General features: G+C 68.3%; 55 protein-coding genes (1 of these 55 cut by a window edge). 16 read left to right on the forward strand and 39 right to left on the reverse strand.

Going from position 1 to position 55,999, the window contains the following annotated elements; genetic code table 11:
• Positions 1-170: 170 nt before the first annotated feature.
• Positions 171-1,007 (reverse strand): shikimate 5-dehydrogenase, encoded by an 837-nt coding sequence (locus Q9R02_RS12675; protein WP_305997066.1) that lies wholly within the window; start codon positions 1,005-1,007, stop codon positions 171-173.
• A 39-nt stretch (positions 1,008-1,046) separates the two neighbouring features.
• On the reverse strand, positions 1,047-2,090 hold the full coding sequence (locus Q9R02_RS12680) for an LLM class flavin-dependent oxidoreductase (RefSeq protein WP_305997067.1): 1,044 nt from the start codon (positions 2,088-2,090) through the stop codon (positions 1,047-1,049).
• 232 nt (positions 2,091-2,322) lie between these two features.
• Between Q9R02_RS12680 and Q9R02_RS12685 the strand changes: the two genes are divergently transcribed.
• Together Q9R02_RS12685 and Q9R02_RS12690 are read left to right on the forward strand one after the other, a co-directional pair.
• Complete coding sequence (locus tag Q9R02_RS12685; RefSeq protein ID WP_305997160.1) at positions 2,323-3,477, forward strand: glutamate--cysteine ligase; 1,155 nt, start codon at positions 2,323-2,325, stop codon at positions 3,475-3,477.
• Positions 3,478-3,604: 127 nt separating this feature from the next.
• On the forward strand, positions 3,605-3,937 hold the full coding sequence (locus Q9R02_RS12690; RefSeq protein WP_305997068.1) for a TfoX/Sxy family protein: 333 nt from the start codon (positions 3,605-3,607) through the stop codon (positions 3,935-3,937).
• Between the two features lie 12 nt (positions 3,938-3,949).
• Here Q9R02_RS12690 and tsaD read toward each other — a convergent pair whose 3' ends face one another.
• The 5 genes from tsaD to alr are packed head-to-tail and all read right to left on the reverse strand — an operon-like array spanning position 3,950 to position 8,102.
• Positions 3,950-5,029: a tRNA (adenosine(37)-N6)-threonylcarbamoyltransferase complex transferase subunit TsaD gene (gene tsaD, locus Q9R02_RS12695; RefSeq protein ID WP_305997069.1), complete on the reverse strand. Its 1,080-nt coding sequence runs from the start codon at positions 5,027-5,029 to the stop codon at positions 3,950-3,952.
• Positions 5,026-5,568, reverse strand: coding sequence for a ribosomal protein S18-alanine N-acetyltransferase (gene rimI, locus Q9R02_RS12700; RefSeq protein ID WP_305997070.1), 543 nt, complete (start codon positions 5,566-5,568; stop codon positions 5,026-5,028). The genes tsaD and rimI overlap by 4 nt, the downstream gene beginning before the upstream one ends.
• Before the next feature lie 19 nt (positions 5,569-5,587).
• Positions 5,588-6,280 (reverse strand): tRNA (adenosine(37)-N6)-threonylcarbamoyltransferase complex dimerization subunit type 1 TsaB, encoded by a 693-nt coding sequence (gene tsaB, locus Q9R02_RS12705; RefSeq protein WP_305997071.1) that lies wholly within the window; start codon positions 6,278-6,280, stop codon positions 5,588-5,590.
• Entirely contained in the window at positions 6,277-6,849 is a 573-nt protein-coding gene (tsaE, locus tag Q9R02_RS12710) for a tRNA (adenosine(37)-N6)-threonylcarbamoyltransferase complex ATPase subunit type 1 TsaE (protein WP_305997072.1), read from the reverse strand. Before tsaE ends, tsaB begins: the two co-directional genes overlap by 4 nt.
• A complete protein-coding gene (gene alr, locus Q9R02_RS12715) occupies positions 6,846-8,102 on the reverse strand; it encodes an alanine racemase (RefSeq protein WP_305997161.1) in 1,257 nt (418 codons plus the stop codon). Before alr ends, tsaE begins: the two co-directional genes overlap by 4 nt.
• A 142-nt stretch (positions 8,103-8,244) precedes the next feature.
• Here alr and Q9R02_RS12720 point away from each other — a divergent pair, with 142 nt between their 5' ends.
• From Q9R02_RS12720 to Q9R02_RS16565, 3 genes are all read left to right on the forward strand, one after another.
• A complete protein-coding gene (locus tag Q9R02_RS12720; protein ID WP_305997073.1) occupies positions 8,245-9,459 on the forward strand; it encodes a glycosyltransferase in 1,215 nt (404 codons plus the stop codon).
• 228 nt (positions 9,460-9,687) lie between these two features.
• A complete protein-coding gene (locus Q9R02_RS12725; RefSeq protein WP_305997074.1) occupies positions 9,688-11,100 on the forward strand; it encodes a DUF3100 domain-containing protein in 1,413 nt (470 codons plus the stop codon).
• Between the two features lie 916 nt (positions 11,101-12,016).
• Positions 12,017-12,514, forward strand: coding sequence for a uracil-DNA glycosylase family protein (locus Q9R02_RS16565; protein ID WP_305997162.1), 498 nt, complete (start codon positions 12,017-12,019; stop codon positions 12,512-12,514).
• Positions 12,515-12,641: 127 nt separating this feature from the next.
• Here Q9R02_RS16565 and Q9R02_RS12735 read toward each other — a convergent pair whose 3' ends face one another.
• From Q9R02_RS12735 to mgrA, 7 genes are all read right to left on the reverse strand, one after another.
• Complete coding sequence (locus Q9R02_RS12735) at positions 12,642-13,385, reverse strand: maleate cis-trans isomerase family protein (protein ID WP_305997075.1); 744 nt, start codon at positions 13,383-13,385, stop codon at positions 12,642-12,644.
• A 3-nt stretch (positions 13,386-13,388) separates the two neighbouring features.
• Positions 13,389-14,834 (reverse strand): amidohydrolase family protein, encoded by a 1,446-nt coding sequence (locus Q9R02_RS12740; protein WP_305997076.1) that lies wholly within the window; start codon positions 14,832-14,834, stop codon positions 13,389-13,391.
• A gap of 1 nt (position 14,835) precedes the next feature.
• Positions 14,836-15,615 carry an aspartate/glutamate racemase family protein gene (locus tag Q9R02_RS12745; protein WP_305997077.1) on the reverse strand — a complete coding sequence of 260 codons (780 nt, stop codon included), beginning with the start codon at positions 15,613-15,615 and terminating at the stop codon, positions 14,836-14,838.
• 38 nt (positions 15,616-15,653) lie between these two features.
• Positions 15,654-16,301: a GntR family transcriptional regulator gene (locus Q9R02_RS12750; RefSeq protein WP_305997078.1), complete on the reverse strand. Its 648-nt coding sequence runs from the start codon at positions 16,299-16,301 to the stop codon at positions 15,654-15,656.
• 111 nt (positions 16,302-16,412) lie between these two features.
• On the reverse strand, positions 16,413-17,756 hold the full coding sequence (locus tag Q9R02_RS12755) for an MFS transporter (RefSeq protein ID WP_305997079.1): 1,344 nt from the start codon (positions 17,754-17,756) through the stop codon (positions 16,413-16,415).
• 257 nt (positions 17,757-18,013) lie between these two features.
• Positions 18,014-19,099, reverse strand: a complete 1,086-nt coding sequence (locus Q9R02_RS12760) for an inositol-3-phosphate synthase (RefSeq protein ID WP_305997080.1) — start codon at positions 19,097-19,099, stop codon at positions 18,014-18,016.
• 305 nt (positions 19,100-19,404) lie between these two features.
• Positions 19,405-20,421, reverse strand: coding sequence for an L-glyceraldehyde 3-phosphate reductase (gene mgrA, locus Q9R02_RS12765; protein WP_425279278.1), 1,017 nt, complete (start codon positions 20,419-20,421; stop codon positions 19,405-19,407).
• A 286-nt stretch (positions 20,422-20,707) separates the two neighbouring features.
• On the opposite strand from mgrA, the gene Q9R02_RS12770 reads away from it, so the two are divergent.
• The 3 genes from Q9R02_RS12770 to Q9R02_RS12780 all read left to right on the forward strand — a co-directional run bounded on the left by Q9R02_RS12770 (position 20,708) and on the right by Q9R02_RS12780 (position 23,655).
• Positions 20,708-22,042, forward strand: coding sequence for a sensor histidine kinase (locus Q9R02_RS12770; protein WP_305997082.1), 1,335 nt, complete (start codon positions 20,708-20,710; stop codon positions 22,040-22,042).
• On the forward strand, positions 22,039-22,725 hold the full coding sequence (locus Q9R02_RS12775; RefSeq protein ID WP_305997083.1) for a response regulator: 687 nt from the start codon (positions 22,039-22,041) through the stop codon (positions 22,723-22,725). Before Q9R02_RS12770 ends, Q9R02_RS12775 begins: the two co-directional genes overlap by 4 nt.
• 195 nt (positions 22,726-22,920) lie before the next feature.
• Positions 22,921-23,655: a hypothetical protein gene (locus Q9R02_RS12780; RefSeq protein ID WP_305997084.1), complete on the forward strand. Its 735-nt coding sequence runs from the start codon at positions 22,921-22,923 to the stop codon at positions 23,653-23,655.
• Between the two features lie 88 nt (positions 23,656-23,743).
• On the opposite strand, the gene glgX is transcribed toward Q9R02_RS12780, so the two are convergent.
• The 4 genes from glgX to glmS all read right to left on the reverse strand — a co-directional run bounded on the left by glgX (position 23,744) and on the right by glmS (position 29,825).
• A complete protein-coding gene (gene glgX, locus Q9R02_RS12785) occupies positions 23,744-25,867 on the reverse strand; it encodes a glycogen debranching protein GlgX (RefSeq protein ID WP_305997085.1) in 2,124 nt (707 codons plus the stop codon).
• A gap of 76 nt (positions 25,868-25,943) precedes the next feature.
• Positions 25,944-27,560: an NAD(P)H-hydrate dehydratase gene (locus Q9R02_RS12790; RefSeq protein ID WP_305997086.1), complete on the reverse strand. Its 1,617-nt coding sequence runs from the start codon at positions 27,558-27,560 to the stop codon at positions 25,944-25,946.
• Positions 27,561-27,574: 14 nt separating this feature from the next.
• Entirely contained in the window at positions 27,575-27,922 is a 348-nt protein-coding gene (locus Q9R02_RS12795) for a holo-ACP synthase (RefSeq protein ID WP_305997087.1), read from the reverse strand.
• Positions 27,923-27,926: 4 nt separating this feature from the next.
• Positions 27,927-29,825: a glutamine--fructose-6-phosphate transaminase (isomerizing) gene (gene glmS, locus Q9R02_RS12800; RefSeq protein WP_305997088.1), complete on the reverse strand. Its 1,899-nt coding sequence runs from the start codon at positions 29,823-29,825 to the stop codon at positions 27,927-27,929.
• 158 nt (positions 29,826-29,983) lie between these two features.
• Here glmS and coaA point away from each other — a divergent pair, with 158 nt between their 5' ends.
• The 3 genes from coaA (at position 29,984) to mscL (ending at position 32,204) form a co-directional block, all read left to right on the forward strand.
• Positions 29,984-30,859, forward strand: coding sequence for a type I pantothenate kinase (coaA, locus tag Q9R02_RS12805; RefSeq protein ID WP_305997163.1), 876 nt, complete (start codon positions 29,984-29,986; stop codon positions 30,857-30,859).
• Between the two features lies 1 nt (position 30,860).
• On the forward strand, positions 30,861-31,697 hold the full coding sequence (locus Q9R02_RS12810) for a M15 family metallopeptidase (RefSeq protein WP_305997089.1): 837 nt from the start codon (positions 30,861-30,863) through the stop codon (positions 31,695-31,697).
• A gap of 126 nt (positions 31,698-31,823) precedes the next feature.
• A complete protein-coding gene (mscL, locus tag Q9R02_RS12815; protein WP_305997090.1) occupies positions 31,824-32,204 on the forward strand; it encodes a large conductance mechanosensitive channel protein MscL in 381 nt (126 codons plus the stop codon).
• A gap of 81 nt (positions 32,205-32,285) precedes the next feature.
• Here mscL and glmM read toward each other — a convergent pair whose 3' ends face one another.
• The 11 genes from glmM to Q9R02_RS12870 all read right to left on the reverse strand — a co-directional run bounded on the left by glmM (position 32,286) and on the right by Q9R02_RS12870 (position 40,470).
• Positions 32,286-33,644: a phosphoglucosamine mutase gene (gene glmM, locus Q9R02_RS12820; RefSeq protein WP_305997091.1), complete on the reverse strand. Its 1,359-nt coding sequence runs from the start codon at positions 33,642-33,644 to the stop codon at positions 32,286-32,288.
• A gap of 187 nt (positions 33,645-33,831) precedes the next feature.
• Positions 33,832-34,338 carry a 30S ribosomal protein S9 gene (gene rpsI / locus Q9R02_RS12825; RefSeq protein WP_305997092.1) on the reverse strand — a complete coding sequence of 169 codons (507 nt, stop codon included), beginning with the start codon at positions 34,336-34,338 and terminating at the stop codon, positions 33,832-33,834.
• A gap of 37 nt (positions 34,339-34,375) precedes the next feature.
• Positions 34,376-34,819 carry a 50S ribosomal protein L13 gene (gene rplM / locus Q9R02_RS12830; protein ID WP_305997093.1) on the reverse strand — a complete coding sequence of 148 codons (444 nt, stop codon included), beginning with the start codon at positions 34,817-34,819 and terminating at the stop codon, positions 34,376-34,378.
• A gap of 252 nt (positions 34,820-35,071) precedes the next feature.
• Complete coding sequence (truA, locus tag Q9R02_RS12835) at positions 35,072-35,962, reverse strand: tRNA pseudouridine(38-40) synthase TruA (RefSeq protein ID WP_305997094.1); 891 nt, start codon at positions 35,960-35,962, stop codon at positions 35,072-35,074.
• Positions 35,963-36,006: 44 nt separating this feature from the next.
• Positions 36,007-36,543: a 50S ribosomal protein L17 gene (rplQ, locus tag Q9R02_RS12840; protein ID WP_305997095.1), complete on the reverse strand. Its 537-nt coding sequence runs from the start codon at positions 36,541-36,543 to the stop codon at positions 36,007-36,009.
• A 68-nt stretch (positions 36,544-36,611) separates the two neighbouring features.
• Positions 36,612-37,622 carry a DNA-directed RNA polymerase subunit alpha gene (locus Q9R02_RS12845; RefSeq protein WP_305997096.1) on the reverse strand — a complete coding sequence of 337 codons (1,011 nt, stop codon included), beginning with the start codon at positions 37,620-37,622 and terminating at the stop codon, positions 36,612-36,614.
• Positions 37,623-37,747: 125 nt separating this feature from the next.
• Entirely contained in the window at positions 37,748-38,149 is a 402-nt protein-coding gene (gene rpsK, locus Q9R02_RS12850) for a 30S ribosomal protein S11 (protein ID WP_425279277.1), read from the reverse strand.
• A 52-nt stretch (positions 38,150-38,201) separates the two neighbouring features.
• Positions 38,202-38,579: a 30S ribosomal protein S13 gene (gene rpsM, locus Q9R02_RS12855; protein ID WP_305997097.1), complete on the reverse strand. Its 378-nt coding sequence runs from the start codon at positions 38,577-38,579 to the stop codon at positions 38,202-38,204.
• Between the two features lie 179 nt (positions 38,580-38,758).
• Complete coding sequence (rpmJ, locus tag Q9R02_RS12860) at positions 38,759-38,872, reverse strand: 50S ribosomal protein L36 (protein WP_011775570.1); 114 nt, start codon at positions 38,870-38,872, stop codon at positions 38,759-38,761.
• Between the two features lie 58 nt (positions 38,873-38,930).
• Positions 38,931-39,152, reverse strand: coding sequence for a translation initiation factor IF-1 (gene infA / locus Q9R02_RS12865; RefSeq protein ID WP_009358723.1), 222 nt, complete (start codon positions 39,150-39,152; stop codon positions 38,931-38,933).
• Between the two features lie 238 nt (positions 39,153-39,390).
• Positions 39,391-40,470, reverse strand: coding sequence for a P1 family peptidase (locus Q9R02_RS12870; protein WP_305997098.1), 1,080 nt, complete (start codon positions 40,468-40,470; stop codon positions 39,391-39,393).
• A gap of 208 nt (positions 40,471-40,678) precedes the next feature.
• On the opposite strand from Q9R02_RS12870, the gene Q9R02_RS12875 reads away from it, so the two are divergent.
• The 3 genes from Q9R02_RS12875 to Q9R02_RS12885 are packed head-to-tail and all read left to right on the forward strand — an operon-like array spanning position 40,679 to position 43,942.
• The gene (locus Q9R02_RS12875; RefSeq protein ID WP_305997099.1) at positions 40,679-41,656 is read left to right on the forward strand and encodes a carbohydrate ABC transporter permease; all 978 of its coding nucleotides are present in this window, start codon (positions 40,679-40,681) and stop codon (positions 41,654-41,656) included.
• Positions 41,653-42,537, forward strand: a complete 885-nt coding sequence (locus Q9R02_RS12880; protein ID WP_305997100.1) for a carbohydrate ABC transporter permease — start codon at positions 41,653-41,655, stop codon at positions 42,535-42,537. Before Q9R02_RS12875 ends, Q9R02_RS12880 begins: the two co-directional genes overlap by 4 nt.
• A 58-nt stretch (positions 42,538-42,595) precedes the next feature.
• Positions 42,596-43,942, forward strand: a complete 1,347-nt coding sequence (locus Q9R02_RS12885; protein ID WP_305997101.1) for an ABC transporter substrate-binding protein — start codon at positions 42,596-42,598, stop codon at positions 43,940-43,942.
• An 82-nt stretch (positions 43,943-44,024) separates the two neighbouring features.
• On the opposite strand, the gene Q9R02_RS12890 is transcribed toward Q9R02_RS12885, so the two are convergent.
• The 7 genes from Q9R02_RS12890 to Q9R02_RS12920 are packed head-to-tail and all read right to left on the reverse strand — an operon-like array spanning position 44,025 to position 51,622.
• Positions 44,025-45,080, reverse strand: a complete 1,056-nt coding sequence (locus Q9R02_RS12890; RefSeq protein ID WP_305997102.1) for a sugar phosphate isomerase/epimerase family protein — start codon at positions 45,078-45,080, stop codon at positions 44,025-44,027.
• A 40-nt stretch (positions 45,081-45,120) separates the two neighbouring features.
• Positions 45,121-46,740, reverse strand: a complete 1,620-nt coding sequence (locus tag Q9R02_RS12895; RefSeq protein ID WP_305997103.1) for an ABC transporter substrate-binding protein — start codon at positions 46,738-46,740, stop codon at positions 45,121-45,123.
• 1 nt (position 46,741) lies between these two features.
• Positions 46,742-47,584, reverse strand: a complete 843-nt coding sequence (locus tag Q9R02_RS12900; RefSeq protein WP_305997104.1) for an ATP-binding cassette domain-containing protein — start codon at positions 47,582-47,584, stop codon at positions 46,742-46,744.
• Positions 47,581-48,624 carry an ABC transporter ATP-binding protein gene (locus tag Q9R02_RS12905; RefSeq protein ID WP_305997105.1) on the reverse strand — a complete coding sequence of 348 codons (1,044 nt, stop codon included), beginning with the start codon at positions 48,622-48,624 and terminating at the stop codon, positions 47,581-47,583. Before Q9R02_RS12905 ends, Q9R02_RS12900 begins: the two co-directional genes overlap by 4 nt.
• The gene (locus tag Q9R02_RS12910; protein WP_305997106.1) at positions 48,624-49,640 is read right to left on the reverse strand and encodes an ABC transporter permease; all 1,017 of its coding nucleotides are present in this window, start codon (positions 49,638-49,640) and stop codon (positions 48,624-48,626) included. Before Q9R02_RS12910 ends, Q9R02_RS12905 begins: the two co-directional genes overlap by 1 nt.
• A gap of 9 nt (positions 49,641-49,649) precedes the next feature.
• On the reverse strand, positions 49,650-50,534 hold the full coding sequence (locus Q9R02_RS12915) for an ABC transporter permease (protein ID WP_305997107.1): 885 nt from the start codon (positions 50,532-50,534) through the stop codon (positions 49,650-49,652).
• Positions 50,531-51,622, reverse strand: coding sequence for a sugar phosphate isomerase/epimerase family protein (locus Q9R02_RS12920; protein WP_305997108.1), 1,092 nt, complete (start codon positions 51,620-51,622; stop codon positions 50,531-50,533). Before Q9R02_RS12920 ends, Q9R02_RS12915 begins: the two co-directional genes overlap by 4 nt.
• A gap of 115 nt (positions 51,623-51,737) precedes the next feature.
• Between Q9R02_RS12920 and Q9R02_RS12925 the strand changes: the two genes are divergently transcribed.
• Together Q9R02_RS12925 and Q9R02_RS12930 are read left to right on the forward strand one after the other, a co-directional pair.
• Complete coding sequence (locus tag Q9R02_RS12925; protein WP_305997109.1) at positions 51,738-52,436, forward strand: FadR/GntR family transcriptional regulator; 699 nt, start codon at positions 51,738-51,740, stop codon at positions 52,434-52,436.
• A gap of 32 nt (positions 52,437-52,468) precedes the next feature.
• Positions 52,469-53,929 carry a chlorohydrolase family protein gene (locus Q9R02_RS12930; RefSeq protein ID WP_305997110.1) on the forward strand — a complete coding sequence of 487 codons (1,461 nt, stop codon included), beginning with the start codon at positions 52,469-52,471 and terminating at the stop codon, positions 53,927-53,929.
• Between the two features lie 77 nt (positions 53,930-54,006).
• Here the strand turns inward: Q9R02_RS12930 and map are convergent, their stop codons facing one another.
• The 3 genes from map to secY all read right to left on the reverse strand — a co-directional run.
• Complete coding sequence (gene map, locus Q9R02_RS12935) at positions 54,007-54,837, reverse strand: type I methionyl aminopeptidase (RefSeq protein WP_305997111.1); 831 nt, start codon at positions 54,835-54,837, stop codon at positions 54,007-54,009.
• Between the two features lie 94 nt (positions 54,838-54,931).
• A complete protein-coding gene (locus Q9R02_RS12940; RefSeq protein WP_305997112.1) occupies positions 54,932-55,525 on the reverse strand; it encodes an adenylate kinase in 594 nt (197 codons plus the stop codon).
• Positions 55,522-55,999 carry the 3' portion of a preprotein translocase subunit SecY gene (gene secY / locus Q9R02_RS12945; RefSeq protein WP_305997113.1) on the reverse strand. 833 nt of this gene lie beyond the right edge of the window, so the window shows 478 of its 1,311 coding nt (coding positions 834-1,311); the start codon falls outside the window, past its right edge; it ends in the stop codon at positions 55,522-55,524. The genes Q9R02_RS12940 and secY overlap by 4 nt, the downstream gene beginning before the upstream one ends.

The following is a 55,999-nucleotide window of genomic DNA, read 5'->3' on the forward strand; positions in this document are numbered from 1 at the left end:
CACCCAGCACGGACTCACCCGCCAACAAGCGGTGATACGCCTCCGCCCGGACCTCCCACGCGATCTTCTTCGCCACGCACACCCTCCACCATCAGGGTGTTGCGCTAACCTTCTGAACTCGCCACGGTCTTAGGGGCGTGAGCTGCGACTTCGCGGGGAGGTTCGAGGGGTCATGCCTCCTGGCGGGAGAACTCGCTCGCCTCCCGGACCAGCGCCGCGTCCGGGCGGACGCCCGTGTAGAGCACGAACTGCTCCTCGGCCTGGATCGACGCCACCTCGGCGCCCGTGATGACCGCCTTCCCCGCGGACCGGGCGGCTTTCAGGAGCGGCGTCTCGGCGGGCATGGCGACGACGTCGAACACCACCTGAGCGGCATCGATCGCCTCCTGCGGGAACGCCAGGGCATCCTCATCGGCGCCCCGCATGCCGAGCGGGGTGACATTGACCAGCACCTGAGCCTGCGCGCCCGACGCGAGGCGTCCGCCGTCGTCGTCCGCCTGCCAGGCGAAGCCGTAGAGCTCCGCGAGCGCGCGGCCCTTCTCCTCATTGCGCGCCACGAGCGTGACGTCGCGGAAGCCGGCGTCGCGGAACGCTGCCACCACGGCCTTGGCCATGCCGCCGGATCCCCGGAGCATGACGGAGAGCCCGGACGGGACCGCGTACTCCGCCAGAAGCCGCTCCACCGCCTGGTAGTCGGTGTTGTAGGCGGTGAGCACGCCGTGGTCGTTCACGATCGTGTTGACCGAGTCGATGGCCGCAGCGGACGGCGCCATGACGTCCACCAACGGGATCACGGCCTCTTTGTAGGGCATGGACACCGCGGCGCCCCGGATCGGCAGACCGCGGATCCCCTGCACCGCCCCGGCCAGATCCGCGGGCGCGAAGGCCTTGTAGACGTAGTTCAGGCCGAGCTTCTCATACAGGTAGTTGTGGAAGCGTGTGCCGATGTTGCTGGGGCGCGCCGCCAGGGAGATGCAGAGCGTCATGTCCTTGTTCAAGATGGCCATGGGCTCATTAAACGTCACCGCCCGGCAAAATTGTCATATTTATTTGACGGCCTGACTCTGTGACGCCGGGGACCAGCCCAGGGCCGGCCCGATGTTCTCGGCGAACTCCCGAACGATGTGGCGGACGTCGGCGTCATCGAACTGGAACGGCAATTCGATCAGGATCTCATCGGCACCCTGGAACCCGAGATCCTGACGGATCCGCTCCACGATCTCCTCGGTGGACCCGATGATGTCCCGGGCGATCAGGGTGCGCGCCCCCTCCGCGTACCGGGTCCGCGGCGTCCGCGCCTCCACGTAGGCCTCGAACTTCTCCCGCTGCTGGGCGGTGGCGTTGTCGGTCGGCAGGATCACGTGCCCCTTGGACACCACCGCCCGCTCCCCGGCCGGATGATGCTCACGGAAGCGGTCGATCTGCGCACGCTGGGCGAGCTCGAACTCCGTGAAACCGTCCGCACTGCAGATATTGCTGACCAGCAGCTTCAGCCCGGTGCGGCCCGCCCATTCCGCGGACCGCAGGGAGCCGCCGCCGTACCAGATGCGCGAGGCGAGACCTTCACTGTGCGGTTCCACGCGGTCCGAGGACATCTCCACCGCACCACCCAGGCCGATCTCCCGTTCCGTTTCATCCACCTGTACACCGCGGATGAATCCGAGGATCCTCTCAAGCCGGCCGTAGCTGATGTCCTCCTCACGCCAGCCCGGGCCCAGGATGTTCTCCGCCACCTGATCCGAGTGCTTCGCCGGCCCTACGCTGAGCCCCGGCTGAAGCCGTCCATCGGAGAGCAGATCGGCCAGCCCCAGGTCCTCGGCCAGGCGCAGCGGCGACTCGTACACGGTGGGGATCACAGCCGTTCCCAGCTCAAGGCGTCTGGTGCGCTGTGCCGCGGCCGCCAGGAACACCGCCGCCGACGGGACGCCGTACTGGACGTGGCGCGTGCGGATCCAGCCGCCGTCGAGCCCCAGCTCTTCACCGTATTCGAAGAGGCGGAGCGCTTCTTGGAGCCCTCGAGCGGGGTCGTCCCGCGTGAACGGCACAATGTGGAGGAAACCGAGCTTGGACAGCGGCCGCCGAGCGGACATGGCACCGGGCCTTTCATCGCAGTGGGACGGGCCGCAATGCGGGCCCAGTCCGCATTCTAAGACCGCTCCCCGGACCGCCGCCCGGGCCACGACACCTTCCGCAACACCTCTGTTACGGCCCCTGACCAGGACATCTGAGGCGCCGCCGGAGTCCTGCCATAAACTTGAGCAGGCATCGGCATGGTCTCCGGACGGCCACGCGAGGACGCCGATCAAAATGAAGGGGACCTACGTGCAGATCGACTTCGCGCACTCCGAGCAGTCCACGCTCGGCATCGAATGGGAACTGGCGCTCGTGGACGCCACCAGCGGTGACCTGAAGTCCGTGGCCCAGGAGGTCCTGCGCGAAGTCACCGTCCGCCACCCGGAGCTTCAGGAGGACGAGGAGCACCCGCACATCAAGCAGGAGCTCCTCCTCAATACGGTGGAACTGGTCACCGGCGTGCACCACCGCGTGGACGAGGCCAAGGATGATCTGCAGCGGAATCTGGCCGCGGTCCGCGAGGTCACCGACCCCATGGGCGTGGAGATGTTCTCCGCCGGCAGCCACCCCTTCAGCCCGCCCCAGCTCCAGCCGGTCACGGACAAGGAACGCTACGCCAAATTGATCGACCGGACCCAGTGGTGGGGCCGCCAGATGGTCATCTACGGCGTGCACGTCCATGTGGGCCTGAACCACCGGGACAAGGCACTTCCCGTCATGGACGCGCTCATGAACTACATGCCGCACTTCCAGGCGCTGTCCGCCTCCAGCCCCTACTGGGGCGGCGAGGACACCGGCTACGCCTCGCAGCGCGCACTCATGTTCCAGCAGCTCCCCACCGCGGGCCTGCCGTTCTCCTTCTCCTCCTGGGGCCAGTACGAGGACTACGTCCAGGACATGTTCACCACGGGCGTCATCGACACCGGCAGCGAGATCCGCTGGGACATCCGCCCCGTCCCGGCCCTGGGCACCATCGAGATGCGCGTCTGCGACGGCCTGGCCACCCTGGAGGAGGTCGGCGCGATCGCCGCCCTCACCCAGTGCCTGGTGGAGGAGGCCTCCCAGCAGCTCGACGCCGGCTGGGCCGTCCCCACCATGCCGCGCTGGCACCTCAAGGAGAACAAGTGGCGCGCCGCCCGCTACGGCATGGACGCCATCATCATCCTCAACCAGGCCGGTGACGAGCTCCTGGTCACCGAGCATCTGCGCAACAACGTCCTGAACCGGCTGGAGCCGATCGCCGCCAAGCTCGGCTGCGCCGACGAACTCGCCCACGTGGACCGCATCATCGAACGCGGCGCGGGCTACCAGCGCCAGCGCCGCGTGGCGGACGCCAACGACGGCGAGCTGCGCGCCGTCGTGCTCGATCTGGTCCAGCAGATGAGGCTCGGCCCGGACGCCTGAGCGCCCCTCTCCCCCTCCGCGAGAGGACAAACGTTGCCGCTTTCCGTCACGGAAGGCGGCAACAACTGTCTTCTCGCGGGGGCGATGGACCGTTGCGGGGCCGACGGCGCGGTGCGACGATGAGCGCGTGGCATACGACGAAGAGCTCGCCGCCCGGATGCGCGGTGCCCTGAGCGGCACCCCCGGGGTCAGCGAGAAGAAGATGTTCGGCGGGCTGGCGTTCCTGATCGGCGGGAACATGGCCGTCAGCGCGAGCGGCAACGGCGGCATGATGCTCCGCTGCGAGCCCGCGGACAGCGCTGAGCTGACCGCGGAGGCCGGCGTCGAACGCGTGGTGATGCGCGGCAAGACGATGGACGGCTGGCTGCGCGTGGACGACGCGGTGACCGCCGACGACGCCGGGCTGGCGCGCTGGGTGAAGGTCGGCGTCGACTTCGCGAGCTCGCTTCCGCCGAAGTAGGCCCACCGCCCCTTACGGCAGCAGGACCGTGGACACCGGCAGCGACGAGTCCGGGGCGAAGTCCAGGCTGGACGGTTCGGCGCCGTCCATGACCAGGCGGGAGGCGAGCGCCGCGACCATGGCGCCGTTGTCCGTGCACAGGCTGATGGGCGGCACGTGCAGCGTGATCCCGGCCGAGGCGCAGCGCCTGGCCGTCAGCTCACGCAGCCGCGCGTTCGCGGCCACCCCGCCGCCGAGCAGCAGCTCGGTGATGCCGTGCTCCTTGCAGGCCAGCATCGCCTTGGCGGTCACCACGTCCACCACTGCCTCCTGGAAGCTCGCCGCGATGTCCGCCACGGGCGGCTCCTCACCGCGCGCTTCGAACTGCTCCACACAGCGCGCGACGGCGGCCTTCAGACCGCTGAACGACCAGTCGTAGCGGTGCGGGCCGGGTTCGTCCGCGGTGCCCATGTACTTCGGCTGCGTCAGGCCGCGCGGGAAGCGGATGGCCTTCGGGTCACCCTCGCGGGACAGGCGGTCGATGACCGGTCCGCCCGGGTAACCCAGCCCCAGCAGACGGGCCGTCTTGTCGTACGCTTCGCCGGCGGCGTCGTCGATGGTGCTGCCCAGCATCTGAACGTCCTGGATGCCACGCACCCGCAGCACCTCCGTGTGCCCGCCGGAGACCAGCAGGGCGCCCAGGTTCTCCGGCAGCCCGTCCGCGAACACCTGCTCGGCCAGCAGGCCCACCGCCACATGCGCCACGAGGTGGTTGATCGCGAAGAGCGGCTTGCCGGTGGCGACGGCGAGCGCCTTGGCGGCACTGACACCCACCATGAGCGCGCCGGCCAGGCCCGGCCCGGCGGTGACGGCGATGCCATCCAGCTCGTCCAGCGTGACCCCGGCCTCCTTCAGCGCGGCGTCCAGGGCCGGGACGATCGCCTCGAGATGGGCGCGGGACGCGATCTCCGGGATCACCCCGCCGAAGCGGACGTGCTCATCCATGGAGGAGGCCACCGTGTTGCTCAGCAGCGTCCCGCCACGGACGATGCCCACGCCGGTCTCGTCACAGGAGGATTCGATGCCCAGGATCAGGGGTTCGGCCCGGTTCATGCGGTCCTTCCGTCGTGCTCGTTCTCCGGCGCGAGGGGCTCCTGCCCCAGCTCACGCCGCATGATCAGGGCGTCGATCCCGCCCTTGTAATACCGCTTCCGCACCGCGATCTGCTCGAAGCCGAAGCGCCGGTACAACTCCTGCGCCCTCGGGTTGTCCTTGCGGACCTCCAACAGGACGTCCTCGGCCCGGCCCTCGGCGGCGCGCTGCAACAGGGTGCGCAAGAGCGTGGAGCCTATCCCCCGGCCCTCGAACTCGGGGATCACGGCGATGGTCTGCACGTCCGCGATGGGCGGGATGCACATGAGCCCGGCGTAGCCCACCACGGTCCCGCCGATGGTCGCCACGAAGTACTCGCGGGTCTCGCGTTGCGCCAGCTCGGCCTGGAACATGTCCAGCGGCCAGGCGTCCTCCGGGAACAGCCGCAGCTCCAGCTGGTGGACCACGGGCAGGTCCTCCGGGGTCATGCCGCGCAGGGTGAACCCGGGGTCACGCTCGTCCACGGTGTACCGGCGGGGCGATTCGTCGTTGCCGCTCATGATCCGATTCCGTTCCTGATCACAGCGCCTTCTTCCGTGGGCCGGGGACCTGCGCATCGGACTCGCGGAGGTAGAGCGGCTCGGTCTCCAGGAGCTCCTCGCCACGGGCCAGGCGTTCCAAGGCGAGGGTGCCGAGCGCGACGGCGTCCGGCTGGGTACGCGCGAAGGCCTCCACCGGGGACAGCTCCTCCGGGTACAGGCCGGCGCCCGCGCCGTACACGGCACCGCCGGCGCCCAGCAACTCGTCCACGACGACGTCGGCGGGCCGCTGCACATGGGGACCGTCGAGCAGGCGCGGCGTGCCGGCGTCGTTCGCGTAGAGAGCCCAGTAGACCTCCTTGCGCCGCGCGTCCGTGGCGACCAGGAAGCGCTCCGGCGCGCCCGCCGCGACGGCATCCGCGGCGATCGCATCGAGGCTCATGACACCGTGCACGGGCAGGCACCAGGCGAAACCGAGCGTGCGCGCCACGGTCAGCCCGGCGCGCAGGCCGGTGAACGGGCCCGGGCCGACACCGGCCACCACCGCGTCAAGGTCCTTGCCGCTCAGGCCGGTCTCCTCCAGGAGGCGTGCGACGGCGGGAGCCGTCACCTCGGCATGGCTGCGGGTGTCCTCGGTGGCGAAGCGGGCCAGCACCTCGGTACCCTCCGCTCCCGCGCGCAGGATGGCCGCGCTGGCGATGGCCGAGGTGTCGATGGCCAGAATGGTGGTCACTGCTGTCCTTCCTGCGGCACCGCGATGCCGTCCACGGCCCATTCGGGGGCCTGTTCCCAGCGTTCGCCGAACGCCGTGACGGTGATGGTGCGGGGTTCGTCCTCGTCCTCGAAGTCCAGGACGATCTCTCCCGTGGTTTCGTCGCCGCCGCGCGGACGCTCCAGCTCGATCTCCAGACGGCTGGCGGCCAGCTGCTCGGCACGGTCCCGGCCCCACTCCACCACGGTGACCGAGGTGTCCAGGGTCTCCTCCAGGTCGATGTCCTCGAGTTCCTCCGCGCTGCCCAGGCGGTAGGCATCCACATGGACCAGATCCGGGCCTCCCGGCCGGGGGCCGTCCGGGAGGTTGGGGTGCTGCCGGGCCAGGACGAAGGTGGGCGAGATGATGCCCTCCCGCACGCCCAGGCCTCGGCCCAGGCCCTGGGTGAAGGTGGTCTTCCCCGCGCCGAGCCCGCCGCTCAGGATGAGAAGGTCACCGGCCCGCAGGCTCTGGGCGATGCGCACGGCGAGATCCTGCGTCTGGTCCACATCGGCCACCTGGAAAACCGCGGTCCAGAGGGGGCGGCTCATGCGGCGTCCCCGCCGTCGGTGGCCTCGTTGTCCGTTGCCCCGCCGCCCGCTGCCCCGCTGTCCACGGCCTCGCCGGCGGCCTCGCTGTCCACATAGACGCGCGGCACCCTTGAACTGATCCGGGTGACGATCTCATAGTTGATGGTCCCGGCGGCGGACGCCCAGTCGTCGGCGAGCGGGCCGCCGTCGTGCCCGTCCCCGAACAGCACCGCGGGCTCCCCCACCAGCGCGGCGCGCTCTTCCTCGCTCAGGCGCGTGCCCAGGTCCAGGACCATCTGGTCCATGGCGATGCGGCCAACCACGGGGTAGGTGGCGCCGCCCAGGCGCACGGGTCCGCCGGTGGCGACGCGCGGCACGCCGTCGGCGTAACCGAGCGGGATGAGGGCCAGCGTGGTGGGGTCGTCCGTGCGGTAGTTCAGCCCGTAGGAGACACCCTGGTCCGCGGGGACGGCTTTGCAGTTGGCCACGCGGGTCAACAGGGTCATGGCCGGGATCAGGCCGAGCTCGGGGCTGCGCTGGTCGGTGAAGGGCGAGAGGCCGTAGATGCCGATGCCCACGCGGACCAGGTCGAAGTGCGCATCCGGACGGGTGAAGGCGGCCGGGGTGTTCGCGATGTGGCGGACCTCCGGGTCGATGCCGGCGTCCTCGGCGAGCGCCAGCGCCTCCCGGAAGACGTCCAGCTGCTGGTCCGTCTCCTCGCGGTGCGGCTCGTCCGCCACGGCCAGGTGGGAGAAGATGCCCACCACGCGCAGCAGGCCCTCGTCCTGATGTTCCACGGCCTCGCCCACCAGGCGGTCCCAGGACTCCACCGTGGAGCCGTTGCGGCCCAGGCCGGTGTCCACCTTCAGGTGCACACGGGCCGGGCGCTCCACCTGCCGGGCGGCCGCGACGATGTGCTCCAGCTCCCAGCCGGAGCAGCCCAGGTCGATGCCGGCCTCGATGGCGGCGGCGAAGTCGGTGTCCGGGGTGTGAAGCCAGGCGAGCAGGGGCGCCTCGATGCCGGCGGCACGCAGGGCGAGCGCCTCGCTCACATGCGCCGTACCGAGCCAGGACGCGCCGGCGTCCAGCGCGGCCCGCGCAACTTGCACGGCACCGTGCCCGTAGCCGTCGGCCTTGACCACGGCCATGACCTTGGCCGGTGCGGCGATCCCGGCGATCCGGCGGACGTTGTGCCGGATCGCGGCGAGATCCACGACGGCGGCGCGCTCGGGAAGCGACACGGCGTGCACGCCGGGTGTGTCCTCAGGGCTCAGGGCGGCTGGGGTCTCAGAAGTCACCCGACAATTCTAAGAGTTCCCGCCCCACGTCACGCTCAGCCCGCCGCCGCCCCGGAGAGTAAAGTCAGCCCTGGGGCCGGACGCCCCGCCTCTCACCAGCAGGAACCCGAGGAATCCCATGCCGCAGATCAGACGCGTCGCGTTCCTCTCCCTGCACACCTCACCCCTGGAGCAGCCCGGCTCGGGCGACGCCGGCGGCATGAACGTCTACGTCCGCTCCCTGGCCTCCGCGCTGGCCCGGCAGGGCACCGAGGTGGAGGTGTTCACCCGCTCCTGGTCCCCTGATCAGCCCCGCGTGGAACACCCCGAGGCCGGCGTCTGCGTCCACAACATCAAGGCCGGCCCGGCACACCGGATCCCCAAGGAACGCCTGCCAGGGCTGATTCATCAGATGGCGGATGAAATCGACGCGATCCGCGCCACCCAGCCTGCCGGGCACTACCAGGCCATCCATTCCCATTACTGGCTCTCCGGGGTGGCCGGGCTGTATCTGTCCCGCGCCTGGAAAATCCCGCTGATCCACACCATGCACACCATGGCGCGCGTGAAGAATCTGCATCTGCACTCCGGGGAGAACGCCGAACCGGAGAATCGTGAGCAGGGCGAACAGCTCGTTGCGGACCACGCGGCACGCCTGGTGGCGAACACCGTCGCCGAGTCTGCAGAGCTCCAGTCCCACTATGAGGCCGATCCGCGGCTCATCGACGTGGTGGCGCCCGGCGTCGACCTGGACGTCTTCACGCCGCAAGGGGTCCGCCGCCATCCGGGCGGCTTCCACGTGGTGTTCGCAGGGCGCCTGCAGCGGCTCAAGGGGCCTCATGTGCTGGTCCAGGCGGCCGCGGCCCTGCGGGCCCGGCGGCCGGACATCCCTCTGAAGATCACCCTGCTCGGTGAGCACAGCGGGGCGCGGCACTACGATCTTGACGCCATCATCGCCGAGTCCGGGATGGCCGACGTCGTGACCCGCCACGGCGCGGTGCCGCGCGAGGAGCTGGCGGCCTGGCTGCGCTCCGCGGACGTCGTCGCGATGCCGTCCTACAGCGAGTCCTTCGGCCTGGTCGCGCTCGAGGCGCAGGCCTGCGGCACTCCCGTGATCGCCACCCGCGTGGGCGGCCTGGCGCAGGCGGTGGCCGACGGCATGAGCGGCCTCCTCGTGGAGGGGCACCGCATCACGTCCTGGGCGGCCGCGCTGGAGAAGCTGCACGACGACGTCGCGCTCCGTGCCGCGCTCGGCGCCGGCGCCGTCCGGCACGCCGCCGCGTTCGGCTGGGACAGCGCGGCGCGCGCGACGCTGGCGTCCTATCGGAAGGCCCTGACGGCTCCTCGGGCCTGACAGTGCAAGCGCTTCTGGACGTCAAAGTTCTGAAGCATCCATTTGGTATTCCAAATAGTGGACAGATTTGGGTAACAAAGCGAAATCTGAGACGAAAACCGACCCTCCATCCTTTTTCTCAGGAATTTTCCTGGCGTCTTGCCTTGGCGGTGTGATACAGCTTACGATTTTCTGTATCCCAAATGGCGGGGAGTATTTCTCGCCCCAGCACTTCACAAAGGTCATCAGATGTCTGACGAAGCAAGTACCACTCCCCAGGCCGTGCCCGTGCACGGCGGCGAGGCGGACACCACAAAGAGGTGGTTCAAGCCCTCCGCCAAGCAGTGGACCTCCATGATCCTGCTCTCCGCAGTGATCTGCTCCGCCGCGATCCTGGTCGGTACGTACACCATCCCTCTCGGCAAGGCCGCCATCGTGCTGCAGCCGGTCCTCTGGGCGGTGCTCATGGGCGCCGTCATCGGCGTCCAGCGCTGGAAGCCCCTCTCCGGTGAGAACCGCGCCGTCAACTCGGTCCTGCTGAACGTCAGCATCGTCCTCTTCCTGGCAGCCCTCGGCGTCGGAGTGGGCCCGTCCCTGGGCAAGCTCAGCACCATAGGCCCGGCCATCGTCCTGCAGGAGGTCGGCCACATCTTCGGCACCGTCATCCTGGCGCTGCCGGTCGCCGTGGCCCTCGGCCTCGGCAAGGCCGCCATCGGCGCCACCTGGGCGATCGACCGCGAGTCCTACCTGGCCTACGCCCTGCAGAAGTTCGGCGTGAAGTCCCCCATCTACCGTGGCGTCTTCTCCGTCTGGCTCCTGGGCAGCGTCTTCGGCGCCGTCTTCATCTCCCTGCTGGCCGGCATCCTCGGCGGCCTGGGCATCTTCGACGTCCGTTCCCTGGCCCTCGGCCTCGGGCTGGGCTCCGGCTCCATGATGATCGGCGGCGCCGCGGCGCTGACCGCCATCCACCCGGACCAGGGTGCGGAGATCCTCGCCCTCGCGGGTCTGTCCAATCTGGTGACCAACCTGGTGGGCTTCTACGCCGGCGTCTTCGTCTCGATGCCGATCTCCCAGCGCCTGTACAAGTTCTGGTCCCGACTGTTCCGCCGCAATGACGACGGCCACCGCCTCGATTCCAACGGTAACGCCATCGTTCCGGCCACCAAGCGCAAGGAGGACAACTCGGACGGTCTGGACGTCAACGCGGTCATCAAGGACCCCGAGGTCGCCATGGGATCCAAGCTGTGGATCATGGTGTTCGTGGCGAGCCTCGCCGTGGGCCTGCTCCTCAACGTCCTCGGAACCCACAAGTTCGCACCCACCCAGATCACCGGCATCCTCCTGCTCGGCGTGCTGACCGCGATCGCCTTCGTGCTCAGCAAGCTGATGCCGAACGTCCCGCCGAGCGTCTGGGTCCTGGCCCTGGCCACCCTGGTGACCGCCCCGTTCTTCCCGGGTTCCTCGGTGCTGGTGTCCATCACCAAGGACTTCAACCCGCTGTACGTGGGCCTCGGCTCCATCGCGATGCTCGGGCTGAACATCGGCCGCGACGTCAACGCCCTCAAGACGCTCAACTGGCGTCTCATCATCATCGCCTGCATCACCTTCACCGCGAGCTTCGTGGCCGCGGCGGGCCTGGCGCAGTTCGTCATCCACCTCTAGGCCGCACGCCCGGAGCCCGAAAGCGGCGGGACGGTTCCTTGGAACCGTCCCGCCGCTTTTCCGTGTCCGGTCCACGTCTCCGCGCCCGGCCGTTCCACCCCCGCCTTTGTGGTTGACCCACCGAAATTTCCGTGGGTCAACCACAAAGGCGGGGGTGAGCTGCGCCGTCGGACCCCGGGAACAGCAATAGAGGGAGACCTTGGCCACGGGCATCCCAAAACCGTCCCGCGGCTTGCTAATATTGGTAGTCTCACCGGCTTTCCGGTGGGCACCCCTCACCCCACCCTCCCGGCCTGGATCGGGCGCACTGCTCCGCGCCCAAAAAACGGGCCCCTGCATGACCGAGGAGAGCCCTGCCCTCATGACCGCCCTGGCCGACACGGATTACTTCGAGGACGAGGATTACGACAGCCGTAGCTCCCGCTATGACGAGGGCTTCGGCCACACTCACGATCCTGACGACGACCACTACGACAATGGCTTCGACGAGCTGGACAAGCTCCTGGACGGCCTCTTCATCGATGAGGACGACGCCGGTCCGGACGCCCCGGCGAAGGCCGCAAAGAAGCCCGGACGCAAGCCGGCGGTGAATGCCACCGTGTCCCAGGACGGCCCCGCCGCCAAGGCCACGGTCAAGAAGACGGCCAAGACGCCGCCCAAGGCCAGTGAGGTCATCACCCGCCGCATCGAGCCGGCGGTCCCCGCCGAGCCCGCGATCGCAGAGCCCGTGACCCCGGAACCGGCCGTCGAGGCCGTGCCCGCCGTCGTCGACTCCGAGGAGACGGAAACCGAGACCGCAGAGCTGCCGGAGCTCCCGGACAGCCCGTTCTTCGCCCCGCACATCGCTCCGGTGAACCAGCACGTGGAGTTCCTGCGCAGGCTGCGCCCCGGCTTCGAGGTCCCGTACGTGGACCCGATGCACTCAGTCGAGGAATGCCGGATCGTCACGCTGTTCTCCAACAACAGCGAGCCGTCTCCGAACGGCGTGGTGTGGGCCGGCGACGACGCCGCGGCCACTCGCCTGCTCGGCCTGCAGTTCCAGCTGGGCCTGCGCCCGGAGTGGATGATGCCGTGGAACACCCACCCGTGGTTCACGCCGGGTGAGGCCAACGGCAAGCTCACACCTGAGCAGGTCAGCGCCGGTCTGAAGCCGCTCCTGGCACTCCTGCGCATCCTCCCCCGCGCCTCCGCCATCGTGGCACACGGCACCGAGGCGAACCGCCTGGCCCAGATGCTGCTCAAGACGGACAACCCGCTCATCTGGCGCCGCGGCCTCAAGGTCTACAAGGCCCGTTCCCTGCACGGCCGTAGCTTCGCCGGTTCCAAGGAACGCCAGACCGAATGGCTGATCGACATGGGCCGCTCCTACGCGGACGCCATGGGCCGCGCCGGCCTGCAGACCGGCCGCCGCTGAGGCCCTGACATGACAAAGGCCCCCTCCGAACGGAGGGGGCCTTTTCGTTGAGTGCTCAGTTGTGGTGGCCTGGCGGGCAGTCAGGCCACCACAACTGAGCACTCAACGTGAGCACGACGGCGGGAGGCTAGCCGAGCAGGCGGCCCCACTTCGGATCGAGCAGGGGTGCGCCGGCCAGGTCCAGGCAACGCCACAGGGTGACGGCCACGGAGTCCAGGACGGCCACGCCGGTGCTCTGCTCCACCTCGGCCGTGACCGGGGCACCGTACAGGTTGGTGCACAGGTACACCAGGGCGTCCGGGGCGTCGGCGGCGAGCTCCTCGGACGGGCCCACCAGGGCCTCCGGGCGGACCCGGGCGAAGGACTCGTTGTCGCTCAGGCCCAGGGCACGGTGCCCGCTGATGTCGATGCCCTCGGCCTCGTAGCGCGCGGCGACCTGCTCGTTCACGTCCGCAGTGTACGGCGTGACCAGGCCGATGCTCTTGGTGCCGAAGCGCTCGAAGGCGTCGAAGTAGGCCAGGGTGGACGTGGTGGCGGGGATGCCGGTGGCCGCCGTGATCTCCTCGACAATGGCGCGGTCGTGCTCCACGCCCAGCCAGGAGCCGGAAGTCCCGTTCCAGGCGATGACGTCCACATCCGCAGTGGCCAGGAGTTCGGCGGCGGCACGCATGCCGGCGGCGTCGAACTGCTTGTCCGAGCCGGAATCCAGCGCGATCCGGGTCACCGGAATGCGTGCCGAGTGGATGGTCACGTCCTCGCGGTCGCCCAGGATGCGGTAGCTCATGGGCTCCAGGCAGGTGTTGGAGGACGGGACGATCATCCCGATGCGCACGGGGCGCTGCGTGCTGACGGTGTTCTGTTCCTGCGTCATTCTCTAGACGGCCTTTCCTGCGAGAGGGGCGGGGGCCACGAGGCCCTGACGTGCATCTGCCTGGGCGGCACGGGCCACCAGACGGCCCACGGCGCCCGGGTCGTGGAAGCCGTCGGCGTCCAGGACCACGCGGCCTCCGGAGACCACGACCTCGGGCCAGCCACGCAGCTCCTTGCCGTCGAAGGGCGAGAAGTCGGTGCCCATGTGCAGGGCGGCGCCGTCCACCACGCGGGACTCGGCCGGGTCGAAGATGACCAGGTCGGCGTCGAAGCCGGGGACGATGGCACCCTTGCCGGGCAGCGCGTTGATCCGGGCGGGGCCCGCGGAGAACAGTTCCACGAAGCGCTGCAGGACGGCGTCGCTCACGGACAGGCCCTCACCCGCGGTCTCCACCAGGGCGGTGAACGCGGACGGCATGCGGGTCTCCACGCCCGGAAGGCCGTGCGGCATCTGACGGATGTCGTCGGTGCGCTCACGCTTCTGGGTGAGGTCGTAGCAGGAGTGGTCACTCGACGCCGTGTGGATGGTGCCGGAGGCGAAGCGCTCCTTGAGCGCGGCCACCGTCTCGGCCGAACGCATCGGCGGGCAGCACGCGAACCACTCCGGGAAGCGCGAGGCGTACACGCCGTCGTCGAGCAGCAGGTAGTGCGGGCAGGTCTCGGAGTAGGCCTCCACGCCGCGGCCGCGGGCGTCCGTGACGAGGTCGACGGCGCCGGGCGTGGACTGGTGCACGAAGTACACCGGGGTGCCGATGTACTCGGCCATGGCCAGGACCTCCTGCACGGAGGCCTCCTCGGCCAGCTCCGGCCGGGTCTCGTGGAGGTGCTCGATACCGATCTCGCCCTTGGCCGCGTGCTCCTCGGTGCAGTCCACGATCATGGCGTCGTGCTCGGCGTGGATGTACGTCAGGCCATCCAGGCGCTTCATCTCCTTCATGACCTTCAGCACCGTGTCGTTGTCACTCATGGTGCCGCCGCGGTTGGTCATGTACATCTTCACGGAGCGGATGCCCATCCCGGCCAGCGCGTCCAGCTGCGCGGGGACGGTCTCGTCCCAGCTGATCACGGAGCCGTGGAGCGCGACGTCGCAGCGGGCCTCGCGGGCCAGCTCACTCTTGTTGCGGGCCGCCTCGAGGGGGGTCTCCGAGGAGTCGCGCGGGATGCCGAAGTCCATGATGGTGGTGGTGCCGCCCCAGAGGGCTGCGGAGGAGGTGGTGGCGTAGTCGTCCAGCGTGCGGAAGCGGCCGGTGATCTGGGCGACGTGGCAGTGCCCGTCGATGCCACCGGGAATCACGGCGCGGCCCTGGGCGTCGATGACTCGGTCCGCGGCCGGGACGGCCTCGGCGGCGTCCACGATGGCCTCGATGCGGCCATGCGTGATCAGGATGTGTCCGGTGGACGTGCCGTCGGCGTTGACGATCCGGGCGTTGGAGATGACGAGCTCGGTCATGTCACTTGCCCCCTTCCGGGGTTGCTGAGGAGGGATTCTGGGTGAGGGTGAGTGCGAGATCCAGGGCGGGCGAGAGCCCGGCGCGGCGCTTGAGCGGCGGGGCCGCGAACGCTCCGTCGCGGTGGGTGCCGGAGGCGAGCCCGACGACGGCCTCCGCCATGCGGATGCCGGAGCCGATGCCGTCGACCACCGGGACGGGGATCTGGTGGCTGACCTCGCGTGCCAGGCCCGCCAGCGGGGCGCCGGCCAGGATGATGACGTCCGCGCCATCCTCTTCGACGGCCTGCTTGGCCAGGGCGACGAGGGTGGGACCGAAGTCCTCCTGGACCGTGCCGATGCCGCCCAGGGCCTCCTTGATGGAGCGGATGGACGCCAGGCGCCCGGCCAGGCCGAAGCCTTCGACGCATTCGCGGTACCAGGCGGTGATCCGGTCCGAGATGGCGATGATGGAGAAGCGGTGCCCCTGCAGCGCCGCGGCGCACAGCGCGGCCTCGGTGATGCCGATGACCGGGACGTCCACGAGCTCTTTGAGTGCCGGCATGCCCGGGTCGCCGAACGCGGCGACCACCACGCCGTCGACGGTTCCCGCGTGAGCCGCGATGACCTCCGCGACGGCGCCCGCGGCGATCAGTGACTCAAGGCGGGTCTCGATGTACTCGACGCCGTAGGGCGCGGTCTCGACGACGAGTTCGGTCGCCGGCCCGGCGGAACGTTCCGCCTCGGCCCGGATGAGGCTGGTGACGTCCTCACTGATGTTGGGGTTGATCACAAGAAGTTTCATGTCGGTCTTTCGTCGGCAGTCACCGTTGCCGGACGGCATCACACGGTGTCTGGGTACTGTTCGCGGTATTTCTCGATGTGGTGGGCCGATTGGGCCTCAGCCCGGTCGGGGTCGCCGCTGGCGACGGCCTCCAGCAGCTCGCGGTGCTCCCGGATGATTTCCGGGAGGTCCCGGACGTGGCGGAAGAGCCAGTGCATCCGGCCCTGGAGGGGCTCCAGTGCCGTCCGGAGGAAGGTGTTGTCCGCGATCCGCGTCAGCTCATCGTGGAATTCACTGTTGAAGCGGTGGGCGTCCGCCAGGCTTCCCCGGGACAGTGCCTCCTCGGCCTGCTCCACGAGCCTGCGGAGCCCGGCCAGGTCCTCCTGGGTGGCCCGCTCGGCCGCCAGGCGGCAGGTCAGGACCTCCAGGGCGATCCGGACGTCGAACAGATCGTCGACGTCCTTGTCTTCCAGGGCCGTGACGACGGACCCGCGGGTGGCCCGCTCCGTCAGGAGTCCCTCCTGCTGGAGCATCCGGAGCGCTTCGCGAACCGGGAGCCTGGAGACGTGGAACTCGGCCGCCAGATCCCGCTCCACCATGCGGGCGCCGGGGGCATAGTGTCCCTCGAAGATCCGGGTCCGGAGAGTGTCCCGGATGACCTCACGCAGCGGGGCGTCGCGTTGGGTCTCTTCCACAGGCTGCGCCACGGCATCCCCCTCGGTAGTCGTATGTTTTCTGGGATCCCAGCTTAGCGTCGCGGGAGACGGAAGTGCCGCGTGTCCGCAGACCGGACAAGGGGTCCACGGACACGCGGTGCATCAGACGGCCAGACGCTTGCTGTAGTCGAGCACCAGGACGGAGATGCCCATGACGATCGCGGAGGCCACGAAGTAGAGCAGTGCCCAGGTGTAGCCACCCGTGGCGCCCACGATGAAGCCCACGATGATCGGGGTGATCATGCCGGCGATGTTGCCGCTGAGGTTCATGGCGCCGCCCAGGACACCGGCGTTGGCGCGGCCGCCCAGGGTTGCCGGGACGGCCCAGAACAGACCCACCCAGCGGAGGAAGAACAGCACCACGGAGAGCAGGACCACGGCGGTGATCGGATCGGCCACCACGGTCACACCGACCAGGCCGAGGGTGACCACCAGGGAGGAGAGGCCCAGCAGGGAGCGCATCACCTTATTGGTGTCGTGACCCTTGGCACGGAGCTTGTCGGCCAGGGAGCCGCCCAGGATCTCACCGACGAAGCCGGCGCCGAAGATCACGAAAGTGGACCAGCCGATGGTGTTCAGGTTGAAGTGCTTGGCCTGGGACAGGTACAGCGGGCCCCAGGTGAGCAGGCCGTAGAACACGCCGTTGAAGCCGAACCAGCCGAGGCACATGGCCCAGAAGGAGCGGAACTTCAGGTACGGGAGGAGACCACGACGGGTGCTGGTGACGCCCTGCGCCTCAGCCTCGGCGTCTTCGGCACGGTGGGAGGCCTCGATGTACTCGGCCTCGGCGCCATTGACGGCCTTGTGGTCGCGGGGGTTGTCACGGACGTACCACCAGATGGCCAGGCCGAGGAGGACGGTGAGGATACCGGCGGTGACGAACGCCATGCGCCAGCCGCCCATCGTGGAAATCAGCCAGGTGATGAAGATGCCGCCCACGCCGGCGCCGAGCGGAGCACCGGCGTCGAGGATGGTGGCGCCGCGGCCGCGCTCCTTGGAGTGCATCCACAGGGCGTTGAGCTTGCCGCCGGACGGCATCACGCCGGCCTCGGTGATGCCGATGCCCATGCGGGCGATCAGCATCGGGATGAAGCCACCGGCCATGCCGGAAGCCGCGGTGGCAGCGCCCCAGCCGATGCAGGAAGCCGTGACGACCTTGCGCGGGCCGAAGCGGTCGATCAGCCATCCGACCGGGACCTGCATGAGGGCGTAGGTCCAGAAGAAGGCGGACAGCAGCAGGCCCACCAGCTCGGGGCCGATGTTGAATTCCTTCTGGATGATGGGAAGGGCGACGGAGATCGAGCCGCGGTCGATGTAGTTCACGGAGACCAGCACCAGGAGAAGCAGGAACAGCTTCCATCGGACGTTGGTGGGCTTGGACTTGCTGCTCGAGGTCGAGTCAGGCGCCGCAGCGGTGCTTGCCGCGGTGTCTTGGGGAAGGGACACGAGGTCCTCCTTCGCTTCTTCGGGAAGGGCATGCCGGGCGCCGTGGGCCGGCCCGGGGAGGTCTATTTGGGATCCCGCGTTGGGATCCCAAAATCAAATATAGGTATGACCCCAGTCACAGTCAAGACTTGGGATCCCAGAATCCAATATGACGGCCTGGCCCCTGACCCCACCGCACGCGGGCACTCCCGGAAACGCCGGAGGGCGCCCGTCCTCAGACAGGCACCCTCCGTAGATCTTCCCAGTTCAGTGTGGGATCAGCGCTCCCGCTCACCGCGGATGAAGGCCTCGACGTTCTCGCGGGCGGTGGTGTCGTCCACCTGCTCGGGCGGGGACTTCATGAAGTAGCTGGACGCGGAGAGCAGCGGGCCGCCGATGCCACGGTCCAGGCCGATCTTGGCGGCACGGATGGCGTCGATGATGACACCGGCCGAGTTCGGGGAGTCCCAGACCTCCAGCTTGTACTCCAGGGACACCGGAGCGTCACCGAAGTTGCGGCCCTCCAGGCGGACGAAGGCCCACTTGCGGTCATCCAGCCAGGCCACGTAATCGGACGGGCCGATGTGCACGTCGTCGGCGCGCAGCTCGGCCTCGACGTTGGAGGTCACGGCCTGGGTCTTGGAGATCTTCTTGGACTCCAGGCGATCGCGCTCCAGCATGTTCTTGAAGTCCATGTTGCCGCCGACGTTCAGCTGGTACGTGCGGTCCAGCGTGACGCCGCGGTCCTCGAACAGCTTGGCCATCACACGGTGGGTGATGGTGGCGCCGATCTGGCTCTTGATGTCATCGCCCACGATCGGCAGCTTGGCCGCCTCGAACTTGGCGGCCCACTCCGGCGTGCCGGCGATGAAGACGGGCAGGGCGTTGACGAAGGCCACGCCCGCGTCGATGGCACACTGCGCGTAGAACTTGGCGGCCTCTTCACTGCCCACGGGCAGGTAGCAGACCATGACGTCCACCGCAGCGGCCTTGAGGGCGGCGACCACGTCCACCGGCTCCTCGGGGGCTTCCACGATCGTCTCGCGGTAGTACTTGCCCAGGCCGTCCAGGGTGTGTCCGCGCTGCACCGTCACACCGGTGCTCGGCACATCGGCGATCTTGATGGTGTTGTTCTCGCTGGCGCCGATCGCATCGGCCAGATCCAGGCCCACCTTCTTGGCGTCCACGTCGAAGGCCGCCACGAACTGCACATCGCGCACGTGATACGGACCGAACTCGACGTGCATCAGCCCCGGGATGGTGCTGCTGGGATCGGCGTCCTTGTAATACTCGACGCCCTGAACCAGGGATGCGGCGCAATTGCCAACACCGACGATGGCAACACGGATGGGATGTGACGGCACGGAACTCCTTAGTCAGAACAGGGCTGCAGGCCCCCTCTCCGGCCCCGTTCTGACGGCCCCGGCGAGCAGCAGCGAGCGCGCCGGTTCCCCTCTTTCGGAGCCGGAGCGCTCAAGCAGTCTATCGAAAACGCCCGAGCGGTCAGAAAACCGCCCGGCAAAGGGACAACACCGCACAGTCCGTTTTTAGTCCACCGTCCACATCGTGGAACGCGGACGACGGCGGCACCCGCCTCGGGCGCGTCCGCTCGGCCTGGGGCGGACGACGGCGGCCGGTGGGCCGGCGTCGTCGTCCGCCGTGGCGCCGCTCAGCCCTGCCGGTGCGCCTTGGGTGCCCAGCGGTTGATGTCCGACTCGACCGCGAACTCGTCGATGGCCTGCAGTTCCCCGGCCGTGAAGGCGAGGTTCTCCAGGGCGCCGAGGGTGTTCTCCAGCTGGGCGACGCTGGAGGCTCCCACAAGGGCCGACGTCACCGAGGAGCCCTTGGGCTGTTCGCGCAGGATCCAGGAGATGGCCATCTGCGCCAGGCTCTGGCCACGCCCGGAGGCGATGGCGTTGAGACCGCGCACCCGTGTCATCTTCTCGTCGGTGAGGGAATCGGCGCTGAGGAAGCGCGCCTGGGCCGCACGGGAGTCCGCCGGCACGCCGTCCAGGTAGCGGTCGGTGAGCATGCCCTGGGCCAGCGGGGAGAAGGCGATGCAGCCGGCGCCGACCTCGTCCAGGGCCTCATAAAGATTGGGGGAACCGTCCTCCGTCCAGCGGTTCAGGAGCGAGTAGCTGGGCTGGTGGATGAGGAGTGGAGTGCCGAGTTCCTTCAGGATCCGGGCCGCCTCCAGGGTCTGTTCCGGGGTGTAGGAGGAGATGCCGGCATAGAGGGCTCGGCCGGAGCGGACGGCGAAGTCCAGGGCTCCCATGGTCTCCTCGAGCGGCGTCTCAGGGTCCGGACGGTGGCTGTAGAAGATGTCCACGTACTCAAGGCCCATGCGCTTCAGGGAGGCGTCCAGGCTGGAGATCAGGTACTTGCGGGAGCCCCATTCCCCGTAGGGGCCCTCCCACATGTGATAGCCGGCCTTGGTGGAGATGACCAGTTCGTCCCGGTAGGGGCGGAAGTCCTCGGCCAGGTGGCGGCCGAAGTTGCTCTCCGCGCTCCCGGGCGGCGGGCCGTAGTTGTTGGCCAGGTCGAAGTGCGTGACGCCCAGGTCGAAGGCGCGGCGCAGGATGGCGCGCTGGGTTTCGAAGTTCTTGTCGTCACCGAAGTTGTGCCAGAGGCCCAGGGAGATGGCGGGCAGCTTCAATCCGCTGCGGCCCACCCGGCGGTAGGGCATGGTCTCGTAACGCTGAGGGGATGCAAGGTAGCTCACCCGCTCATCCTCCCACCCCTCCCGCGAAACAAGCGGAAGGCGCAGGGGTCCCCGGTCGAGGAACGAGACCTGGGTGCGCCGAGAGCGCATTTAATCGCAGTCCAGCGCGGCACGACTGCGATCAAATGGCGGTTCGCGGGAGGGCCGGGGCCGGCACCAGAGCGCCGCAGGGTGGATTCCTCTCCACCGCCCGGATGAACGCGTACCGATCGGCCGGTTTCGGCCTGTCCGCTCCCCTACGCTGAATCCCATGATCAGCTCGCTTCAGGCTTCCTCGGATACCGCTCTCAGGAAGCGGCCACTCTCGGGAACCCCGGTCGGCTCCGGCTCCCGGCTCCGTGCCCCCTGGCTTCGTGCCTCCTGGCTTCTCTGGGCTCCGGGTGCTGCGGCACTGTTCGTGCTGATCGGCGCGTTCCCGGTGGAGGGGCACGGCTTCGACCGCAGCCTGAGCGTCACCATCGCCTTGAGCGCCGCTGTGGCGGCCGCGCCTTTGGCCCCCTGGACAGCACTGGCGTTCGCCGGGCTGACGGTGGCGGGACAGTCATTGGGGGTTGTCCCGCCGCCGTTCGTCTCCGGGGTGTGGGCGTATGTGGCGATTCCGCTGCTGCTGTTCGTCACCACCCTCACGCAGCTGAAGCGCTCAGCGCGCACGACGACGGCGGGCCGTCCAGCGCCGTCGAACCTCCGGAAGGCCGCGGCGCTGCTGTCCGCACCGCCGATGTCGACCGCGCTGGCCGGCGTCGTCCTGTCCGCTCTGATCGCGGTCGCCTGCGTGGGAGACGTCACCTGGATGAACAACGTGCTTCCGTCGGCCTTCGGCTTCGGGCGGCTCCGCCTGGCCGTATACGCGACATTCCTCTTCCTCTCAGCCGTGTGCTTGTGCCTCGCGGCATGGGGCGCGGCCTTGATAGTCCACCGCGCCGGGACGAGTGAGGCGGCTCATCAGGAGGCCGAGGCGACAGTGCAAGCGCAGGCCGTCACCCTCGCACTGCAGAACGAACGCGAACGGATCTCCCGCGAACTGCACGACATCCTGGCCCATTCGCTCACCGTCATCGCCGCACAGGCGGACGGGGTCCGGTACATCGCGGCGACGGAACCCGAAACGGCCCAGGAGTCGGCGGGTGTCATCGCCTCCGTCGCCCGGACGGCACTCCGGGACGTGCGCCATCTCCTGGAATCCGGTCCTGACCAGGACGGACCCGCTCCAGGCCTCGAAGACCTGCCCGAGCTGCTGGAACGCTTCCGCGGCAGCGAGATGCCGGTCCGGCTGGAGCAGGACGCCGTCGTGCTGTCGCCCGCACAGCAGCTGGCGGTCTACCGCGTGGTCCAGGAGTCGCTCACCAACGCGTTCCGCCACGGCCAGCGCGCGCAGGGCGCCCATGTGAGGATCTCCAAACATCACGACGGCGGGGTGGAGCTGGAGGTGGTCTCCGTGCTGGACCCGGGGCGGGAACCGAAGTCCCTTGGGGAGCGCCGCGGCCTGGGCATCGCAGGGATGCGGCAGCGGGCGGAGGCCTTGGGTGGCTCCCTGCATGCCGGTCCCGCGGCGAGCCATTTCACCGTGACGGCGGTGCTGCCATGAGCGACGCGAACCTCTCGGGGCCGAACCCACCGATCCGGGTGGCCCTGGTGGACGATCAGCCGCTCTTCAGCGCCGGGCTGAAGATGATCCTGCGCAGCCAGCCCGATCTGGAGCTGGTGGGCGAGGCGGTGGACGGCGAAGCGGCGCTGAGCATGGCAGCGGAGTTCCGCCCCGACGTCGTGCTCATGGACATCCGCATGCCGAAGCTGGACGGCATCACCGCCACGCGGCGGATGCTGTCCGGCGACGGGCCTCATCCGCAGGTGATCGTCCTGACCACCATCCAGCACGACGAGGCCGTGGTCCGCGCCATCCAGGCGGGAGCCGCCGGCTTCCTCACCAAGGACACCACGCCGGAGTTCCTGCTCGCAGCCATTCGCACGGTCCATGCCGGGCACAGCGTCATGGCCCCGAAGGCGAGCAACGAGCTGCTGCGGGATTATCTGACGCCCCCGGAGGCGGACCATTCGGTCCTCGACGGATTGAGCGAGCGCGAGCAGGAGGTGTTCCTGGCCGCGGCGCGCGGGCAGAGCAACGCCGAGATCGCGGCGGGCCTGTTCCTGGGCGAGGCCACCGTGAAGACCCACATGGGGAACATCCTCACCAAGCTCCGGCTGAAGAGCCGGATCCAGCTGGTCGCGTTCGCGTACGAACACGGCCTGCTGTCCACGAAGAGCTCCTGAATCCACCACCGAGAGGCAATCATGAAGACAAGGAATTGGGGCCTTGGAATCCTGGCACTGGGAGCGGTCGCGGCCGTGACCGCCGGGACGATCGCCCCGCACAGCGATGCAGTACCCGGGCCACAAGCATCCCAGGCGGCATTCGAAAGAGTCGAGCCCGCAGCCACGGCGAAGCCCGGGGTGATGGATGAGGTCATGAACCTCATCCAGGAACCGAAGGCGGTGTTCGACGCGCGGATGAAGGTCAGCTATGCCTGTATGACGTCCGCAGGCTTCCCTGGATTCGCGGGTAGCGGGCAAGCCGACCAGTTCAATGACATGACTTCGTCGTTGTACGGATTCAGCGCACTCACCGTCCAGCAAGCTCGGCTGACCGGCTACGAAACATCCGCGGGCAGCGAGTCAGGTGTCCGGACGACGTCCGATCGGTCCATGCTCAAGGCATATCTGGGGATTGATCCGGCAGATGCCGGAGGCGTCACACCGGACTTCTCCAAAGGTTGCCGTGGCGAAGGCCTGATGGCCGTGTACGGATTTACGAATGTGGACCGTGCGCTGGGCGCTGGTATGGAAATCGTGATGCCTGCGACTCACTCCGCCCACCAGGACCCCGCCATCGCGGAGTCCTTGCAGGCATGGTCCGCGTGCATGAACGAGTCCGGGTACCCAAACCTGAAGGCCCCCAGCAACGCCTATTCGGTCGCGATCAACGCGACGATATCTGCCGGCGACGTCTCTTCTCCGCCCGAAGCCCGCAAACTCGCCGTCGCCGACGTCACCTGCCGTGACAAGACCAACCTGGTTCCCCGCCTGGACGAGGTCCTGGCCCGCTACCTGACCACCGCCGTCGAACAGCACGCCAGTGAGCTGGCCAAGGTCACAACCATCCGCGAGCAGGCGTCCGCCCGCGCGGCGTCGTTGTCCAAGTAGTCCCTTCGCGAGAAGCCACGTACGCACGGTCCCAGCCGAAAACACTGTGCATACGTGGCTTCTCGCGGGGAAGCGCCGGAGAGAAGCGCTACCCTCGCCAGCCCTGCAGCACCAGCATGGACTTGGCCGGGACCTTCACCGTGGCCCGGGCCGCGTGGGATCCCCTGCACTCCGCGCCGGAGGTGTCCAGGACCGGGGTCCAGCTCACCGCGAAGTTCTCGCCTGGGAGCCGGAAGTCCACCTCGTCGTCGTGGGCGTTGAAACAGAGCATGAAGTCGTCGTCCAGGATCTCCTCGCCCCGCTCCCCCGGCGCCTGGATGGCGCCGCCGTTGAGGAACATCGCCAGGGTCCGGGCGAAGCCGTTGTTCCAGTCATCGTCCGTCATCTGCGTCCCGTCCGTGTCCAGCCAGACGACGTCGGGCAGCCACTCGCCTTCCGACGTCGCCGCCGGCCGGCCGTCGAAGAAACGACGGCGGCGGAACACCGGGTGCTCATGGCGCAGCTTGCTCACGGCGGCGGTGAACTCCACCAGCCCGGCATCCACGGCGTCCCAGTGCACCCAGCTGAGCGGCGAGTCCTGGCAGTAGGCGTTGTTGTTGCCCTGCTGGGTCCGCCCGAGCTCGTCGCCGTGCAGGATCATGGGCACGCCTTGAGACAGCAGGAGCGACGCCAGCAGGTTCCTCTGCTGCCGCGAGCGCAGCGCCAGAACGGCGGGATCGTCCGTGGGACCTTCCACGCCGCAGTTCCAGGACCGGTTATGGGACTCCCCGTCCCGGTTCTCCTCGCCGTTGGCCTCGTTGTGCTTCTGGTTGTAGGACACCAGGTCCTTCAGGGTGAAACCGTCGTGCGCGGTGACGAAGTTGATGGACGCCATGGGGCGGCGTCCCGAGTGCTCGTACAGATCCGCGGAGCCCGTCAGCCGGGACGCGAACTCGCCGAACGTCGCCGGCTCACCGCGCCAGAAGTCCCGGACGGTGTCCCGGTATTTGCCGTTCCACTCGGTCCATTGCGGCGGGAAATTGCCTACCTGGTACCCGCCGGGCCCCACGTCCCACGGCTCCGCGATGAGCTTGACCTGGGACACCACCGGGTCCTGCTGGACCAGTTCGAAGAAGCTGGACAGCTTGTCCACGTCGTAGAATTCGCGGGCCAGCGTGGCCGCCAGATCGAAGCGGAACCCGTCCACGTGCATCTCCGTGACCCAGTACCGCAGCGAGTCCATGAGCAGCTGCAGCGAGTGCGGATTCCGGGCGTTCAGCGAGTTCCCGGTGCCCGTGTAGTCCATGTAGTACTGCGGGTCATCGTCCATCAGCCGGTAATACGCCGCGTTGTCGATGCCCCGGAAGGACAGGGTGGGCCCCAAGTGGTTTCCCTCGGCCGTGTGGTTGTAGACCACGTCCAGGATGACCTCGATGCCGGCCCGGTGCAGATCCCGCACCATGGCCTTGAACTCCTGGACCTGCTCCCCGTGGTCGCCGCTGGCCGAATACCCGTTGTGCGGGGCGAAGAAGCCGATGGTGTTGTAGCCCCAGTAGTTCGCCAGCCCCTTGTCCTGCAGGACGGAGTCGTTGACGAACTGGTGCACGGGCATCAGCTCGATCGCCGTCACCCCCAGCTCCTGCAGGTGCTTGATCACGGCCGGATGCGCGACGCCAGCGTAGCTGCCGCGCTGCTCGTCCGGCACCTCCGGATGGAGCATGGTCAGCCCGCGCACATGGGCTTCGTAGATCAGGCTCGCGTGATACGGGGTACCCGGCGCACGGTCGCCCGCCCAGTCGAAGAACGGGTTCACCACGACACCCAGCATCATGTGCGGCGCCGAATCCTGGTCATTGCGGCTGGCCGGATCGGCGTGGTCATAGCAGAACACCGCCGGATCCCAGTCGATCTCCCCGGCCACGGCCTTGGCGTAGGGGTCCAGGAGGAGCTTGGCCGGGTTGAAGCGGTCGCCGTGGGCAGGATCGTAGGGACCGGACACCCGGTAGCCGTATTTCTGGCCCGGCTTCACCGACGGCAGGTACGCGTGCCACACATAGCCGTCCACCTCGGTGAGGGGGATGCGCTGCTCGGTGCCGTCCTCGTCCAGGAGGCACAGCTCCACGCCCTCGGCCCGTTCACTGAACAGCGCGAAGTTGGTTCCCGCGCCGTCGTAGGTGGCGCCCAAGGGATACGCCTTGCCCGGCCACACCTGATGATGAATCACACGTTCCACGCGCACTCCTCCTCGACTCCCCGGCCCACGTTTCCGGCCCTGCGCGCCAAGCTACAGCATCTGCGTGACGGCCCGGCTACCGGCCGGTGCGTATGTCGTCCCACACCAGCGGCACGGCGGCCGCCACATCGCGGGCGGTCAGCGGGCGGCCGACACCTCCTGCCGCCTCACCGGAGGCGATTCTTCCGGCCCGTCCATGCACGACGGCGGCCAGCGCGGCCACGCGCGCCCAGCGACCGTCGTCGTCCGCCCCCTCAGCCGAGGCGGCCTGCGCCAGCAGCGCACCGAGCACTCCGGCCAGGACGTCCCCGCTGCCCGCCGTCGCGAGCCATGGCGTCCCGTCGGCCTGGGAGTAGCCGAGGCCGCCAGGAGAGCGCACCAGCGTCTGCGGCCCCTTCAGAAGCACCGTGACGCCCGTGCTCTCCACGGCTTCGCTCAGTGCCGCGAGGCTCCGGGCCTCAACCTCCTCACGGTTCCACTCCGTGCCGAGACGGCTCAGGAGGAGCGCGAGTTCCCCGGCGTGCGGGGTCAGGATCAGCTCCGGGCGGTCCGTCCCGGGTCCCACCAGGTCCAGCGCCCCGGCGTCCACGACGGCCGGCTCGCCTGAGCCGAGTGCGGCACGGCAACGGTCCAGCTGCTCGTCGCCACTCACCCCGGATCCCAAGAGCCAGGCCTGCACGCGACCGGGCAGGCGCTTTTCTGGCACAGCCGTGCCAGAATGACAGACCACTTCCGGAAGCACCGCATTGATCACGGCGCACACCGAGGCCGGGCCGTAGTACCGGACCATGCCCGCCCCGGCGGCCAGAGCCGCGGAACACGCCAGGAGCGCGGCACCAGGGTACTCCTCGGAACCGGCCACCACGCCGAGCACGCCCCGCGTGTATTTGTGGCCGTCCGCCGAGGGCCGCGGCAGCAACGCCCGCGCCTCGCCGGCGTCCAGGCGTCCCAGGACCGGCTCCCCCAGCGATTCCTCCACGCCGATCGGCACCACCTCCACCCGGCCGGCGCACCGCGCCCCAGGCGGGAGGAACAGCGCGGCCTTGGCGGCGGCGAACGTGACGGTCAGCTCGGCATACAAGACGGGCCCGTGGATCTCCCCGGTGTCCGGATCCACACCGCTGGGCACGTCGCACGCCACCACCGGCGGGAAGCCGTCCTGCCCGGCCTGTGCCAGGGCCAGCGCGCCCACCAGGGAAGCCGCCGGCCCGCGCAGCCCGCCCCGGGCGCCGGTGCCCAGGATCGCGTCAATCACCACATCGGCGCGGCAGCAGACCTCGACCCCCTCACCGACACCAACTGGTCGGGAGTATCTGTCGCTTTGAGGGTCCTGAAACGACAGATACTCCCGACCAGTTGGGACTCCAGGCAACGACAGCACGTGCCCGCCGGCCGCCCGCAGCGCGGCAAGCCCCTCCGCGTGGGCCTCCCGGTCCACCAGGACCGCGCTGACGGCCACGCCGCGGCGGGCGAGATTGGCCAGCGCCCAGAGGCCATCGCCGCCGTTGTTGCCCTTTCCAACCAGCGCCACGGCCCGCGCGCCGTAGAGGCCGCCCCTCCGCTGACGGATCAGCCGCTGCACGGCCACGGCCAGCCCGAAGGCGGCCCGGGACATGAGAACGGCGCCCATCCCGGCGTCCAGGGCGGGCCGCTCAGCGGCCCGCACCTGATCCGCGGAATAGGCACCGTTCATCGTCGGCTGTGGGGTCAGCGCTCCGCCACGACCATGGCGGTCGCGATGCCGCCGTCGTGACTCATGGAGAGGTGCCAGTGTTTGATGCCCTTGGAGTCGGCCACGGCCTTCACGGTGCCCTTCACCTGGACGGTGGGGCCCTCCGGGGACAGGCCGATCCAGCAGTCCTGCCAGTTCATGCCGGCCGGTGCACCCAGCACCTTGGCCACCGCCTCCTTGGCCGCGAACCGGGCGGCCAGGGACCGCTCGTGCAGTTCGCGCTCCGCCGGGACGAAGAGCCGTTCACGCAGCCCCGGGGTGCGCTCCAGCTGCCGCTTGAAACGCTCGATGTCCACCACGTCCACGCCGATTCCTACGATCATGGCGTTATTCTACGGTGACGCTCTTGGCCAGGTTGCGAGGCTGGTCCACGTCATAGCCCTTGGCCGCCGCCAATGCCGCGGCGAAGAGCTGCAGCGGGACGGTGGTGAGCAGCGGGGCCAGCAGCGGCGGGGTCTCCGGGACGTAGAACACGTGCTCGGCGTAGGCCGTCACATCCGTGTCGCCCTCCTCCGCGATCACGATGGTCCGGGCGCCACGGGCGCGGACCTCCTGGATGTTGGACACCACCTTGGCGTGCAGGGAGTCGCGGCCGCGCGGAGACGGGACCACCACGAAGACCGGCTGGCCCTCCTCGATCAGGGCGATGGGGCCGTGCTTGAGCTCACCGGCGGCGAAGCCCTCGGCGTGGATGTAGGCGAGCTCCTTGAGCTTGAGCGCGCCCTCCATGGCCACCGGGAAGCCGACGTGGCGGCCCAGGAACAGCACGGACTTGGCGTCCGCCATGTCACGGCCCAGGGACTTGATGTCCTCCTCGCGCTCCAGGATCTGTGAGATCTTGGCCGGGATCTTGCCCAGGTCGGACAGGATGTCCTTGATCTCGCCCTTGAACTTGTTGCCGCGCAGCTGTGCCAGGTAGAGGCCCAGAAGGTAGGCGGCCGTGATCTGGGCCAGGAACGCCTTGGTGGACGCGACGGCGATCTCCGGGCCGGCGTGCGTGTACAGCACGGCGTCGGACTCACGCGGGATGGTGGAACCGTTGGTGTTGCAGATGGCCACGGTCTTGGCGCCCTGTTCCCGGGCGTAGCGGACCGCCATGAGGGTGTCCATGGTCTCGCCGGACTGGGAGATGGACACGATCAGGGTGTTCTCGTCCACGATCGGGTCGCGGTACCGGAACTCGTGGCTGAGCTCCACCTCGGTGGGAATGCGGCACCAGTGCTCGATGGCGTATTTGGCCACCTGTCCGGCGTAGGCGGAGGTGCCACAGGCCAGGACGATGATCTTGTTGACGGACTTCAGCACCTCCGGGTCCACCCGCAGCTCGTCCAGGGTGAGGTTGCCGTGGGAGTCGGCACGGCCCAGGAGGGTGTTGGCCACGGCGTCCGGCTGGTCGTGGATCTCCTTTTCCATGAAGGACGGGTAGCCGTCCTTCTCGGCGGAGGACGGGTCCCAGTCCACGTGGTATTCCTTGCCCTCCGCGGCGTTGCCGAAGAAGTCGGTGATCTCCATGCTGTCCGGGGTGATGGTGACGATCTGGTCCTGGCCCAGCTCCACGGCGCGGCGCGTGTGGTCGATGAAACCGGAGACGTCGGAGCCCAGGAAGTTCTCGCCCTCGCCCAGGCCGACCACCAGCGGGGAGTTGCGGCGGGCCGCGACGACGGCCTCCGGAGCGTCGGCGTGGATCGCCAGGAGGGTGAAGGCGCCCTCGAAGCGCTGGCAGGCGCGGCGCATGGCCTCGGTGAGGACGACGGCGCCCGGCTCGCCCTGCATCGGGCCATCGGCCAGGAAGCGGTACAGGCGGCCCAGCAGGGCTGCGGCGACCTCGGTGTCCGTCTGGGAGAGGAACTCGACGCCCTGGGCCGTGAGCTCCTGCTTGATGTCGGAGAAGTTCTCGATGATGCCGTTGTGGATGAGCGCCAGCTTGCCGCTGTCCGCCAGGTGCGGGTGCGCATTGGTGTCCGTGGGGCCGCCGTGCGTGGCCCAGCGGGTGTGCCCGATGCCGGTCAGCGACTCGGGCAGCGGCTCGGCTTCCAGCTCACCCAGGAGGTTGGCCAGCTTGCCCGACTTCTTGCGGGCCGCGATTTCGCCCCCGTCGAGCACGGCGACGCCCGCGGAGTCGTAGCCGCGGTATTCAAGACGACGAAGACCTTCCAGCACCACGCCGAGTGCCGAGCGGCCCTCGGCGACAGCGGAACGACCGGTGTATCCCACAATTCCACACATGCGCACAAGCCTACCGGGCGGGCACCGTGCATTTCATTCTGACCGCTCCTCGGGGCAGAATCACTAAGGTGAGTTTGCACCGAGTGGACACCCCCACGGACACCGCGTCCCCTTTCGTGGAGCTGGACCGTCAGACCTGGTCCAGGTTGTCCGCCCAGATGGAGCAGCCACTCAACCAGGAGGACCTGGACCGCCTGCGCGGCCTGGGCGACCCCCTGGACATGGCCGAAGTCCGTGACGTATATCTCCCGCTCTCCCGCCTCCTGCACCTCTATGTCGAGGCGGCCGGGCAGCTGCACTCGGCCACCACCACCTTCCTCGGTGAGCAGACGCAGCGCACCCCGTTCGTCATCGGTGTGGCCGGATCCGTGGCCGTCGGCAAGTCCACCATCGCCCGCGTACTGCGGGAGATGCTCCGCCGCTGGCCCGGTACTCCGAACGTCGAGCTGATCACCACGGACGGCTTCCTGTACCCGCTGGCCGAGCTCCGCCGTCGTGACCTCCTGGACCGCAAGGGCTTCCCGGAGTCCTACGACCGCCGCGCCCTCCTGCGCTTCGTCTCCGCCGTCAAAGGCGGTTCGGAGGAGGTGCGCGCCCCCTGGTACTCGCACGTCACCTATGACATCGTCCCGGACAAGGAAGTGGTGGTCCGCCGCCCGGACGTCCTGATCGTGGAGGGCCTGAACGTCCTGGCCCCCGCCCAGATCCGGCAGGACGGCCGCCACGGCCTGGCCCTGTCCGACTTCTTCGACTTCTCCATCTACGTGGACGCCAAGACCCAGTTCATCGAGGAGTGGTACGTGGACCGCTTCCGGAAGCTGCGCACCACCGCTTTCTCCCAGCCGGAGTCCTACTTCCACCGCTACGCCTCGCTGAGCGACGCCGAAGCGGAGAGCACCGCACGCGGCATCTGGAAGAGCATCAACGAGCCGAACCTGGTCCAGAACGTCCTGCCCACCCGGGGCCGTGCGCAGCTGGTGCTCACCAAGGATTCCGACCACTCGATCCGCAGGATGCTGCTCAGAAAGGTCTGATATGGACTCCCGCCGCAGGGCCTTCCTCACCACCGGACTCCTCGGAGCCGGGGCGGCGGCCCTCTCGGCCTGCACGCCGTCGGCCGCCCCCTCAGCGGGGAGTACGACGACGGCGCGCACCACCGCCTCCCCCACGCCGGCGGCGTCGGGCTCGCCATCGGCCACGCCCTCCGCGCGGCCCACCATCACCACACCGCCGAAACCTCCGGCCCCGTACCTGAGCCTGCCCGGAAAGCACTTCTCCTTCGACGATCCACGGAGCCCCTGGGTGGTGGTCAACAAACGGCGGCCGCTGCGGCCGGTGGACTTCGTGCCGCCGGATCTGCGGCAGCCCGCCGTCAGCACCTCCGCCAGCGGCGAGCTGGCCCTCGTGAACGCGACCACCGCGACGGCCGCGGAGAGCATGTTCGCCGCGGCCTCGGCCGATGGTGTGGGGCTGGTCCTGGCCAGCGGCTACCGCTCGCACGCCACGCAGCTGCGGCTCTACGGCTCCTACGCGGCGGCACGCGGCACCGCGGACGCGGACACGGCCTCGGCCCGCCCGGGGTTCTCCGAGCACCAGACAGGTTGGGCGTTCGACCTGGAGGACAGCGGTGGGGCGTGCGCCTTCCTGCCGTGCTTCGCGGATCAGCCTGCCGCGCAGTGGGCGGCCGCCCGGGCCGCCGAGTTCGGCTTCATCGTCCGGTACCGCATGGACCAGGAGCACGTGACCGGCTATCTGGCCGAGCCGTGGCACCTGAGATACATCGGTGTGGCCGCAGCCCTGGACATGCGCCGCAAGGGCATCAAGAACCTGGAGGATTACTTCGGGATCCCGGCCGCGCCGGGGTACCTCTGAGCCTGTCCCGCGCCGGCCCCGAACCCCGGAATCCGGCCGTGGCACGGTGTCACACGATGAGACACGTTCGCCAATAAGTCGTCTTTCATCCACCGGCCGGCCGCTTCTATGGGTTAGCTTGTCCCTATGCTCAAGGGATTCAAAGATTTCGTCATGAAGGGCAACGTCGTCGACCTGGCGGTGGCCGTGGTCATGGGTGCCGCCTTCGGCGCCGTTGTCGACTCCATCGTCAAGGGTCTGCTGACCCCGCTCATCGCACGTCTGTTCAACGCCAAGGACCTCGCCGGGATGACCTGGGAGGGCTTCGCCTACGGCAGTGTCATCGCCGCGATCATCAACTTCGTTCTGGTCGCCGCAGCCATCTACTTCGTCATCGTAGTCCCCATGAACCACATGATCGCCCGCCGCAACGCCAAGCTGGGCATCAAGGAAGACGAGGAGGAGGCCGCCGTCGATCCGCAGATCGCACTCCTCACCGAGATCCGCGACTCCCTCAAGAACCGCTGAGGCCCGGAAGCCTCTCCTGGAACGGCGAAGGCCGCTCACCCCGTGGGGTGAGCGGCCTTCGCCGTGTCTGCGGGGCGGACGTCAGGCAGTCGGCTCCAGCGCCAGGTTCTCCTTGACCACCCCGGCCAGCTCTTCGCAGATCCGGGTGGCGGTCTCCATGTCCGCCGCCTCCACCATGACGCGGACCACCGGTTCGGTGCCGGAGGGACGGAGCAGCACGCGGCCGGTCTCGCCCAGTTCCTGCTCGGCGCGGGCGATCGCGGCCGCAACGTGCGGATCCTTCGTGGCGCGGGCCTTGTCCACGCCCTTGACGTTGATCATGAGCTGCGGCAGCTTGCGCATCACGCCTGCCAGTTCCTGCAGGCTCTTGCCGGTACGGGCCACCTGGGCGGCCAGCTGCAGTCCCGTGAGCAGGCCGTCGCCCGTGGTGGCGAAGTCGGCGAAGATCACGTGGCCGGACTGTTCACCGCCCAGGTTGTAACCGCCGTCGCGCATACCTTCCAGGACGTAACGGTCACCGACCGCGGTCTCCTTGATGGTGATGCCGGCGTCCCGCAGGGCGAGCTTGAGGCCCAGATTGCTCATGACGGTGGCCACTAGGGTGTCGTCGTTGAGCTTGCCCGCGTCCTTGAGAGCGACTGCCAGGATCGCCATGATCTGGTCGCCGTCCACCTCATGGCCCTCGTGGTCCACGGCCAGGCAGCGGTCCGCGTCGCCGTCGTGTGCGATGCCCAGATCGGCGCCATGCGCCACCACGGCGGCCTGCAGCTCACCCAGGTGGGTGGAGCCGACGCCGTCGTTGATGTTCAGGCCGTCCGGGTCGGCTCCGATGACCACGACGTCCGCGCCGGCGTCCTTGAAGAGTTCGGGGGAACAGCCGCTCGCCGCGCCGTGGGCGCAGTCCAGGACCACCTTGAGCCCGTCCAGGCGCTGCGGCGCGATGGAACGGAGCAGGTGGACGATGTAGCGGTCCTCCGCATCGGAGAAGCGGCGGATGCGGCCCACTCCGGCGCCCTGGGGACGCTCGTACGGCTCCTTCATCCGGGCCTCGATGGCGTCCTCCACCTCATCGGGGAGCTTGTGGCCGCCCCGGGCGAAGAACTTGATGCCGTTGTCCGGCGCGGGGTTGTGGGAGGCGGAGATCATGACGCCGAAATCGGCTTCCAGATCGGCCACCAGGAAGGCCGCGGCGGGGGTGGGCAGCACACCGGCGTCGTAGACGTCGATGCCGGAACTCGCCAGGCCCGCCTCGACGGCGGCGGAGATGAACTCACCGCTCGCCCGGGGGTCCCGCGCGACGACGGCCCGGGGCCGCGTGCCGTTCGAGCGCTCGTGGCCGAGCACGACTGCGGCGGCCTGAGCCAGCTGCATGGACAGTTCAGCCGTCAGCAACCCGTTCGCCAGGCCGCGGACACCGTCGGTTCCAAATAATCTAGACATCGGACAAGATTCTATCCGACCTGGCCCGCGCAGCCGGGACCCGCCACATTCCCAGGCACCTCGATAGCGGCTTTCCACGGGCGTACGGACTTTCCCCTGCGCTGGAGACCGGAGGAAGGTCCACAAGCCCGGGGAAAGCCGAAAGGCCCGGCTGCCGAAGCAACCGGGCCTTCCAAGAACGCGAAGATTAACGCTTCGAGTACTGGGGCGCGCGACGGGCCTTCTTGAGACCGGCCTTCTTACGCTCGATGACGCGGGCGTCACGAGTCAGGAAGCCGGCCTTCTTCAGGGTCGGGCGGTTGTTCTCAACATCGATCTCGTTCAGGGAACGGGCGATGCCCAGGCGCAGCGCACCGGCCTGGCCGGAGGGGCCACCGCCGTGGATGCGGGCGATCACGTCGTAGGCGCCCTCGAGCTCGAGGATGCGGAACGGCTCGTTGACTTCCTGCTGGTGCAGCTTGTTCGGGAAGTAGTTGTCCAGCTCGCGACCGTTGATGGTCCACTTGCCGGTGCCCGGAACCAGACGGACGCGGGCGATTGCTTCCTTACGACGACCAACGCCGGAGCCGGGGACCGTCAGGGCCGGGCGCTCCTTCTGCTCGGAAACCTGCGCCGGGGCGCTCTCCGAGGTGTAGCTGGTCAGGTTCTCCTCGGCCACGACGGCCTCGGTGGTCAGTTCTTCGTTCTGAGCCACGATTCTCCTTGAAAAATAAGTTGGGTGGTGGCCAGGACTACTGGGCGACCTGGGTGATTTCGAAAGACTTCGGCTGCTGAGCGGCGTGCGGGTGCTCGGCACCGCGGTACACCTTCAGCTTGGTCAGCTGCTGGGCAGCCAGGGAGTTCTTCGGCAGCATGCCCTTGACGGCCTTCTGCACGGCGAGAACCGGGTTCTTCTCGAGCAGCTCGGCGTAGTTGACGCTCTTGAGGCCGCCCGGGTAACCGGAGTGGCGGTAAGCGCGCTTCTGCTCGAGCTTGGCGCCGGTCAGGGCGACCTTCTCAGCGTTGATGATGATGACGAAGTCGCCCATGTCCATGTGAGCGGCGAAGGTCGGCTTGTGCTTGCCGCGCAGCAGGTTGGCGGTGTGGCTGGCAAGACGGCCCAGGACAACGTCGGTGGCGTCAATGACGTGCCACTGGCGATCCACGTCGCCGGGCTTCGGGGTGTACGTACGCACGGTGTATGCCTCGTTCTTGTTCTGGCGTTCAAAGTAGTTCAACGGGTGTGAGAGCCCGTCGAGGTTTCCTGTGCGACCGGATACGAGAGGTGAGGGCTCTTGCCAACCAGTGAGACCCTAAGCTCGATAGCCCGCCCGGACATGCGATCCATGCAACAGAATCATCCAGGCGGCACCCATCATCGAGGGGGCACACGCACAACGACTTAAAACTTTATCGTTAATCGCTCCGGCCCGCAAAAACGAGGGCGTTCAGTCCCTCAGGGCCCGGGTCTGCTCGGCCCGGGCCCTCAGCTGTGCGTCATCCGGATAGGCCACGTACTCGAACACCAAAGGGTGCGCCGGGGCCAGGACGGACCGCGCGTCGCGCTGTTTCTCCAGGAGCCGTTCCCACAGCCACGGCGGCGGTTCCATCCCCTCCCCCACCCGCAGGGTGGCGCCGATCAGCGCCCGCACCATGTTGTGGCAGAAGGCGTCCGCCTGCACATGTGCCGTGATGATGCCGTCGGCTCCGCGGTCGAAGTCGAACCGCTGCAGTTCACGGACTGTGGTGGCCCCTTCGCGGGGCTTGCAGTACGAGCGGAAGTCGTTCAGACCCAGCAGCAGCGCCGCGCCGCGGTTCATCGCCTCCACGTCCAGCGGCTTCTTGTGCCACAGCGTGAGCGAGCGGCCCAGCGGATCGTGCAGCCGCGCGTCGTCGGCGATGCGGTAGCTGTAACGGCGCCACAGGGCGCTGAAGCGGGCGTCGAAGCCCTCCGCGGCCACCTGGACGTCCCGCACGACGACGGCGCCGCCGTCGTCCCCCAGAACCCTCGCCAGGGCGCCGCTGAGCCTGCGCTGCAGCACGCTGGGCGCGTCGGCCGCGGATCCGCGGCCCAGCTTCGCCCATTCGTCCGGTGTGCTGTCCCAATGGACCACCTGGCCGCGGGCGTGCACGCCGGCGTCGGTGCGGCCGGCCACGGTCAGACGGACGGGGCGCCGGGCGATCAGCTCCAGCGCCTCCTCCAGGACTCCCTGGACGGTCCGCAGGCCCGGCTGAACGGCCCAGCCGCGGAACGGGCCGCCGTCGTAGGCCAGTGACATCCGGATACGCAGAAACCCGCCGTCACCGATGGGGGTGACGACGGGTTCCTGAGAGCGCATGGGCCCGATTCTACCGGGCCTTGCGAACCAGAGGGAAAAGGGCCTTACTCGGCCGTCTTCTCCTCGGTCTCCTCGGCAGCAGCCTCGGCGGCGGGAGCCTCAACGGTCTCCTCGACGACCTCGGCGGTCTCCTCGGCCGGAGCCTCAACGGCGGCTTCCTCAACGGGAGCAGCCTTCTCGGCGGCCTTGGTGGCCTCGGCCACGACGGCCTGCTTGGCGGAGAGCGGCTCGAGCACGAGCTCGATCACGGCCATGGGGGCGTTGTCGCCCTTGCGGTTGCCGATCTTGGTGATGCGGGTGTAGCCGCCGGGACGGTTCTCCACCTGCTTGGCGATGTCGGTGAACAGCTCGTGGACGATGCCCTTGTCGCTGATCAGGCCGAGCACGCGGCGGCGGGAAGCCAGGTCGCCACGCTTGGCGAAGGTGACCAGACGCTCGGCGTACGGCTTCAGGCGCTTGGCCTTGGTGACCGTGGTGGTGATGCGCTTGTGCTCGAAGAGCTGGGAGGCCAGGTTCGCGAGCAGCAGGCGCTCGTGAGCCGGGCCGCCGCCCAGGCGCGGACCCTTGGAGGGGGTAGGCATAGTTCTATCTCCTAGATGGGTGGTCTTCCCGGTCCGTCAACGGGCCGGATCGACCGAAATCTGCTTTATCAGGCTTCTTCGTCGCTGAAGGTGACGTCATCCTCGTCGACCGCGGCCGCACGGGCAGCCAGGTCGAAGCCGGGAGGCGAATCCTTCAGGGAGAGGCCCAGTTCAACAAGCTTGGCCTTGACCTCATCGATGGACTTCGCACCGAAGTTGCGGATGTCCATCAGATCGGCCTCGGAACGCGCCACGAGTTCGCCCACGGTGTGGATGCCCTCGCGCTTGAGGCAGTTGTAGGAACGGACGGTGAGGTCCAGTTCCTCGATGGCCAGTGCCATGTCGGCCGCCAGGGCGGCGTCCGTGGGCGACGGGCCGATTTCGATGCCCTCAGCGGCAACGTTGAGCTCGCGGGCCAGACCGAACAGCTCCACCAGCGTGGTGCCGGCGGAAGCGACCGCATCGCGCGGGGCGATGGACTGCTTGGTCTCCACATCGACGACGAGCTTGTCGAAGTCGGTGCGCTGCTCGACACGGGTGGCCTCCACGCGGAAGGTCACCTTCATGACGGGCGAGTAGATGGAATCGACCGGGATACGGCCGATCTCAGCATCGCCTGCCTTGTTCTGAGCAGCGGAGACGTAGCCACGGCCACGCTCGATGGTCAGTTCGAGCTCGAACTTGCCCTTGGAGTTCAGGGTCGCGATGTGCAGATCCGGGTTGTGGAACTCCACACCCGCCGGCGGAGCGATGTCCGCGGCGGTGACGACTCCGGGGCCCTGCTTGCGCAGGTACGCGACGACCGGCTCATCGTGCTCGGAGGACACGGACAGGTTCTTGATGTTCAGGATGATCTCAGTGACATCCTCCTTCACACCGGGAACCGTGGTGAACTCGTGCAGCACGCCGTCGATCCGGATGCTGGTGACAGCAGCGCCGGGGATCGAGGAGAGCAGGGTGCGACGCAGGGAGTTGCCGAGGGTGTAACCGAAGCCCGGCTCCAGCGGCTCGATGACGAACCGGGAGCGGTTTTCGGAAACTACCTCTTCAGTGAGGGTGGGGCGCTGTGCAATGAGCACTTAGGTTTCCTTTCAGCGAGCATCCGCTATATGACGCAACACAGGTAGTGGAAATCGACGTCGTTCCGCCGCCGCGCCGCCGGCCCCTCCACGAGGGGCGCGACGACGCGGCGGAACCAGCGCAATCAGACGCGGCGGCGCTTCGGGGGACGGCAGCCGTTGTGGGCGCTCGGGGTCACGTCCTGGATGGACCCGACCTCCAGGCCGGCGGCCTGCAGCGAACGGATGGCGGTCTCGCGGCCGGAGCCCGGACCCTTCACGAACACGTCGACCTTCTTCAGGCCGTGCTCCTGAGCGCGCTTCGCAGCGGTCTCGGCAGCCATCTGAGCGGCGTACGGGGTGGACTTACGGGAGCCCTTGAACCCGACCTCACCGGCGGAAGCCCAGGAGATCACAGCACCGGACGGGTCCGTGATGGACACGATGGTGTTGTTGAACGTGCTCTTGATGTGCGCCTGACCCAGCGCGATATTCTTCTTGTCCTTCTTACGCGGCTTGCGGACAGCGCCACGAGTCTTCGGGGGCATTATCTACTCCTACAAAAGTTTTCAGTGAAACCCGCCGTGATCCCTACAGGGATCAGCGACCGGCCTTCTTCTTGCCTGCGACGGTACGCTTCGGACCCTTACGGGTACGAGCGTTGGTCTTGGTGCGCTGACCGCGGACCGGAAGGCCGCGGCGGTGACGCAGACCTTCGTAGCTGCCGATCTCAACCTTGCGGCGGATGTCGGCGGCGACTTCGCGGCGAAGGTCACCCTCAACCTTGTAGTTGCCCTCGATGAAGTCACGCAGCTGAACCAGCTCGGCGTCGGTCAGGTCCTTGACCCGGACGTCAGCGCTGATGCCGGTGGCAGCCAGAGTTTCCTTCGCACGGGTCTTGCCCACGCCGTAGATGTAAGTAAGCGCGATTTCCAACCGCTTTTCGCGGGGGATGTCAACGCCAGCGAGACGAGCCATAGTGGCGGTTCTCCTTGTGTTGTCCGGAGGTCGTAGGCAGTACACCCGCACCGTTCGTGCGGCCCCAGCCTCCGGGCCGGGGGTCAGCTGTCCGGGCTCTGTACGTCCCAGCGCAGCTTGTGCTGCCTTTTTCAGTTACTTGCGTGGGCAAGCAGCCGTGGTTGATCCCTTGCGGGGAATCAGCCCTGGCGCTGCTTGTGGCGCGGGTTCTCGCAGATCACCATGACCCGGCCGTTACGGCGGATCACTTTGCACTTGTCGCAGATCTGCTTGACGCTCGGCTTGACCTTCATGGCGTTCCTTTGCGTGTTTGCAGGGACTCCCACCACGGCAGACCGCGGTGGAGGCTTTTTACTTGTAGCGGTAGACGATACGACCCCGGGTGAGGTCATACGGGCTCAGCTCCACCACCACGCGGTCCTCCGGGAGGATCCTGATGTAGTGCTGGCGCATCTTTCCAGAGATGTGTGCCAAGACGATGTGCTTGTTCGTCAGCTCAACGCGGAACATCGCGTTGGGCAGCGCTTCAGTCACGACGCCTTCGATCTCAATGACCCCGTCCTTCTTGGCCATATCCTCCGCTAACTGTTGGTGCCGCACGGCACGGATGCGCCGGGCGGGCAATGGGTGTTGTCCTGTGGGGAGACCCCCACAGGCTGTCGATTCCCCGCCGCGCCGCACCTGAGCACCGCGTCCCGGACGAACCGGAACCCGCTGGAGAGAGGGCATGACGGAACAGACAACCAACCAACAACTGTACGGCATGATGGGCCGGATGTTAAATCGGACCATCATAGCGGGCCTGGGCCGATCACGCACCCCAGGCCGGAAAGGCGCCCGCCGGCGTCGTCATCCCGGCAGCCTGCTCCACCCCGTCCAGGATCGCCAGCCGCACGGCCTCGGCCGCCGCACTCTGCAGGGCGATCAGGAACGCGGTCCTCTCCTGAGGCGGCAATGAGGTCCAGCCGGTCTCCACCCCCGTGGACAGCGCGAACACCGTGTCCCCGTCGGCCAGCGTGTGGCTCGGGTTCAGCGCCCGCGCGAGCCCGGCGTGAGCCGCCGTGGCGGTGCGGCGGCACTGGGCCACCTCCAAGGCGGCGTTCGTCACGACGACGGCGAGCGTGGTGTTCAGTTGGTGACCCTCGCCGGCCTCCGGCGAGTCGGACGCAATCCTCCGCGTGCTCGCTCGTCCCTCGCTTAGACGCACGCTTCCGGATTCCTTCCGGCTCGCCGATGCGGGCGCGTCACCTTGAACGGGACCCGCCCCGGTCGGGGTGACAAGTGAACGCGGAGAAAGAGTGCCCGAGGCCGCTTCGAGTCCCAGGGGGGATCCGAGCGCATTGACCACGGCGAGCGCTCCGACGATGACGCCGTCGTCGAGGTGGATCGCCGAGGTGCCGAGGCCTCCCTTGAAGCGGCCCTGAGCGATCAGGGCGCCGGTGCCCGCGCCGACGGCGCCGCGCTCGACGTCGTGCCCGTCCTCCCGCGCACCGGCGTCGGCCGCCGCCTGGTGGCCCATGGCCGCATCCGGGCGGGCGGTGAAGTCGCCGCCGCGGCCCAGGTCGAAGATCGCCGCCGCCGGGACGATCGGCACCACGCCGCCCTGGACCGGGAAGCCTCTCCCCTGCTCCTCGCACCAGAGCTGCGCCCCATGCGCCGAGACCAGGCCATAGGCGCTCCCACCCGTCAGGACCACCGCGTCCACCGTCGACACGAGTGTGCTCGGATCCAGGGCGTCTGTCTCATGAGTACCAGGTCCGCCGCCGCGCACATCCACGGACCCCACGGTCCCAGGCGGCGGCAGCACCACCGTGACCCCGCTGAGCCAGCCGTCGCCGATCCGCTCCGCACGCCCCACCCGCACACCGGGCACTTCCGTGATCCGTCCCATGACGCCATTGTCCACCCCGCGGCAAACGGTAGGCCGCCCTCGTTTCTGAACATGGAGTGGGCGGCCGGTGTCCACATGGTGAACAAGCCTTGAAGGCTCCCGGAACTCTGCTCCGGAAGCCCCGATTCCGGGTTTCCGGACGTCGTTCCTGTGGTGGAGTGAACTCGGCCCACGCTTTCCTCGTGGCCAGAAGGACCTGATTTCCCTCATGACTCACACCGACATCTCCCGGCGCACGGCGCCCCCGGTGACCGAGCCGCCCCGAGCCTCCGTCACCGCCCCGGAAAGGCGATCCGCCCGCCGTGGCTGGAGCCCGCGCCGGCGTCGCGACTTCCTGATCTTCCTCGCCTTCGCAGCCCCCAACCTGCTGCTGATCGCGGTGTTCACCTACCTGCCGCTGCTCAACAACATCTACTACTCCACCCTGGACTGGACGCTCGGCTCCCCCGACGCCGCCGTGGTGGGGCTCGGCAACTACGTCACCTTCTTCACCAGTGACGACGCCCCGCGTGTGCTCGGCACCACCGCCGTGTTCATGCTGTTCACCGTGGGCGGTTCCATGGCTCTCGGCCTCCTCGTGGCCCTGGCCCTGAACACCAAGGCCCGCGGCACCACCTTCGCCCGCGCCGCCGTCTTCGCCCCCTACGTCCTGTCCGGCGTGGGCGTGGGCCTGGTCTGGCTGTTCATCTTCGACCCCGGCTACGGCGTCCTGTCCTGGATCTTCCGCAGTTTCGGCGCCAAGAGCCCGGAGTGGATCAACGACCCGCAGCTGGCGCTGGTCATGGTGATCGTGGTCTACGTCTGGAAGAACCTGGGCTACTGCGCCGTGGTGTTCCTGGCCGGCCTGCAGTCCCTGCCCACCGAGGTCATGGAGGCCGCGTCCCTGGACGGCGCCAACGGCGTCCGGCGCTTCCTCAGCATCTCCCTGCCGCTGCTGTCCCCCACCACCTTCTTCCTGCTCATCACCACCATGCTGAGCTCCTTGCAGGCGTTCGACCTGATCCGCATCATGACACCCCTGGGCAACGGCACCAGCACCCTCATCTACGAGGCGTACCTGCAGGCCTTCGGCGCCTACAACCGTGCCGGCTACTCCGCGGCCATCTCCGTGGTCCTGTTCGCCATTCTCCTGGTGGTCACGGTCCTCCAGCTGCGATTCGTTGAGAAGAAGGTGCACTACGCATGAGCACGGCCGTCACGCCCGCCCCGGTCGCCGCGCCGGACACCGCCTTCAGCCGGAAGAACCTCCTGGCCACGCTCAGCGCCGGATACGTCCCGCTGGTCCTGGCCACGCTGGTGGTGGTCCTGCCTCTGCTGTGGATGGTGCTGAACTCCTTCAAGCAGCCCAGCGAGATCGTCACCACCCAGCTGCAGTTCCTGCCGCAGGCGCCCACCCTGGACAACTACCAGGCCGCCATGACCACGGTCCCGTTCGGCCGGTTCTTCGCCAACAGCCTGATCGTCACCGCGGTCGGCTCCACCGTGAAGGTCGTGCTGGCGATCCTCACCGCGTACGCGCTCGTGTTCGTGGACTTCCCGTTCAAGAACGTGGTCTTCGTACTCATCCTGGTGGCCCTCATGGTCCCTGCCCAGGTGTCCATCCTGCCGAACTACATCTTGATCGCGGGGATGGGCGGGAAGAACACCCTCTGGGGCATCATCCTGCCCGGCCTCGGCACCGCCTTCGGCACCTTCCTGCTCCGCCAGCACTTCCTCACGCTCCCGAAATCCATCCTGGAAGCTGCGGAACTCGACGGCGCCGGGCACTGGCGCCGCCTGTGGCGAGTCGTCGCGCCCGTCTCACTCCCCTCGATCGCCACGGTGGCACTTGTCACCGTGGTGAGCGAATGGAACGACTACATCTGGCCGCTCATCATCACCGACAAACCGGAGAGCATGACGCTGCCCGTCGGCCTGACGCTGCTGCAGAACACGGAGAGCAACGGCGCCGGCTGGGGCATCCTCATGGCCGGTTCCGTCCTGGTCATCCTGCCCATCCTGGTGGTCTTCGCCATGCTGCAGCGCTATATCGTGGCCGGCCTGACCCAGGGCAGTGTCACGGGCTGAGCCCGGGCACCCCACTTCTCATTCCTCACGCACCCCTTGCACCACTGAAAGGTCCCTCATGAACTCGCCCCTGCGCCGTCGTCAATTCCTCGGCCTGTCGGCCGCCGCCGCCGTCACCGCCGCCCTCGCGGCCTGTGGCGGTCCGTCCACCAGCGGCGGCTCCGCCCCGCAGGCCGCCGCCGATGTCGACTTCACCGGTGTCAAGCCCGCCGCCAGCTTCGACTTCTGGAGCAACCACCCGGGCCAGTCGGAGGATGCGGAGAAGAAGCTGATCGCCGCCTTCCAGGCCAAGCACCCGGACATCAAGGTCAACCTGGTCACCGGTGGCAAGGACTACGAGGAGATCGCCCAGAAGTTCCAGGCCGCCCAGGCCGCCAAGAGCGATCTGCCCGCACTGGTGGTCCTCTCCGACGTCTGGTGGTTCCGCTACTACATGAACAAGAGCATCATCCCTCTGGACGGCCTGCTCAAGCAGCTCGACTTCCAGCTGGACGACTTCCAGAAGACCCTGGTGGACGACTACGGCTACGACTCCAAGCAGTGGGCCATGCCGTACGCCCGCTCCACTCCGCTCTTCTACTACAACAAGGACCGCTTCGCGGCCGCAGGCCTGCCGGACCGCGCCCCGAAGACCTGGGCCGAGTTCGCCGAGTGGGCCCCGAAGCTCAAGGCCGTCTCCAAGGCCCAGTACTCCTTCATGTACCCGGCCCTGGCCGGCTACGCGGGCTGGACCCTGCAGAACAACCTGTGGGGCGAGGGCGGCGGCTGGTCCAAGGAGTGGGACTTCACCACCGACTCCGACGCCAACGTCAAGGCCCTCCAGTTCGTGCAGGACTCCGTCTACAAGGACAACTGGGCCGGTGTCTCGTCCAAGGACTCCGCCGTGGACTTCGCCGCGGGCATCGCCTCCGCGACCCTCGCCTCCACCGGGTCCCTCCTGACCGTGCTGAAGAACGCCAAGTTCAACGTCGGTGTGGGCTTCATGCCCGGCGGCTCCGTGTCCACCAGCCCGGTGTGCCCCACCGGCGGTGCGGGCCTCGGCATCCCGGCCGGCGTGCCCAAGGAGCAGCAGCTCGCGGCGGCCACCTTCCTGAAGTTCGTCACGGAGCCCGAGAACACCGCGCTGTTCTCCGCCGCCACCGGCTACATGCCCACCCGCAAGTCCGCCGACATGTCCGCCGTGCTGGCCAAGACCCCGCAGATCAAGATCGCCATGGACCAGCTGACGGTCACTCACAAGCAGGACAACGCCCGCGTGTTCCTCCCCGGCGCGGACCAGGAGATGGCCAAGACCGCGGCCGCCATCCTGACCCAGAAGGCGGACGTGAAGTCCAGCCTGACGGACCTCAAGGGCAAGCTGGAGGGCATCTACACCAAGGACGTGAAGCCGAAGCTGGGCAAGTAGTCCCCACGGCTCACAACGCACGACGGCGGGGCGGCACCTTGTGGTGCCGCCCCGCCGTCGTCATTCCGCTAGGCAGGCCGGGTCAGCCCGCGGCGACCCCCGCCGCGAGGCCCAGACGGGCGAGGGACGCGCGCAGAGCGTCCGCGGACTCGCGGATGAACCGCTCGCCGTCGTACGGGACGGCACGGAAGTCGCTCAGCGGGATGGCCTCGCCGCGGTCGACGCGCTCCTGGTAGTCCGCACCCATCTTCCGGATGGCCGCACCCTCCTCCTCCGTGTAATCCGGGTGGAGTGCCAGCCAGGCCGGGTCGTCGAGGCCGATGGGCAGGTGCAGCGACGGCCCCGCATTCTCGATGGTGAGCGGCAGATCGGGGTTGCCCGCGTGCAGCGTGCCGACGATCGCGTCCCAGTCGAGGGAGCCCTGGCCGATGGGGGCGAACACCCGGCCGAACATGCCGTCCTGCTCCCCCAGGAGGAAGTCCCGCAGGTGGGTGGCCCGGGTGTACGGAGCCACGCGGCGGGCCGCGGCCACCGGATCCTCACCGCGAACCACCACATTGGCGGTGTCGAAGGTGACGCCCAGGACGTCCGGCCCCACGGCCTCCACCAGGCGGACCACCTCGAAGCTGGTGATCTCCTCATGGGTCTCGATGTTCATGTGAACACCGTGATCCCGGGCCACCGGGGCGAGCAGGCGCAGGAACTTCTCGATCGCCACGAGCTGGTCCGCCCACGGCGCGTCCGTGCGGAAGCGGTCGTAGACGTGGTAGCCGGGCAGGCCCTTCTGGTAGTTGGCGCAGGCCACCCAGAGGTCCGTCACGCCGGCCGCTTCATGGGCCGCCTCGATCATCTTGATCATGCCCCGGGTGTAGTCACCGTCGCCCAGCCGGCGGACGTGAGGCGCCTCCGCGGCCGCGAACGGGTTCACCTTCGCCAAGCCCATCTGGAGGTACAGCCCCAGGTCGTCGGCACAGGCCCGGACATCCGCCAGCAGCCCACGGTCCAGGGTGGGGGTGATGTCCAGGATGGTGCGGAAGTAGACGCCTTCCATGCCCAGAGCGTGCGCCCGTTCCAGGATGGCGACGCCGGAGTCGTCGGCCTCGTGCGGGATCTTGCTTCCATCAACACCGATGCGCATTTTCGTGTCCTTACTGTGGTTCCGTCAGATCGTGCGAGGCCTAACGGCCCCAGTTGTAGAAAGTGGTGGAGGGGGCGTAGTCGAAGTGCTTCACGGTGTGACCCAGCACGGCGGTGAACTGCGCCCGGTAGAGCGGGATGGTGGGCGCGTTGTCCGTCCAGTCCTTGACCAGCGCATTGATGAACGGCTGCTGGGTCTGCAGGTCCGGTGCGTTGTTCAGATCCTTCATCAGCTCCGGGGTGCCCGGGATGCAGATGTGCTGGTTGTTGAAGCTGCTGCCGCAGGTCATCTTCTTGCGCAGCTCGTACGCGGCCACCGGGCCGGCGCTCTCGAAAAGCAGTGCCGACTGGTAGCTGCCCGTGTTGAACTTCGTGGCGAAGGCCGTGGGCGTCTGAGAATCGATGTTGACCTTGACTCCGATCTCCTCCCAGGAGGACTTCAGGATGGTGGCCAGCGTCGACACGCCAGGAGCGGAGGGATTGATCATGAGATCGATCTGCGGATCCGCCACGCCGGACTGACTCACCAGTTGCCGGGCCTTGTCCAGGTCCGTGGCGCGCGGGGCGGAGAGCTGCGGGTCGAAACCGGGGGTGCCCGGGACGAAGGGACCGTAGTAGCCGTCCGCATAGCCGTAGGCCACGCTCTTCTGGATCTGCTGGTACGGCACCGCATAGCTCAGGGCCTGGCGGATCTGCACATTCGAGGTCACGCCCTTGGAGTTGTCCATGGACACGGTCACGGGGGCGAAGGCAGGCGTGGCGGTGACCCTGCAGCAGGCATCCGAGCTCAGTTCGTGCACCACGTAGGGCGGCAGGCCCAGGGTCACATCCGCCTCACCGCGGCGGGCCTGCAGCATCAGCGTCGGGATGGACGTGATGAAGTTGACCCTCACCACCGGCTCCAGGGCGGGGGTCCCGTAGTAATTGGGGTTCCGCTTGAGCACCGCGTAGTTGTTGGCCACGTACTCGTCCAGGACGTACGGACCGCTGCTGCTGGCCGTGTGGGAGGCGAGCCACTGGTTCGGCACACCCTTCTTGTCCTCGCCGTGCTGCTTGATCACCATCGGGTCGTAGATGGAACCGCGGCTCTGAGCCAGGGTCACCAGGATGGCCGGGTAGGCACGGGAGAGCTCCAGCCGCACCGTGGACGGGTCCACCACCACCACGTTCTTGATGAGCGCCGGGTCCGTCAGGCCGATCTGCAGGCCCAGGGAGCCGCAGCCGCCGATGGTCAGGTTGCGCATGATCGAATAGCGCACGGCCTCGGCATCCAGGGGGTCGCCGTTGGCGAACTTCGCCCCCGGGTGCAGGGAGAACGTGTAGTCCTTGCCGTCCGGGGACACCTTCCAGGACGTCGCCAGGTCGCCCTGGACCCGGGCCGGGTCCGTGTTGGCCACCGCGGTGCCGTCCGCCTGGGTGTCCGCGCCCAGCTTGACCAGCCGGGCGTAGAAATTGCTGGCGAAGCTGTTCTCATTGCCGGCGCACACGAACGCCGGGTCGATGTTCGTCAGGGAGGTGGCCCAGTTGACGGTGAAGTCCCGGGTGGCCGAACCGCCCGCCGTGGACGGGCTGCCGCAGCCGGACAGGGCCAGCAGGCCCACGGAGGCGAGCAGCGCCGTCGTCGTCTTCAGCAGGGTGCGCCGGATTCGTGCGGAACGCATGTCACAGTCCTTCCTGGGACGGGCCGTCGCCGGCGGCGGCGAGCGCCTTGGCGCGGCGCCGGGCGCCGGGGACGGCGTCCAGCAGGGCTCGGGTGTACGGGTGGGAGGTGTTCTCGAAGACCTCGGTGGAGGTACCGGCCTCCACGATCCGGCCCCCGTTCATCACGGCGATGTCGTGGCTCATGAGCCGGGCGACCGCCAGGTCGTGGACGATGAACAGGTAGGTCAGACCCAGCTCGTCCTGCAGATCACTGAGCAGGTTGAGGACCTGCGCCTGGATGGAGACGTCCAAGGCGCTGACGGGCTCGTCCAGGACCACCAGGTCCGGTTTGAGCACCAGGGCCCGGGCGATGGCGATGCGCTGCCGTTGGCCGCCGGAGAAGGCGAAAGGGTAGCGCTGAGCCTGTTTGACGGTGATGCCCACGCGGTCCAGCACCTCCTCCACCCTCCGCGAGCGCTCGGCCGAGTCGGAGGCGCCGTGGATGATGAGCGGTTCCTCCACCAGATCGGCCACGGTGAAGCGCGGGTCAAGGGAGCCGTTGGGGTCCTGGAAGACCATCTGGATGCGGCGCCGCATGCGGCGCATCTCCGCCTTCTTCAGCTTGGTGAGGTCCACGCCGTCGAACTCGATCAGCCCGCTGTCCGCCCCGGTGAGGCCCATGACGCAGGACGCCGTGGTGGACTTCCCGCTGCCGGACTCCCCCACCAGGCCCAGGGTCTGGCCCCTGCGCAGTTCGAAGGAGACGTCGTGCAGGATCTGGACCCGGTTCTTGGTGCTCATCCCCCGGCCGTAGGACTTGTTCAGCTTCTCCACTTTCAGGAGCGGCTCGTGTGCGGTGCTCATGCTTCACCTCCGGTGATGTCGCTGGCGAAGTGGCAGCGGACGACGGCGCCGGTGGACAGGGTGCGCGGTTCCGGCCGTTCGGTGGCGCAACGGGGTTCGTTGCGGCCGATGGGGCAACGCGGGGCGAACGGGCAGCCGGGCTCGTCCACGGAGAGGTCCGGCGGGGACCCCGGGATGGCCGGCATGGCGCCGCGCCGGGTGGTGGCCGGGTCGATGACGCAGTCCAGCAGCGCCTGGGAGTACGGGTGGGCCGGGGTCTCGAAGAGGCTCCGGGCGCTGGTGCTCTCCACGAAGCGCCCCGCGTACATCACGTTGACGCTGTCGCAGAGCTCCTCGACGATGCCGAGGTTGTGGGTGATCATGATCAGCGCATTGCCGCGCTCATCGCAGATCTTCGCCAGCAGGTCCAGGACCTGGGCCTGGGTGGTGACATCCAGCGCGGTGGTCGGTTCGTCCGCGATCACGACGGCGGGGTCGTTGGCGATGGCCATGGCGATCAGCACCCTCTGGCGCATGCCGCCGGAGTACTGGTGCGGGTAGTCTGCGATCCGGCGGGCGGGATCGTTGACGCCCACCTCGGCGAGCAGCTCGCAAGCCATTTTCCGGGCCGTCCTGACGGAGACGTCCTGGTGGACGCGGATGGTCTCCACGAACTGGCTCCCGATGGTCCGCAGCGGATCCAGGGCCGCCATGGGGTCCTGGAAGACCAGGCCGATGTCCCGGCCACGGACCTGGGACATCCCATTGTCGTCCAGGCCCACCAGCTCCTTGCCGTTGAGGGAGATGCTGCCACCCACCACGCGGCCGGGCGGCGGCACCAGGCCCACCAGGGACATGGCCAGGGCGGACTTGCCGGAACCGGACTCTCCCACGATGGCCAGGCGCTGGCCTTTGCGGACGTCGAAGGTCACGTCCCGTACCGCGTGGACGGTGCCGGTCCGGGCCTCGAAGTCGGTGCGCAGGCCCCGGACCGCGAGCACGGGGGCCTCGTCCGGGGACGCGGGCCGGGGGCTCAGCAGAGGAAGGGATGCGTGTGACATCAGCGTGCTCCTACTCGGGTGCGGGGATCGGCGGCGGCCATGAGGACGTCTGCCAGCAGGGTGACCACCACGTAAAGGATGGCTGCCAGCAGCAGCACGGCCTGGACCACGGCGAAGTCCTTCTGGATGATCGCGTCGGCCGTCATGGACCCGACGCCGGGCCAGCCGAAGACCTTCTCCACCAGGAGGCTGCCGGCCAGGAGGTCGGCGAAGAGGAGGGAAGCGGCAGGCAGCAGGGACAGGAGTCCGTGCGGGGCGACGTGCCGGTTGAAGACCGGGAAGCGGCGCAGGCCATGGCTCCGGGCCACGGTCACGAACGTCTCGCGCAGGGTTCCTCGCAGCTGATTTCGGTACAGCCGGCTCAGGAAGGCGAACGGTCCCAGCGCCACCACCGCGGCGGGGAGGACCAGGTGCCACAGGGCGTTGCCGAAGGTGGCCCACTGTCCTGCGAGCAGGGAGTCGATGGTGAACAGGCCGGTGACGGCGGGAGGCTTGATCACACCGGGCGAGAGGCGTCCTTCCGGCCCGGGGAAGATCCCGAACTGGATGGAGAGGACCATCAGGGCCAGCAGGGCGATCCAGAAGGGCGGGGAGCCCATGGCCAGCGAGGAGGAGATCCTCAGGGCCTTGTCCGGCCAGCGGCGCCGAGAGTAGACGGCCATCCCCGCGGTCAGGACCGCGGCGCCGATCGCGATGATCACGGAGAGCAGGCCGAGTTCCAGGGTGGCGGGAAGGCGCTGGGAGAGCAGCGTGCCCACCGGGGTGCCGGTGCTGTAGGAGAAGCCGAAGTCGCCGCGGAAGATCGACTCCATGTACTTGCCGTACTGGACGAGGATGTTCTCATCCAGGCCCATGGACTTGCGGAGTGCCGCGATGGTCTCCGGGGTGGCGGTGTCTCCGGCGATCGCCCGGGCCGGGTCGCCCGGGACTTTGCGCAGGAGGATGAAGGCGAACAGGGAGGCACCGAAGATGGTGGCCACGGAGACGCCGAGTTTCTTGAGAATGGTGCTGAGCATCGTCAGGCCTCACTTTGCCTGGGTGAATTCGCCGCGCGGGTCCAGGACCTCACGCGCACGGTCGGCGATCAGGGTGGTCAGGGTGACGGCCACCAGCAGGCCGAGGCCCGGGAAGCCGGCGATCCACCACTGGCCGGTCAGGAAGAACTGCTGCCCTTCGGTGATCATCTCGCCCCACTCGGCGGTGGGCGGCTGGGCGCCCAGGCCGAGGAAGCCGAGGGCCGCGAGGGACAGGACGGCCGCGCCGAAGACGGCGGCCATCTGCAGGATCATGATGGGCACCAGGTGCGGGAACACGTGGCGGAACAGGACACGGCCGGGGTGGGCGCCCAGGGCCGTGGTGGACCGGATGAAGTCCTGCCCGTAGAGGCGCATGACCTCACCGCGCAGGGTGCGCATGTACCAGGGGAAGGAGTGCAGGGACAGGCCGATCACGGCCGCCGTCACGCCGGGCTGCAGCGCCATGGCGATGGCCATGGCCAGCAGGATGGCCGGGAAGCAGAGGATGGAGTTGGTCAGCCAGGTGAAGACGGTGTCCACCCAGCCGCGCATGGAGCCGGCGAGCAGTGCGGTCACACAGCCGACGACGGCGCCGATCAGCGCGATGCCCAGGCCGGCCAGCATGGAGGTGCGTCCGCCGGCGAGGAAGCGGGCGAGCACGTCGCGTCCGGTGTCGTCTGTGCCCATGGGGTGGGCCACACTGGGCGGCTGTAGCACGGCGGAGAGGTTGATGTCATCCGGCGCCACGCGCCACAGGAACGGGCCGATGAGCGTGAGCAGGATGAGGGCTGCCAGCAGGGACAAGGTCAGGGTCAGGGCGGCGTCGCGCTTCAGGAAGCTCCTGATGGGACGGCTCCTGGCGGGCGAGGCGGGGGTGACTGCGACGGCGGTCATTGTTTTCCTTCCTCCCGGGAGAGGACCGTGGACGGGGAGGCCACGGTGGCACCGATCGATGTGAGGACGCTCCGCAGGGTGGCGGTGCTGTGGAGCATTTGGCGTCGGCGCTCGCCCGGGGTGGGCTCCTCGTCCCAGTCCTGCAGGACCGGGAAGCGGCCCTGGGCGGCGCCGTCGTGGGTGAGGACGCCGAGGCGGGCCAGCTGCCCGAGGTCTGCGGCATCGAGGTGGGGCTCATGGGCGAACCACGAGCGGTCGAAGACGGGGGTGTCGAAACGGCCCCGGTGCTGTTCCAGGGTGAAGTCCCGGACCCCCGCGTCCAGCAGCGTGCCGAGCAGGGTGTTCCAGTCCAGGACGCCCTCACCGACGGCGCGGAGCCTTCGGCGGTAACCGTCCGGCACGGGGAACAGGACCAGGTCTTCCAGGTGGGTCATCCTGATGCGGGGGCCCAGCTTCTGTGCCACGGCCTGCGGGTCCTCCCCCCGGACCACCAGATTGGCCACGTCGAGGCCGATGGCGAACACGGCGGGGTCCAGCCGCTCCACGAGGGCGAGCACCTCGCCGGAGGCCAGGTCTTCATGGGTCTTCACGTTGATGCGGGCGCCGGCGGCCTCCGCCTCGGGGGCGATGGCGTTCAGCGTGGCCAGGATGTTCCGCAGCTGTGCCGGGTGGTCCAGGAAGCGTCCCGCTTCCATCCCTCCGTCGCGCTCGGAGCGCGTGTACACGAAGAACTCGCGGATGCCGAGTTCCAGGCCGCGGTTCATCGCCTGACGCAGCGAGGCCCGCAGGGTCTGCGGGTCGCCGAACGGCCCGGCGCAGCCGAGGCCCAGCTGGAGTTCGGTTCCCGCGCCGGCGGCTTCCGCCGCCACCTCGTCCAGGCCGTCGGGCCCGTCCGCGGCGAGTTCAGCGGCGATGTTGTTCAGGACAACCAGTTGGAATCCGTCTGTTACAGCAGTGTGAAGGGATTCGATGAGAGGCTGGTCCTCGAGTTCCGGATAGCGGGTGAACTGCGCACCGATCCGGATCTGAGGGGACACGGCGCCGTCTTCGACGCCGGACCCGGGCTGAACTGATGTGATCTGGGTCATGTCCGCCACGGTACACCCGTCAGACGTCTTATGAAAGGGTGGATTTTCGGCGCACTCCGTGAGAAGCTTCGTTCACACCCGTGTGGGATCCCACTCGAGCCGCCAAGGAGGAGACATGATGGCACAGCCCCGGAGGAGCGTGGTCGAGGAAGCCATTGATGACATCCGCCTGCGGATCCGGCGAGGCGAATGGGGCCTGGGAGACCGGATCCCGCCCGAACCGGAACTCGGCCGCGAACTCGGACTGAGCCGCGCGCCGCTCCGCGAGGCCCTGCGCGCCTTGGTCCACGCCGGGCTGCTCGTCACACGCCAGGGCGACGGGACGTTCGTCGCCGCGGTCAACGAAAGCGAAATCGCGCTGCGGCGCGGCCTGCAGGGCGCGGACCCGCACGAGGCCATCGAGGTCCGCCGCAGCCTGGACATCCCGGCGGCCGCCCTCGCCGCCCAGAGGCGCGACGACGACGACCTGGCCCGCCTTGAGGACGCACTCGACCGCCGTCGTGCCGCCGCCGCGGCGCGTGACGATGTCGCGTTCCGCGACGCTGACATCGACTTCCACCGCGCCATCGTCCTGGCCTCGCACAATCAGCTCCTCGCCGGGATCTACGGCTCCCTGGCCTCCAGTGCGGAAGGCGGCTGGACATCCCGCGCCGGCCTCAACCGTGCCGCGGCCGTCGTGCACGACAACCACGACGACCTCTACGAGGCCATCCGCGACCAGCAGGCCCAGGAGGCCATGCTCCGGGCCGGCGCCATCCTGGACAACCAGACTTCGGACCTCACCCAGTCCCCCGTGGAGCAGGCCCCGGCCTGAACCACGCAGCAGAACACCCTCAGGAGCACTCAGTGATCACACGCATCAAGGCCGCGTTCGTCATCGGTTACGCCGACGGCGACCACCGCATCCTCCGGGACGCCGAGCTGGTCCATGACGACGGCACGGTCGTCTTCGTGGGCCGCGGCTACGAAGGCCACGTCGACAATGACGTCGATGCGGGCCTCTCGGTCGTCTCCCCCGGCTTCATCGACCTGAACGCCCTGGCGGACATCGACCACGCCATCTTCGACTCCTGGCACGGTCCGGCGACCCGCCTCGGCCTGGTCTGGTCCGAGGAGTACCTGAAGGACCACGGCGCAGTCTTCTCCCCCGAAGAGGCGCGCTTCCGCCGCGAATTCGCCCTCTCCCAGCTGGTCCGCAACGGCATCACCACCATCATGCCCATCTCCTCCGAGTCCTACCTCGAGTGGTGCGAGGACTACCAGGACATGGCCATGACCGCCGAGGCCGTCGAGGCGATCGGAGTCCGCGCCTACCTCGGCCCGAGCTACCGCACCCACGTCCCGTACACGGACGGCGAGAAGGTCCTCCTTCACGAGGACGAGCAGAAGGGCCTGGACGGCCTGCAGGACGCCATCCGCTTCTCCAAGGACTACGAGGGACGCGCCAACGGCCTGATCCGTACGGCCCTGCTGCCCGCCCGCATCGAGACGCAGACCGAGCAGTCGCTGAAGCTGACCCGCAAGGCCGCCGACGAACTCGGCATCCCGGTCCGCCTGCACGCCGCGCAGGGCCTCTCCGAGGTGGAGGTCATGCTGGAACGCACCGGCCTGCGCTCCATCCCTTACCTGTACTCCATCGGCTTCCTGGCACCGCGCACCTTCATCCCGCACGCCTGGACCGTGCCGGGACACCGCCACATGCCGGCCGAGTTCGGCACCGGCGACGACGTCGCGCTGCTCGCCGAGACCGGGACCAATGTGATCTTCTGCCCCATCCCGGCCGCCCACTACGGCAGCCTGCTGGACAACTACGACTCCTACCGGGAGAAGGGCGTCCGCATCGTCATGGGCACCGACTCCGCGCCGCCGAACATGATCCGCGGCCTGGACCTGGCGATGGCCATGCACAAGACGTCCACGGCAGACCGTGCCAGTGCCCAGGCCGGCGACCTCTTCCGTTCCGCCACCTTGGATCCGGCCGAGGCACTGGGCCGCCCGGACCTGGGCCGGCTGGCCCCCGGCGCACAGGCCGACTACTTCGTCCTGGACCTCACGGGAACCCACATCGGCCCCTACGGCGACCCGATCCGCACCCTGGTCCTGAACGCCGATGGCCGCGACATCACCCGCGTGGCGGTGGCCGGACGCACCATCGTGGAGGACCGCGGGATCGTCACGGTGGACACGAGCGACTACCAGGAGCGGGCCCAGGCCTTCCTGGACCACTACATCGCCTCGCTGAGCACCTCGGACTACGCGCACCGCCCCACGGACGAGCTGCTGCCGCCGAGCTTCCCGCTCGCCTGAGCCTGATCGACCAGACGACGACGGCGGTCGGTCACCTTTCTCGGTGACCGACCGCCGTCGTGCTGTCCAGGGGCTGCTCAGGCGGGGATGGGGACCACCGTGACGCCGAGCTTCTCCAGCTCGGAGGCTCCGCCGTCGGGCGCGGTGAGCACCCAGATGCCCTGACGGTGGACGGCCACCGAGTGCTCCCACTGCGAGGCGCGCGAGCTGTCCGTGGTCACCACGGTCCAGTCGTCCTCCAGGGTCACGGTCTCGATGTCCCCGCGGACCAGCATGGGTTCGATCGCGAAGCACATGCCCGGCTTGACCTTGGGGCCGCGGTGCTTGCTGCGGTAGTTCAGGACGTCCGGCGCCATGTGCATCTGGGAACCGATGCCGTGCCCGCAGTAGTCCTCCAGGATTCCCAGGGGTTTGCCCTGCTGGGCGGAGACGTAGTCGTCGATCGCGTCCCCGATGTCCCCCACGTACTTCGCCGTGGCCAGGGCCGCGATGCCGTGCCACATGGCCATGCGGGTGATCTCGGAGAGCCGGACGTCCTCCGGATCGCCTTCGCCGACGATGACGGTGCGGGCGGAGTCGGCGTTCCAGCCGCGCACGATGCAGCCGCCGTCGATCTTCACCACATCGCCAGGTTCCAGGACACGGTTGCCGGGGATTCCGTGGACCACCTCGTCATTGACGGAGGCACAGATGTGCTTGGGGTAGCCGTGGTAACCCAGGAAGTTGTACTGGGCGCCGGCGGCGTCCACGACCTCGGCAAAGACGGCGTCGAGTTCATCGGTGGTGACACCGGGCGCCACAGCCGCGACGGCGGCGTCCAGGGCGCGGCTCAGAAGCTCGCCGGCCTCCTGCATGATGCGCATCTGGGCGTTGCTCTTGTATTCGATCTGGCGTGTGTAAAGTGCCACGATGTTCCTTCGCTCCGGCCGCCGGGCGGCCTTCTCGACGCTGTCACTGAAAAAGTCATGCCCCCGGAGATCTCCGGGGGCATGACTGGGGTTCTCAGGCTGAGGTGGTCTCGCCGGCCACGGCCTCGCGGATGGCGTCCATCACGCGGTCGGTGACCTCGTCGATCCCGCCGATCCCGTCCACCCGGCGCAGGATCCCGCGCTCGGCGTACTTGGCCACGACGGCCTCGGTCTGACCGTGGTAGAGGTCCAGCCGGTGGCGGATGACCGCCTCGTTGTCATCGCTGCGGCCGGTCTCGAGCGCACGGCCCAGGAGCCGGGACACCAGTTCCTCGTCGTCCGCGGTGAGCTGCAGTACGACGTCCAGCTTGGTGTGGGTCTCAGAGAGGATGGCGTCCAGCTCATCCACCTGAGCCACCGTCCGCGGGTAGCCGTCCAGCAGGAAGCCGTCGGCGACATCGCCGTGGCTGAGCCGGTCACGCACCATGCGGTTGGTGACGGAGTCGGGGACGAAGTCCCCGGCGTCCATGTACTGCTTCGCTTCCAGGCCCAGAGGGGTTTCGCCCTTGACGTTGGCGCGGAAGATGTCGCCCGTGGAGATGGCCACCACACCGAGTCGCTCGGAAATCCGCTCGGCCTGGGTTCCCTTGCCGGAGCCGGGGGGACCAATGATCAGCATTCTTGTCATCGCAAGAGCCCTTCGTAGTGCCGTTGTTGAAGCTGCGCGTCAATCTGCTTCACCGTCTCCAGACCGACACCGACCATGATGAGGATCGAGGTGCCGCCGAACGGGAAGTTCTGGTTGGCCTGGACGAGGACCAGTGCCACCAGCGGGATGAGCGCAACGATGCCGAGGTACAGCGCACCTGGCAGGGTGATCCTGGACAGCACGTACTGCAGGTAGTCCGCAGTGGGCTTGCCGGCCCGGATCCCGGGAATGAAGCCACCGTACTTCTTCATGTTGTCCGACACTTCTTCAGGGTTGAAGGTGATGGACACGTAGAAGTAGGTGAAGAAGATGATCAGGAGGAAGTACACCGCCATGTACAGCGGGTGGTCGCCCCTGGTGAGGTTGTTGTTGACCCAGGCCACCCAGTCCGGGATGTTGCTTCCGTCCGTGGGGGTGTTGAACTGCGCGATCAGAGCGGGCAGGTACAGGATG

Origin of the sequence: Arthrobacter horti, assembly GCF_030731045.1 — a bacterium.
GTDB classification, from domain to species: domain Bacteria; phylum Actinomycetota; class Actinomycetes; order Actinomycetales; family Micrococcaceae; genus Arthrobacter_E; species Arthrobacter_E nanjingensis.

Coding starts and splice junctions, on each gene's coding strand:
- rpmJ (WP_011775570.1), bottom strand. CDS start 38,872: ATGAAGGTCAAGCCGAGCGTCAAGCAGATCTGCGACAAGTGCAAAGTG.
- rpsK (WP_425279277.1), bottom strand. CDS start 38,149: ATGCCCCCGAAGACTCGTGGCGCTGTCCGCAAGCCGCGTAAGAAGGAC.
- Q9R02_RS12940 (WP_305997112.1), bottom strand. CDS start 55,525: ATGACAAGAATGCTGATCATTGGTCCCCCCGGCTCCGGCAAGGGAACC.
- Q9R02_RS12810 (WP_305997089.1), top strand. CDS start 30,861: ATGGACTCCCGCCGCAGGGCCTTCCTCACCACCGGACTCCTCGGAGCC.
- rplQ (WP_305997095.1), bottom strand. CDS start 36,543: ATGCCTACCCCCTCCAAGGGTCCGCGCCTGGGCGGCGGCCCGGCTCAC.
- Q9R02_RS12720 (WP_305997073.1), top strand. CDS start 8,245: ATGCCGCAGATCAGACGCGTCGCGTTCCTCTCCCTGCACACCTCACCC.
- Q9R02_RS12795 (WP_305997087.1), bottom strand. CDS start 27,922: ATGATCGTAGGAATCGGCGTGGACGTGGTGGACATCGAGCGTTTCAAG.
- Q9R02_RS12885 (WP_305997101.1), top strand. CDS start 42,596: ATGAACTCGCCCCTGCGCCGTCGTCAATTCCTCGGCCTGTCGGCCGCC.
- glmS (WP_305997088.1), bottom strand. CDS start 29,825: ATGTGTGGAATTGTGGGATACACCGGTCGTTCCGCTGTCGCCGAGGGC.
- mgrA (WP_425279278.1), bottom strand. CDS start 20,421: ATGCCCTACCGCCGGGTGGGCCGCAGCGGATTGAAGCTGCCCGCCATC.
- Q9R02_RS12775 (WP_305997083.1), top strand. CDS start 22,039: ATGAGCGACGCGAACCTCTCGGGGCCGAACCCACCGATCCGGGTGGCC.
- Q9R02_RS12770 (WP_305997082.1), top strand. CDS start 20,708: ATGATCAGCTCGCTTCAGGCTTCCTCGGATACCGCTCTCAGGAAGCGG.
- Q9R02_RS12745 (WP_305997077.1), bottom strand. CDS start 15,615: ATGAAACTTCTTGTGATCAACCCCAACATCAGTGAGGACGTCACCAGC.
- Q9R02_RS12890 (WP_305997102.1), bottom strand. CDS start 45,080: ATGCGCATCGGTGTTGATGGAAGCAAGATCCCGCACGAGGCCGACGAC.
- Q9R02_RS12915 (WP_305997107.1), bottom strand. CDS start 50,534: ATGACCGCCGTCGCAGTCACCCCCGCCTCGCCCGCCAGGAGCCGTCCC.
- Q9R02_RS12735 (WP_305997075.1), bottom strand. CDS start 13,385: ATGACGCAGGAACAGAACACCGTCAGCACGCAGCGCCCCGTGCGCATC.
- tsaD (WP_305997069.1), bottom strand. CDS start 5,029: ATGAACCGGGCCGAACCCCTGATCCTGGGCATCGAATCCTCCTGTGAC.
- rpsM (WP_305997097.1), bottom strand. CDS start 38,579: ATGGCTCGTCTCGCTGGCGTTGACATCCCCCGCGAAAAGCGGTTGGAA.
- Q9R02_RS12790 (WP_305997086.1), bottom strand. CDS start 27,560: ATGAACGGTGCCTATTCCGCGGATCAGGTGCGGGCCGCTGAGCGGCCC.
- coaA (WP_305997163.1), top strand. CDS start 29,984: ATGGAGCAGCCACTCAACCAGGAGGACCTGGACCGCCTGCGCGGCCTG.
- Q9R02_RS12900 (WP_305997104.1), bottom strand. CDS start 47,584: ATGAGCACCGCACACGAGCCGCTCCTGAAAGTGGAGAAGCTGAACAAG.
- Q9R02_RS12895 (WP_305997103.1), bottom strand. CDS start 46,740: ATGCGTTCCGCACGAATCCGGCGCACCCTGCTGAAGACGACGACGGCG.
- Q9R02_RS12870 (WP_305997098.1), bottom strand. CDS start 40,470: ATGGGACGGATCACGGAAGTGCCCGGTGTGCGGGTGGGGCGTGCGGAG.
- Q9R02_RS12905 (WP_305997105.1), bottom strand. CDS start 48,624: ATGTCACACGCATCCCTTCCTCTGCTGAGCCCCCGGCCCGCGTCCCCG.
- rimI (WP_305997070.1), bottom strand. CDS start 5,568: ATGAGCGGCAACGACGAATCGCCCCGCCGGTACACCGTGGACGAGCGT.
- mscL (WP_305997090.1), top strand. CDS start 31,824: ATGCTCAAGGGATTCAAAGATTTCGTCATGAAGGGCAACGTCGTCGAC.
- tsaE (WP_305997072.1), bottom strand. CDS start 6,849: ATGAGCCGCCCCCTCTGGACCGCGGTTTTCCAGGTGGCCGATGTGGAC.
- Q9R02_RS16565 (WP_305997162.1), top strand. CDS start 12,017: ATGCACTCAGTCGAGGAATGCCGGATCGTCACGCTGTTCTCCAACAAC.
- Q9R02_RS12675 (WP_305997066.1), bottom strand. CDS start 1,007: ATGGCCATCTTGAACAAGGACATGACGCTCTGCATCTCCCTGGCGGCG.
- infA (WP_009358723.1), bottom strand. CDS start 39,152: ATGGCCAAGAAGGACGGGGTCATTGAGATCGAAGGCGTCGTGACTGAA.
- Q9R02_RS12680 (WP_305997067.1), bottom strand. CDS start 2,090: ATGTCCGCTCGGCGGCCGCTGTCCAAGCTCGGTTTCCTCCACATTGTG.
- Q9R02_RS12910 (WP_305997106.1), bottom strand. CDS start 49,640: ATGCTCAGCACCATTCTCAAGAAACTCGGCGTCTCCGTGGCCACCATC.
- Q9R02_RS12780 (WP_305997084.1), top strand. CDS start 22,921: ATGAACCTCATCCAGGAACCGAAGGCGGTGTTCGACGCGCGGATGAAG.
- Q9R02_RS12880 (WP_305997100.1), top strand. CDS start 41,653: ATGAGCACGGCCGTCACGCCCGCCCCGGTCGCCGCGCCGGACACCGCC.
- Q9R02_RS12920 (WP_305997108.1), bottom strand. CDS start 51,622: ATGACCCAGATCACATCAGTTCAGCCCGGGTCCGGCGTCGAAGACGGC.
- Q9R02_RS12740 (WP_305997076.1), bottom strand. CDS start 14,834: ATGACCGAGCTCGTCATCTCCAACGCCCGGATCGTCAACGCCGACGGC.
- Q9R02_RS12925 (WP_305997109.1), top strand. CDS start 51,738: ATGATGGCACAGCCCCGGAGGAGCGTGGTCGAGGAAGCCATTGATGAC.
- Q9R02_RS12725 (WP_305997074.1), top strand. CDS start 9,688: ATGTCTGACGAAGCAAGTACCACTCCCCAGGCCGTGCCCGTGCACGGC.
- truA (WP_305997094.1), bottom strand. CDS start 35,962: ATGCGCTCTCAGGAACCCGTCGTCACCCCCATCGGTGACGGCGGGTTT.
- Q9R02_RS12875 (WP_305997099.1), top strand. CDS start 40,679: ATGACTCACACCGACATCTCCCGGCGCACGGCGCCCCCGGTGACCGAG.
- glmM (WP_305997091.1), bottom strand. CDS start 33,644: ATGTCTAGATTATTTGGAACCGACGGTGTCCGCGGCCTGGCGAACGGG.